The following is a 57,671-nucleotide window of genomic DNA, read 5'->3' as shown; positions in this document are numbered from 1 at the left end:
TGCGCGAGGAATCGACGCGGCTCATCTGGCCGGCGCCGATGCCAACCGTGGCGCCGTCCTTGGCGTAAACGATGGCGTTCGACTTGACGTGCTTGGCGATGCGGGAAGCGAATTTGAGGTCGGCCATCTCGGCCGCCGTCGGCGCGCGCCTGGTCACCACCTTGAGCTCGAGATCGTCGACCACCGCGTTGTCGCGGCCCTGGACGAGCATGCCGCCAGCGACGGATTTCACAGTGATGCCGCCGGCGTGCGGATCGGGCAGACCGCCGGTGACCAGCAGTCGCAAATTCTTTTTGGCGGCGATGATGCGGACAGCGTCCTCCGACGCGTCCGGCGCAATGATCACCTCGGTGAAGGTTTTTACGATCTCCTGAGCCGCTTCGGTATCGAGGATGCGGTTCATGGCAACGATACCGCCAAAGGCCGAAACCGGGTCGCAGGCCAGCGCTCTCGCATAGGCAGCAGCCAGCGAAGCGTCCTCGGCGACGCCGCACGGGTTGGCGTGCTTGATGATGGCAACGGCGGCGCAGCGGTTGGGATCGAACTCGCCGACCAGCTCGAAGGCGGCATCGGTGTCGTTGATGTTGTTGTAGGACAGCTGCTTGCCCTGCAACTGGCGAGCCGTGGCGACCCCGGGCCGCTTGTCGCCATTGACGTAGAAGCCGGCGCTCTGATGCGGGTTCTCGCCATAGCGCATGACGCTTTCCAGCCTGCCGCCGAAGGCGCGCCAGGTCGGGTGCTCGATCTCAAGCGTTTCGGCGAACCAGCCGGAGATCGCCGCATCGTAGCTGGCGGTGCGGGCAAAGGCCTTGGCCGCCAGCTTCTGGCGGAAATCCAGCGACAGCGAGCCGATGTTCATCTCCAGCGCGTTCAGCACCGAGGCGTAGTCGCCGGGATCGGTGACGATGGCGACATAGGCGTGATTCTTGGCCGAAGCGCGGATCATCGCCGGGCCGCCAATGTCGATGTTCTCGACAACAGCGGCATAGTCGGCGCCGGAACGGCGGACCTCCTCGAACGGGTAGAGATTGCAGACGAGCAGATCGATCGGCTCGATGCGGTGATCGTGCATCGCCTTGGCGTGTTCGGGATCGTCGCGCACGCCGAGCAGTGCGCCATGCACCGACGGGTGCAGCGTCTTGACGCGGCCGTCCATGATCTCGGGAAAGCCTGTCAGTTCCGAGACGTCACGCACCGCCAGCCCCGCCTCGGCGATCGCCTTTGCCGTACCTCCGGTCGAGACCAGCTCGACGCCGGCCGCGACCAGCCCTTTGGCGAAGTCGGTCAGGCCGGTCTTGTCGAAGACGGAAAGCAGGGCGCGGCGGACCGGAACGAGGTCGGGTGCCGGAATGTTCTTGGCGGCGACGGCCATGGGCTGGCGGCCTTTCAGGGCTGATTGGAGAGCGTTGCCGGGCCGTAGCACATGAGGTCAGGAAATCAAGCCGGAAGCTCGATCAAGCCGGCGCCGGCAACGACGCTCAGCTGTTCTCGGGATAGCCGGCGATGCCGGTGCGCGTGAGCTGCCAATGCACCTCGGCGATCTCCGAGGCCTTGAAGGCGAGCACGATCTGGCGGCTGCGGCGCGGGCCGCCAAGGCCGGCGAAATAGATCGATTCCTCGACCTCCGGCACCACTTCGGTGCAGGTGAACACCCAGGTGTCGGCCTGGTCGGCGGTCAGCACCAGGCGGTCATGCTCGTCCTGCAAAAGGTTGATATCAGGGTGGATGTGGAAGCGCACCACGACGAAGTCGCGGCCATTGTTGCGGATCGCCGCACCGCCCGGGCGGAGGAAGCGATCCCTGCCGGCGAGCACATTGCCCTCGCTCGACAATTTCAGCTCGCGCTCATGCAGGAAGCCAAAGCGCTGCATATAGCCGTCATGGCGGGCGATGAAGCCTTGCGTGCCCTTCTGGTCGATGCGCTTGCAAGGCACATGCTGCGGGCCGCCGAGCAAGGGTGAGCCGAGCAGGTCGTTGACGCGCAGCGAATGGGAAAACCGCGCCGACGAGGTGTCGTTGATGGTGGCGGTCGAATGCGCCGCAGTGGCACGGGCCAGCGGCCGGAACTCGGCAGCGCCATAGGTGTCGATGCCGGCATTGACGATATAATGCTGGCGACCGGACGAGAGTTCGAAGGCCAGGCACCCGGCATGCGCGGCGTTGGACACATCGACGGCCGGCGACGGGCCGGTATCGGCAATCACCGTAACGCCGCCCATACACAGCCGCTCATAGCCGGAATGCGGCGCGTGCAGCAGCGGCGCGCCGGCGGTGTCGTCGTGGCGCAAGATGGTGGCAATGCGGTCGTGGATGGTCGCGCCCATGCCGTTGAAGCGGGCCAGGCTGCCATCCTGATGGCGGAAGAAACGGAGCGCCGGCAGCATGCGGTCGATGGCGCCCATCAGGGCTGCCGGTGGCGTTTCGGCCTGATTGGCATAGGTCTGACGCAGCGGCAGGAGATCGGCGAGCAGTTCGAGAACCGCCATCGGGTTGCGCGAAATATGGCCGCCGTCGGGAAGGATCTGGCGGTCGAGTTCTTCCGCCAGGTTGCGGGTGGCGCCGCGCAGTGCCGAGGCCGGCGCCGGCAGCGACAGCGCGGCGAAGGCAAGCGCGATGCGAGCGCGCAGCCTGTCCTTGCCGTCCGGCATTTCGCGCGCCATCGAGCGGAGATAGCGGATCTGCACGGCGAGCGATTTCAGGAAGGCGCGATAGAACGGAAATTCGGCCCCTTGTAGGACAACCGAGGAGTGTTGCAACCAGGCAATGACTCGCTTGGCGGTGGTGCCGGGCTCCCAAGCTATGCCGGAAATCTGGTTGCCATGCATGGCGATCCAGTCGGAGACAAGCGCGCGTGCATTGGCGGCGGCCAGCTCGGTGCCGGCGGCGCGCATATGGCGCAGCCAACGAAAGCCGTGCAGCGTCTTCACCCAGCCGCGATTGGCGACATCGATCTGGAATGGCGATTTGCCGCCGGTCTCGACGAGGTGTCCCGACAGCGGATAGCGGCCATAGTAGATCTCGAGCGCGATCTGCGGATCGGCGAGCCTGAGGTCGGGCGGTGCAATCAGGACGCGTTCGGGCGTGCGCCCGGAATAGCGCCAGCGATAAACTGGCCCCGCGCGAAGGCGCCGGCGCGTCTTGCGCCAAAACTCCTTAGCGACAAGCGTCCACAGACGTGTCGTGCTGCCGGCAGCCAGTGCCAAAACCCCTCCTCGTCGCCTGGAGATAGAGCATGCTGTCGCCCGAAAACCGCGTCACACTTTTCGGCATCATGTTCCGGTACCCCAGCACAAGCTTATATGATTCAAGAACTTATGCGAAGTCGAATTCCGCCGACGTGAAGCGCCTCACGCTGCCGGCCACCGACCCACCCCGAAAAAAGTCAAGCGCTTCGCGGGTTTAAGCCCGGCAATCCTGCACTCACTTGCGGTTGTGGCGAGACCGAAATTCGCTGGGCGAACAGTTTTCGCGGTCGCGAAACAGACGGGAGAAATAGAAGGCGTCGTGGATGCCGACGGCGGCCGCAATGGACTCGATGGGCGAATCGGAGGCGGCCAGCATCTGTTTGGCGCGGTCGAGCCTCGTGCGCAGTTGGAAGGCCTTGGGCGACATGCCGGCTGCCCGCGCAAATCTGCGCCGCAAGGTTGCCGGCGACATCGAGAATTTCGCGGCGAAGGCATCGAGATCGACCGGGTCGCACGCGCAGCGGCGCAATTCGTCGACGATGGGCTGCATGTCGGCGGCATCCTGGAGGCTGGGGTTTCGTTGACGGTTGTTCCAATCCATTGCCTGGCGGGCGGCACGCACGACGATGCGATGCATCGTGGCGGCGGCTTCTGCCTGGCTCAGCATCGTATCGAGCGACAGCTCACCATGCAGCCTGTCGAACAGCCGCTGCATTTTGCCGAGGTCGCGCAAGGGGACGACAGGGGCGTCCTCGGCAATCAGCCGCAGCCGGGTGAAATCGCGTATCAAGGCGCCGTCGAAGAGCGCCCAGCGTTCGAGCCAGCCCGATGCGTCCGGCCCGTAGGAATGCATCCTCCCGGGAAGCAGCCAGAACAGGGCCGGCGCTTGGATCGTCTGCATGCCGGCAGTCCTGGTTTCAAGCCAGCCTTGACCGTTCTCAATCAGCACCACGGCGAATTCCGGCAATTTGCGCGCTTGGATCGCCTGCGTGACGCGATGCCGACCAATCCCTGTAACCGACAGGCCGCCGGCCGCGGCCGGTGCGGATCTGTAGAGTGCGTAAGAGAGATCGTTCATGAGCGAAAAGTCCATGGCTTCGTTACGTCCATGGGCGAGTGTGCAAACAGTATGGCATTTCCAGCTAAGGATGGAAAATCGCAGGTGGCTGAAATGTCAAGCTCAACAGGTGGCATGCAACGACGGAGTCCTGTTGCGTCAATCGATCTGAACGCCAACGGCAAGACATTATCGATGGCGCCGAACCGGTTGGGTCATCTCGTGCCAACCGACGCCGGGATCGGCATCGATGCCATTCGAGGCCTCCTTGCCGAGCAAGGCTATGTCTGGCTGAAAGGTATCCTGCCGCGCCGCGACGTCATAGATTTTCGCGGCTGGGCGTTTTCGTATCTGGCCGACACCGGCTTGCTGCAGCCCGGGTCCGATCCCGCGCTTGGCCTGGCGGCCGGCACGTTCGACCGTCAGCTCGCCGATCGCCGGTTGATGGCGCTGGTTCGCTCCACCGCCTATGAAGGGTTCTGCGCACAGCCCCGGATGGCCCGGCTGATGGATGCGTTCGTCGGCGGGCTGTCCTATTTGCACAAGCGCAAGATCATGCGCTTCACCCAACCGGGCACCACCGTGGCGACGCCGGCGCATTACGATCTCGTCTATCTTCGCGGCGGCACCAGCCGCATCGTCACGGCCTGGATCCCGATCGGCGACGTTCCCGTCGACATGGGCGGCCTGGTTTATCTCGAGGGATCGCACGCCATCGGCCTCGACATGGAGGCCCGGTTCGCCAGGGACAATGCCGGGCTGAGCCCGCAGGAGCGCATCAGCGCCTACAACAGGAACATGAGCGAGGGCGGCTGGGTGTCGAAGGACCTGCCCGACATGGCGGAGCGGTTCGATACACGCTGGCTGATCGCGGACTTCGAGGCCGGCGATGTCGTCCTCCACTCGCCCTACATGATCCACGCCTCGACGACCAACCAGAGTGCGGAGGGGCGTATCCGGCTCTCCACCGATATCCGCTACCAGAATGTCGATGATGAGATCGATGCAAGGTGGGGGAAGCACTGGTCCCTGGACGACATGCTTTAGGGGGCGCAGCCGTTCGGGATTAGTCGAGGCATTCGCACTTCGTCATCCCAGGGCGAAGCAGGAGCGAAGCTCCGTCGCGGAGGCCCTGGGATCCATTCCGTGACCTTGGCCGTGGGTTGCAGCGGAGCAGAATTCTGCGTCGTAGCGGCGCTCATGTGTCGCGGCATGGCATCCTCGGGTCTGCGCTGCGTCGCTACGCTCCTTGCTCCGCCCGTGGATGACGAAGTCACGAAGGGCTGCGGCTCTGCCGACAAAATCCTAGGCGACACGTCGCATGCGGGCGGCGAAGAAGCCGTCCAGGCCGGAAACCCCTGGCGAACCAAGGTCAAGATCGGCGGGTGTGGTGCGCAGCGTGCCTTGCGGGGTCAGGAAGGCGTCGATGCCAGCGATTTCGCCGGGCTGCAGCGGATCGTCGGCGACGGTCTTGTTGCCGGCCAGAAAGGCGCGATACAGATCCTCGCCTTCGATCGGGTCCAGCGAACAGTTGGAAAAAACAATCCGGCCGCCCGGTTTGACCAAAGTGACGGCGCGGGCGAGCAGCTTTGCTTGCAGATCGGCTAGCTTTTCGACGTCGGCTACCGTCTTGGTCCATGGCACGTCCGGGTGGCGCCGAACCGTGCCTGTGGAAGAGCAGGGCGCGTCGAGCAGGACGGCGTCGAAAAGCTCCGCCGGCTGGTATTTCAGCAGATCGGCCTGCACGATCTCGGCGGACAGCCCAAGCCGTTCGAGGTTCTGCGTCAGCCGCGCCAGCCGGTTCTTCGAGGTGTCCAAGGCGGTGACTTTGGCGCCGGCAAGGATAAGCTGAGCGGTCTTGCCGCCGGGGGCGGCGCAGAGGTCGGCGACGCGTAATCCTTTGACATCGCCGAACAGCCGCGCCGGAAAACTGGCGGCGGCGTCCTGGACCCACCATGCGCCTTCGCTGAAGCCCGGCAGTTCGGTGACGGAGGCGCTGAGCTTTTCCACTCGCACCGTGCCGGTCGGCAGCACGATGCCGCCGAGCTTTTCGGCCCACAATTCGGGATCGGCCTTGACCGTGAAATCCACCGGCGCCTCAACGCGATGCGCCGCCAGGATCTGTCTGGTCATCTCGGCGCCATAGGCAGCCTTCAGCCGGTCGGAGAACCATTTTGGCGCCTCATCGGTGGCGGCAAGAGCGGCAGGCAGTTCGGTCTCCTTGGCGCGCGCCAAAGTGCGCAGCACGCCGTTGACGAGGCCGGAAAAGCGCTGCGTGCGTGGGTCCGACTTGGCGTGGGTCACAGCCAAATCGACGGCGGCGCTGTCGGGGATGTCGAGGAACAGGATCTGCGCCGCCGCAACATGCAGGATGTGCAACAAAGCTGTGGCGTTGGGCGGCAGCGGCTTTTCAAGGCGGCGGGCGAGGAGCCCGGCAATGGTCATGCGGTAGCGCAGCGCGGTCACCAGTATGGCGCGCACCAGGCCGCGGTCGCGCAGGTCGAGCACTTTGTATTGCGGATGGCCGTTCTCGTGGTCGGTCAGCCCGTCGAGCGGCGTCTTGGCGTCGATCACGGCGGCCAGCAGCCGCGCCGCGGCCTTGCGCGCGGCGAAGCCGGCGACGAATTCGTCCGAGCTGTTTTCGCGATCGCCTGAATGTGCGGGCCGGGATCTGGCGCCGCTCACGACCACGGACCTTTGGGTCCGGTCGGATTGCGGCCCCACGGATTGGCTTTCGGCTTGGCCGGTTTGGTCGGCTGCGTGGGGCGTGCTGCCTTACCCCACGGACCTTGCTCGGCATCGGCCGGGAATTCTTCTGTTTGCTCTGGCGTCGGCGCCTGGCGCGGCGCCGGCTGGAGGCCTGCCATGTCGCGCGCCATCGCCTGCAGCGCGGCGATGCGGTTGTCGGTGTTCGGGTGGGTCGAAAACAGGCTGTCCATGCGCTCGCCGTGAAGAGGATTGATGATGAAGAGATGCGCGGTCGCGGGATTGCGTTCGGCATCCGGGTTGCGGATGCGTTCGGCGCCGCGGGCGATCTTGTCAAGCGCCGATGCCAGCCAAAGCGGATTTCCAACGATTTCGGCGCCGCGCCGGTCGGCCTCGTATTCGCGGGTGCGGCTGACCGCCATCTGCACGATCATGGCGGCGAAGGGCGCGACAAGCATCGCCACCAGCACGCCGACAAAGCCGAACGGGTTGTTGTTGTCGCGGCTGCCGCCGAAGAAGAAGGCGAAATTGCCGAGCATCGAGATGGCGCCGGCGAGTGTCGCGACAATGGTCATGGTCAGCGTGTCGCGATGCTGGATGTGGGCCAGCTCATGCGCCATGACTGCCGCCACCTCCTCATGCGAAAGGCGCTCCAGCAGCCCGGTCGAGGCCGCGACTGCGGCGTTCTCTGGATTGCGGCCGGTGGCGAAGGCGTTCGGCTGCGGATTGTCGATCAGATAGGTCTTGGGCATCGGCAGGCCGGCCTGCTTGGCCAGCGCCCCGACGATGGCGTGGAATTCGGGTGCGTTCCTGGCATCGACCTCGACGGCGCGGTTCATCGACAGCACCATCTTGTCGGCATTCCAGTAGCTGAACAGATTGGTGCCCGCGGCGACCAGGAAGGCGATCATCATGCCGCCGGTGCCGCCGATCAGAAAACCGACGCCCATGAACAGCGCCGTCATCGCGGCCAGGAGCATGGTGGTGCGTAGCGTGCTCATCATCTGCTCCCTGTGCGGCCGTGGCGAAAAAAGGTCGATCGGGGTGAACTCATGGCTATATGATGGGAAACGCCGCCCTTCGTTTCAATCCGCCCGGACTATCGCATGACCGACCAACCCAGCAAAGCTGATGCCGACCGGGAGAAGGACCTGACGCCGGCGGCCAGCCGGGCGCTGGCTGAAGCCGAGGCGCGCCGTGAAGCGTATCGCCAGAAGGAAGCTGCGTTGCCGAAGGAAATCGGCGGCCGCGGCGGCAAGGAACCCGGCCGCTACGGCGACTGGGAAGTGAAGGGACTGGCTAGCGATTTCTAGGGGTTCAGGAACGGAAGAACTGGGGAACTGGTGAACTGAAGAGTTGAAGAAAAAGGCGCATAGCAGTCCTCCAGTCCTCCAGTCCTCCAGTCCTCCAGTCCTCCAGTTCCTCAGGCCGCGCTGCGCTGTGCCCCCAGCGTCATCCAGCCGCTGTCATCGATGGCGATGGAGACGGTTTCGTAGCCGCCAATCGAGTTGTGCTGAGTCGTCATTGGATGCTGGTGAGTGGCGCTGATCACCATCACCGACGCGCCCGCTGCTTCCGCCGCCGCGATACCGGCCGGTGCGTCCTCGAAGACCAGACAGTCGCCGATATCGACGCCGAGCCGTTTTGCCGCCAGCAGGAAACAGTCGGGCGCCGGCTTGCCGTGCGACACATCCTCGGCCGCGACCACCAAGGCGGGAACCGGGATGCCGGCGGCCCGCATGCGCAGCAGCGCCAACGGGCGCGGCGCCGAGGTGACGATCGCCCAGCGCTCTGGCGGCAAAGCGTTGAGGAACGGCACGGCGCCGGCGATCGGCAGCACGCCTTCGACATCGTCCGACTCGGCCTGCAACAGCACAAACGCCTCATGAACAGGGTCGAGGCCGGGAAGCGCCAGCCTGGTGATGGTCTCGACCGCCCGCACGCCATGGATCGTCGGCAGGAAGGCTTCGACGTCGAGACCGTGCTTAAGCGCCCACGCCGCCCAGACGCGCTCGGCCGAGGCGATCGAATTGAGCACCGTGCCATCCATATCGAACAGGAACGCGGCGAATTTTCTGCCTGCAAACATCAGATTTTCCACGGGGTTAGGGATCGTTTCGGGAGGGTCGAAACATGTCGTGCGACCGTAACGTCGCCACGCCTGCCTGGGAAGCCGCGGGAGAGCCTTTTCGATAGTTCCAGGGAACCATGGTCCCGCCTCTGGCGTTTTGAGCATACTGTTTTCCACGGGATCGAAGGGGCAATCATTGTGCTGATCCGGCTCGGCTACGAAATCGCCATTGAATGCGTCGGCGCCACGCCGGTCATCTCGCTGCTTGATATCCACAGGGATCGTCAGGCCGACATCAAACGGCAGACGCGCGTGCTGACGTCGCCTTCAGTGCCGAGCAAGGTCTATCACGATCTGTTCGGCAATACCTGCCGCCGCTTCACCGCACCCGCCGGCAGTTTCCGCATTCTCTATGACGCAGCCGTCGAGGACAGCGGGGAGCCTGACGCGGTCAACACGCTGGCCAGGGAAGTGCCGGTGGCGGAACTGCCGGACGATGTGCTCGGCTACCTCCTCGGCAGCCGCTATTGCGAGACCGATCATCTGAGCAGTCTGGCCTGGCAGCTTTTCGGCCATGTTCCCTCCGGCTGGGCGCGGGTGCAGGCGATCGTCGACTATGTCCACAACCGGCTGTCCTTCGGCTATGGCTATGCGCGGTCGACGCGCACCGCAGCCCAAGCGCATGAGGAGCAGGTTGGCGTATGCCGCGACTTCGCCCATCTGGCGATCACGCTCTGCCGCTGCATGAACATCCCGGCCCGCTATGTGAACGGTTATCTCGGCGACATCGGCGTACCGGCCGACCCGGCGCCGATGGATTTTTCGGCCTGGATGGAAGTGTTCCTCGACGGCAAATGGTACACGTTCGACCCGCGTCATAATCGTCCGAGGATAGGCCGCGTCGTCATCGCGCGCGGTCGTGATGCCACGGATGTCCCGCTGCTGCACAGCTTCGGCCCGCACCAACTTTCGCTGTTCAAGGTCTGGACCTACGAGCAGGAAGGCAATCTGTTCAACCCGCCCTATCACGGCGTCGACAAGACGGTGAGCGCGCGGATGCTGGCGTGACCGGATTCTGATCCGCTTCGACACACAATCCGGAAATGGAAAAGGCCGCCGCTCCTTGACGAAGCCGGCGGCCTTCCGTGTTTCCGTCCGTGGCGCGGCCAATGGCGGCGACCGAGGTCACCCGCCGCGCTTATCGCGCCTTAACGGGAAGACTGCTTCCCGAAAGTGCAATCCGCTGAGGCCACGTTCTGGAAAACGAAATCACTCGACATCGGATCACCTCCTTTCGATTTGTTGAACACGTACAGATGATGGGGTGCGTTGCAGCAAAAAACAAGATGCCGATTTGAAATAGCTGGCGAGCCGCCTTTTGCGCCGGGTTGCGAAGAGCCGCGAGGGCGGGCAAAATCCATGCAAGGTGGATTGTCAGGACTCGGGAGGATGGCCATGGAGGCAGCCGAGAAGGCCGCGCGCATCGTGCGAACGGTGATCGAAACGCTGAAGCCGGGTTTTGCGGTCAAGCTGTGGACCGGCGAGCGGATCGGTCCCGCCACCGGGCCCGTGCTCACCATCAACGACCAGGACATCGTCTGGCAGGTGGTGAAGCGGCCATCGTTGTCGACGCTGATCGAGATGTGGATTTCCAAGACGATAGACATCGAAGACGGGACGATTTTCGATTTCTACGCACTGCCGTCGCAAGGCAAGCTCAGGACCAAGCTCAAGTCACTGCCGAAGCTGGCGATCCTGCGCGACCTGCCGGCGGTGCTCCTGTCACGCAAGCAGATGAGTGCACGCACCGATCTGTCGGGTCGCAACCCCTATGTCAGCGGGTCGAGCCAGGAGGCGATCCAGCATCACTACGACATTTCGAATGCCTTTTACCGGCTCTTCCTCGACGAGCGCATGGTCTACAGCTGCGGCTACTTTACGGATTTCGCCAATGGCATCGACCAGGCGCAGGCCGACAAGCTCGACCATATCTGCCGCAAGCTCAGGCTGAAATCGGGCGAAAAGCTGCTCGACATCGGCTGCGGCTGGGGCGCCATGCTGATCCATGCGGCCAAAAATTACGGCGTCGTCGGCCATGGCGTGTCGCTGTCGCAGGCGCAGACCGATCTCGCCCGCGAGCGCATCCGCGCCGAAGGGCTGCAGGACCGCATCACCATCGAGATCAAATCCTATGCGGAACTCAAAGGCTCCTTCGACAAGATATCGTCGATCGGCATGTTCGAGCATCTCGGCCTCGCCAACCACGCCAGCTATTTCAAGACCATCCATCGCTTGCTGAAGCCCGGCGGCATCTATCTGCACCACGCCATCACCAGGCGCAGCAAGGGCGACTTGAAGAAAACCTTGCGCAAGGGGCCGGAGTTCAAGGCGCTGCTCAAATACATTTTCCCAGGCGGCGAACTCGACACGATCGGCATGACGCTGGGCAATCTGGAGGCGCATGGCTTCCTGGTCTACGACGTCGAGAATCTGCGCGAGCACTATGCGCGCACCTGCCGGCTGTGGGCCGAGCGGCTGCAGGCTCGCTTCGACGAGGCGGTCGCCGAAGTCGGCGATGCCAAGGCACGGCTGTGGCTGCTTTATCTCACCGGCTGCTCGATCACCTTCGAGCGCGCCTCGGCGCAGATTTTTCAGACCGTCGTCACCAAACGCGCACGCGGCCCGAGCGGGCTGCCGCCGACACGGGCGGATCTGTATCGGTAGAGATAGGATTCGGGGCCGAACCCCACGCTTTCCAAGGTCTGCGATTCGCTGCCTCGCGGTAGAGGCCTACACGAACCGCATCGGCGCGCCGATCTCGACGCGGGCAGGCCTGTCCACAGTGCAATAGACGCCGAGATTATGGGCGTTGTGGCGGACCAGATTGCGCAGGATGCCGGGATCGTGGTCGAAGCCGTCCTGGCTGATGATGGTGAAGCCGCAGCGGCGGCACGGCTCCGAGACGGTCACCAGCAGGTCGCCGATGGCAAGCTTGCGGCCAATCCATTCGGTCTCGGGAAACGAGCTTTCGACCGCCGCCATGTCGATAACGATGTTGGGGCGGAAGCGGCGCGGATCGGGAATGCCTTCGGGGTGCAGCGCCTTGAGCCGCGCCAGCGATGCGGTGGTCAAGAGATGGATCGGCGCTTTGCGGTAGCGCGCCGCGGTGAGCGGGCCGGTGTAGCCGGGGGCGTTGTCCTGGCTGAACGGCCGGATCGAGGCGGCGAAGCCGAGATAGGTCGAGACGGCGCTGTCGCATTCAGCGCCCGGCGCTACCAGCCAGTCGCCGTCGGGAACGGCGATCTCCAGCTTGCGGTCCTTGCTCAGCCGGGTGCGGATGCGCGGCACCTTGTGCCACTTGGCGTCGCGGTCGGGCCGCGCGATCTCATTGTCCGAGACATCGACAAGGCCGAACAGCCGGTCGCCGTCGATGGTTTCAAGGCCGACCGAAATGGCGTCCTGGCGTTCGCCGGCAAGCGAACTTGCAGGGTAACGCCAGAGCTCCGTGACTGCGCCCAGTGCAGCCATCAAATCCCCTCAGCCCTTCTTGTTCTGGCGGTTGGCGATCAGATCATCGACCACGGCCGGATCGGCCAGTGTCGAGGTATCGCCGAGTGCGGAAAAATCGTCCTCGGCGATCTTGCGCAGGATACGGCGCATGATCTTGCCGGAGCGGGTTTTCGGCAGTCCGGGCGCGAACTGCAGCTTGTCGGGCGAGGCGATGGCGCCGATCTCCTTGCGGACATGGGCCACGAGCTCCTTGCGCAGTTCCTCGCTCGGCTCCACGCCTTTCATCAAGGTAACGTAGCTGTAGATGCCCTGGCCCTTGATGTCGTGGGCATAGCCGACGACAGCTGCTTCCGACACCTTCTCATGGCTGACGAGCGCCGATTCGACCTCGGCCGTTCCCATGCGGTGGCCGGAAACGTTGATGACGTCGTCGACGCGGCCAGTGATCCAGTAATAGCCATCGGCGTCCCGGCGACAGCCGTCTCCGGTGAAGTATTTGCCCTTGTAGGTGGAGAAATAGGTCTGCACGAAGCGGTCGTGATCGCCATAGACCGTGCGCATCTGGCCGGGCCAGGAATCGGCGATGCAGAGATTGCCGTCGGCCGCCCCTTCCAGCACCTTGCCTTCGCCGTCGACCAGCTGCGGCTCGATGCCGAAGAAGGGCCGCGTCGCCGAACCCGCCTTGAGGTCGGTGGCGCCGGGCAGCGGCGTGATCAGGATGCCGCCGGTCTCGGTCTGCCACCATGTGTCGACGATCGGCACCTTGCCGTTGCCGACGATGTTGAAATACCACTCCCAAGCTTCCGGATTGATCGGTTCGCCGACCGAGCCCAGCACGCGCAGCGACTTGCGCGAGGTCTTCTTCACCGGTTCGTCGCCGGCGCCCATCAGCGCGCGCAGTGCCGTCGGCGCGGTGTAGAAGATGTTGACCTTGTGCTTGTCGATGACTTCCCAGAAGCGCGACTGCGAGGGGTAGTTCGGCACGCCCTCGAACATCAGCGTGGTGGCGCCGTTGGCGAGCGGGCCATAGACGATATAGCTGTGGCCGGTGACCCAACCGACATCGGCGGTGCACCAGTAGATATCGCCATCATGGTAGTCGAAGACATATTGGTGGGTCATCGAGACATAGACGAGATAGCCGGCGGTGGTGTGCAGCACGCCCTTCGGCTTGCCGGTCGAGCCTGAGGTATAGAGGATGAACAGCGGATCCTCGGCCTTCATCTTCTCCGGCTTGCAGTCGCCTTTCACCGTGGCGATCTCGTCATGGTACCAGATGTCGCGTCCCTGGACCCAGCCGGTCTTGCCGCCGGTGCGGCGAACGACGACCACTTTTTCGACCTTGGTGCCGGCCTTGGCGGCGATTTCGATCGCTCTGTCGGTGTTTTCCTTCAGCGGGATCGGCTTGCCGCCGCGCAGGCCCTCATCGGCGGTGATGACGAAGGTCGACTTGCAGTCATCGATGCGGCCGGCCAGCGCGTCCGGTGAAAAGCCGCCAAAGACGATCGAGTGGATGGCGCCGATGCGGGTGCAAGCCAGCATCGCGTATGCGGCTTCCGGGATCATCGGCATGTAGATGGTGACGCGGTCGCCCTTCCTGACGCCGTGCTTCTTCATCACATTGGCGAGCCGGCAGACATGCTCGTAAAGTTCGTTGTAGGTGACCTTCTTGTCGTCGTAGGGATTGTCGCCTTCCCAGATGATGGCGGTCTGGTTGCCGCGCTTCTTCAAATGGCGGTCGATGCAGTTGTAGGAGACGTTAGTTTCGCCGTCCTCGAACCATTTGATCGAGACCTTGCCCTCGAAGGAGGTGTTCTTGACCTTGCTGAACGGCTTGAACCAGTCGATGCGCTTGCCGTGCTTGCCCCAGAACTTGTCCGGATTCTTCACGCTGTCGTTATACCATTTGAGGTAGGTGTCGTTGTCGATCAGCGCGTTCTTCTTCCACGCCGGCTGGACGCGGTGGATCTTAACCTCGGACATGTCTTCACTTTCCTCCCAAACCACCCCGCCGGCTTGACCACAGCCAGGATCACGGCGACGCAGCCGCGAATTCGGCGGCATTATTAACAGTTCCGCGCTGACGGCAACATTAGACGTTGGATTCGCGTGGCGGGATGCCGCAGCTCCCGTTTCGGTTGTATCAGCACTCGGCAGCGGTCGCTGCTAACTGCATGTTTTCGTGCATAAAACCCGACTGGGATCAGGAAAATCATAGACAGTTAAGGAACGGCGCGCACAATTCAGTGTTGGGAGGAATGGAGAATCAACTAGGCCAAGGGGCTGTCATGCGCGATCATTCCGAAATGGACCTGATGCTCAAGGGGTACGGCCTGACCACGGCCAAGATTCTGTACCATTTTCCCGACCACCCGCATCTGCTGCAGAGCTTCATCTGGCAGGATTACGATCTGGCGCCGAAGTTTCCGGTGCTGATCAAGTTCATCGAGTTCTGGAAGGCCAGGCTCGACGGGCCGCTGCATTCGATCAGCTACACGCACCAGAAGCTGATCGCGCCGAACGAATGGCGGAAGGTGGATGGGGAGTTCGTGCTGCACTGAGCGGCAGTATAGCTGATCTCCCCCGCGAGGGGGGAGATTGGCAGCTTCAACGTCGGCGATCACACCGCAGGCGGGTTCAGCCGGGCGAAACCTTCCTGGCGGTGATAGGGGAAGTACGGGTAGGGCGCGGTCACTTCGCTTGCCTTGTCGAGCTTTTTGACCTGCTCCGGCGTCAACGCCCAGCTGACGGCGCCGAGGTTCTGGCGCAGCTGTTCCTCGTTGCGGGCGCCGATGATGACCGAGGACACGGTCGGGCGCTGCAAGAGCCAGTTGATGGCGATCTGCGGCACGGTCTTGCCGGTCTCTTCAGCCATCGCATCAAGCGCGTCCATGACCCGGTAGAGATGTTCGTCCGCGACCGGCGGGCCGAAATCGGCGGTGTCGTGCAGCCGGCTCTTTTCCGGCAGGGGCTGGCCGCGGCGGATCTTGCCGGTCAGGCGGCCCCAGCCGAGCGGGCTCCACACCAGCGCGCCGATGCCCTGGTCGATACCGAGCGGCATCAGCTCCCATTCATAGTCGCGACCGACCAGCGAGTAGTAGACCTGATGCGCGGCGTAGCGCGGATAAGCATGCTTGTCAGCTTCCGCCAGCGATTTCATCACCTGCCAGCCGGAGAAGTTGGAGACGCCGACATAGCGCAGCTTGCCGGCGCGCACGAGGTCGTCCATCGTCGACAACACCTCCTCGATCGGCGTGCCGGCATCGAAGGCGTGCAGCTGCAACAGGTCGATGTAATCGGTGCCCATGCGCTTCAGGGCGGCGTCGACGGCTTTGATCAGCCGCGAGCGCGACGAGCCGTAGTCGGCCGGTCTGTCGCCCATCGGCAGCGAAGTCTTGGTCGAGATCAGCACCGCGTCGCGGCGGCCTTTGATGGCTTCGCCAAGCACTTCCTCAGAGGCGCCGTTCGAATAGACATCGGCGGTGTCGAACAGATTGACGCCGGCCTCGAGGCAGATGTCGATCAGCCGCCGCGCTTCCTTGGCGTCGCTGTTGCCCCAGGCCCCGAACAGCGGCCCGGAGCCGCCGAAAGTGCCGGCGCCGAAAGAGAGTGCGGGCACTTTCAGGCCCGATGCGCCGAGACGTCGATAATCCATTTTATGCTCCTTGATGATGTCGAAGAAGGATTGCGCGTGATGCTCATGACTGGGCGCAGACCGGCGCCCCGATTGTGGGGGCGCGATCGAGGCGCAGCGCCAGGGCAGCGACGCCAAGAGCCGCGACCGGCAGCAAAGCGGCGATCCAGGTTAGTGAGCCGAGGCCGAGGCCATGGGCAATCACCGCGCCGCCAAGCCAAGCGCCGGCGGCATTGCCGAGGTTGAAGGCGGCGATGTTGAAGGACGAGGCGAGGCTCTGGCCCGCGCCTTGCGCCTTTTCCAGCACCCACATCTGCAGCGGCGCCACGGTGGCGAAGGCGGCGGCACCAAGCAGGCCGACATAGATGACGGCCAGGATTTGGCTGTGGACGGCGAAGGTCATTGTGGCCAGCACCAACGCCAGCACCACGAGGCTGCCGAGCACCGCCGGCACCAACCAGCGGTCGGCGACCTTGCCGCCAAGCAGATTGCCGGCGAGGAGGCCACCGCCGAAGACGAGNCTCGGTGAGCAGCGGGGCGATGTAGGTGAAGACGGCGAAGACGCCGGCATAGCCGAGCACGGTGGTGGCGAGGCCGAGCAGCACCGGCGTGCGGCGCAGCACGGCGAGGTCGGCGCGCAGATTGGTCTTCTCGGGCGCTTCCTTGCTGCGCGGCACCAGAAGCAGGATGACGGCAAAGGCTGCCAAGCCGACCAGGGTTACCGCCCAGAAGGTGGCGCGCCAGCCGAAGGTCTGGCCGAGCCAGGTGCCGAAGGGCACGCCGAGGATGTTGGCGATAGTCAGGCCGGTGAACATCAGCGCGATCGCCGAGGCTTTCTTGTTGGGCGCGACCAGGCCGGTGGCGACCACCGAGCCGACGCCAAAGAAAGTGCCATGGGCAAAGGCGGTGATGATGCGGGCGCCCATCAGCGTCCAGTAGCCGGGGGCGATCGCACAGGCGAGGTTGCCGAGCGTGAAGATCGCCATAAGGGCCAGAAGGACGGTCTTGCGGGGCCAGTTGCCGGTGGCGATGGTCAAAAGCGGCGCGCCGATGACGACGCCCAACGCGTAGCCCGAAATCAACTGGCCGGCGGCCGAGATCGAGACTCCGAGATCTTTGCTGACATCGATCAGCAGCCCCATGATGACGAATTCGGTGACACCGATGCCGAAGGCTCCGGCAGCGAGGGCGTAGAGAGCAAGAGGCATGGCGGTTTCCAGTTCGAACTCGATGAGCGCGCTGTCCAGACCCGCGCCCCGACCGCAGAGATCGTGTTGGCATGCCTTGTGAACCAGACTTGCCTTGGGCATATCTCCTGTGAAATAGATTCACAAATGGCCAGACCCGATATCAACCGTTCCGGCGAGATCGAAGTGTTCGTCCGCGTCGTCGAGGCGAGCAGCTTCTCGGCTGCGGCTCGTTCGCTGCGTATGACACCGTCGGCGGTGAGCAAGCTGATCGCGCGACTGGAGGCAAGGCTCGGCGCGCGGCTGGTCACCCGCTCGACGCGCAAGCTGCAGCTGACGCCGGAAGGGACGGCGTTCTATGATAGCGGGGTGCGCATCCTGGCCGATATGGCGGCGGCCGAGCGCGAGGCGGCCGTGGGTGCCGCGCCGCGCGGACGGCTGCGCGTCAACTCCTATGTGCCCTTCGGGGTGCATCGGCTGATCCCGTTGCTGCCTGATTTCCTCGAACGCTACCCCGGGATTTCGGTCGATCTGGTGCTTACCGACAGCGTCATCGATCTGATGGCTGAACGTGCCGACGTCGCCATCCGCGCCGGGCCGCTCGGCGAGTCGCGGCTGGTGGCGCGCAAGCTCGGGCAAAGCCGGATGACAGTCGTTGCCGCACCGTCCTATCTCAAGACGCATGGCACGCCGCTGGTTCCAGCAGATCTCGACCGGCACAATCGCATGGCTTTCGGCTTTGTCCGGCATGTCGATGGCTGGCAGTTTGTCGACGCAGCTGACAATGCCATCACGGTTCCCATCGTGGGAAACACGCTGGTCGGCGATGGCGAGTCGATGCGGTTGATGGCGGTCGGCGGCGCCGGCATCGCCCGGCTGGCACACTGGCATGTGGCCGATGACATCGCGGCGGGGCGGCTGACGGCGCTGCTGGAGGATTTCAATCCGGGCGACGAGGAGCCTACCCACGCCGTCTATGTCGGCCAGGGCCGGCATTTGCCCGCACGGGTGCGGGCGTTTCTCGACTTTCTGGTCGAGAGCGTGCGGATGAGCTGAAAAGACGTTGGGGAGCCAGATGACCCCCCAAGCATCAGGCGACAGCGATGACTATTTCTTCGGGGTGAACGGCGCCGGGCGGCGACCGGCGCCCTGACGCTCCAGCATCCAGCCGGGATATTCGGCCGGCAGCGCACTGACCTCATCCAGTCTGGCGAGATCATCGGCGTCGAGCTTCACCTCGGCCGCGGCAAGGTTCTGCTCGAGCTGCTCCATGCGGCTGGCGCCGATGATGACGCTCATGACGAAAGGTTTGGCCAGGACATAGCCGAGCGCCACCGTGGCGACGCTGACGCCGTGCTTCTGGGCGATCTCGCGCATCGCGGCGACAGCCGCCCAGGCGCGGTCCTCATCGACCGGCGGGAAGTTGAAGGCGGCGCGGCGGCCTTCGCCATTGCCGGGCGCGCCGGGGCCGTATTTGCCCGACAGCAGGCCGCCGGCCATTGGCGACCAGACCATCAGGCCGAGCTTTTCCTCGTTGATGAGCGGCACGATCTCGCGCTCGAGGTCGCGGCCGGCGATCGAGTAATAGGACTGGATGGTCTCGAAGCGGGAAAATCCCTTGCGCTCGGCAACGCCCAGCGCCTTGGCGATGCGCCAGGCCGCCCAGTTGGAGACGCCGACATAGCGGACCTTACCGCTGGCAACGAGATCGTCGAGCGCCCGCAGCGTCTCGTCGACTGGCGTCACGGTGTCGGTGCCGTGCAGCTGGTAGAGATCGATATGGTCTAGCTGCAGCCGCTCCAGGCTGCCCTCGACCGAATCCATGATGTGGCCGCGCGAAGAGCCGCGCTCGTTCGGGCCCTGGCCCATGGCGCCATGCACCTTGGTGGCAATGACGACGTCCGAGCGTTTGACGCCAAGATCCTTGAGCGACTGGCCAAGCAGGCGTTCGGACTGGCCGAATGAATAGACGTCGGCCGTGTCGAAGAAATTGACGCCGGCGGCGATGGAACGGGCAACGATGTCGTTGACGCCCTTCTGGTCGAGGCTGGCGATCAGGCCCCATTGGGCATTCTCGCCGGCGGCGCCGAAGGTCATGGTGCCGAGGCACAGTTCGGAGACGAACATCCCCGTATTTCCGAGTTGATTGTAGCGCATGGTGGCGGCTCCAGCAGATTGGTGATGACGCCAAGCAAATAGGAACGGTGCGTTTCGTTTCCAGTGGTGGTACAATGATGGGCCGGCTCTGGCTCAACCTGCAGCCGACCCAACACGGGATCAACACAGGCGGGTCAGGCTTCCCAAGGGTTGAACATTGTGACGGCAGTATCGTCGAAATCGGCGACGTTGCGTGTGACCAGTATGAGATCGTGGAAGAGCGCCGTCGCGGCTATAAGCCCATCTGCGTCGCCGCGCGTGCGGATCGCGGAGATGCGACCCCATTGGGCAGCGATGTTCTCGTCTATGCCGAGAATTCGGTTTTCGTAGCTGTGGCGCAGACCGTGGAACCACGCTGCTAAATGGTTTGCAGTGTCGGGGTCGTTTCGCCGCTTCATTTCGATTCCGCGTGCGATTTCACCGAGCGTGATGACGCTTAGGAACAGAGACTGGCGCTCTTGCTTGATTATCCAATCCGCCACTGGCCCCCCTCGCTTTCGCGCATCCGACACGACGTTCGTGTCCAGAAGAAACATCAGAGGTCCACGTCTCGGCCGGGCCCCTTGGAGCGGCGATTGACCTCTTCGACGAAGTCGTCGTCCCATTCGGGACCGGAAAGAAGGTATTCCGCAAGTGAGGGCTTAGAGCCGACGAGCCTTTCGTATTCTTCAGCGGCCAACACGACAGCAGCGGGCTTTCCACGCAAGGTGATGGTCTGCGGGCCCTTTTCACGAGCCTGCTGAACCAGCTTCGAGAGATTGTTTTTTGCGTCCTGCAGATGCCAGTTCATGGAAGGTACCTAGCTAGCTTGGCTAGATATAGCATCGCTGCAGCGATGCAGCAACAATGCTACTGTTAGGGCGGCGAGATCACCGAGGTTTATCGGCCGCCGAAAATCGCCGAGCCGACGCGGACGCTGGTGGCGCCGAAGGCTATGGCGGTCTCGAAGTCGCCGGACATGCCCATCGACAGTTTTGCGACCCCGGCCTCTTTGCCGAGCTTTTCCAGCAAGGCGAAATGCGGGCCGGGGTTTTCGTCGGCCGGCGGGATGCACATCAGGCCTTCGATGGCGAGGCCATGGACATCGCGGCAGCGGGCGACGAAGGCGACGGCGTCGCGCGGCTCGATGCCGGCCTTTTGCGGCTCCGAGCCGGTATTGACCTGGACGTAGAGTTTCGGCGTGCGGCCCTGGCGCACGATTTCCTTGGCGAGTTCGGCGGCGAGCTTTTCGCGGTCGACGGTCTCGATGACGTCGGCGAGAGCGACGGCTTCCCTCGCCTTGTTCGACTGCAGCGGGCCGATCAGATGCAGTTCGATGTTAGGGAATTCCGCTTTCAAGGCCGGCCATTTGCCTTGCGCTTCCTGCACGCGGTTTTCGCCGAAGACGCGCTGGCCAGCCTCGATGACCGGGCGGATGACGTCGGTCTCAAAAGTCTTCGACACCGCAACCAGCGTCACCGAACCGGCGTCACGGCCGGCCTCGCGCTCGGCGGCAGCGATCCTCGTCTTGACGGCGAAAAACTGTTCGACGGCGCTGGCCATGCCCATATCCTGCCTGTCTTTAATCGTCTTGGCCGGCTCGCCGCAGTTGACGGGTCCGGCAATCCATGGTGAACACCGCGACGACATTTACCTCGGCCACCGGGCCTTGTCCGGCGGTCTGCGCCTGCTTTTAAGTGAAAATCATCCGATGGCAACCGAACGATACAATCCGCGCGCGTCAGAGCCCAAATGGCAGAAGGCCTGGGCCGAAAAGAAGCTGTTCGAAGCGCATAACGACGATCCGAAGCCGAAATACTACGTGCTGGAGATGTTCCCCTATCCCTCGGGGAAGATCCATATCGGCCACACCCGCAACTACACGATGGGCGACGTGGTGGCGCGCTACAAGCGGGCCAAGGGTTTCAACGTGCTGCACCCGATGGGCTGGGACGCTTTCGGCATGCCGGCCGAAAACGCGGCGATGCAGAACAAGGTCCATCCCAAGGAATGGACCTACGCCAACATCGCCGCCATGCGCGAGCAGCTCAAGATGATGGGCCTGTCGCTGGACTGGGCGCGCGAGTTCGCCACCTGCGACGTCGACTATTACCACCGCCAGCAGATGCTGTTCCTCGACTTCGTCGAAAAGGGGCTGGTGACGCGCAAATCCTCCAAGGTCAACTGGGACCCGGAGGATATGACGGTGCTCGCCAACGAGCAGGTCATCGACGGGCGCGGCTGGCGCTCGGGCGCGCTGGTCGAACAGCGTGAGTTGACGCAGTGGTTCTTCAAGATCACCGATTACGCGCAGGACTTGCTGGATTCGCTGAACGGTCTCGGCGAGTGGCCGGAAAAGGTCAAGCTGATGCAGCAGAACTGGATCGGCCGCTCGGAAGGGCTGCTGATCCGCTGGCCGCTGGCAGAGCCAAGTTCTAGCAAGATTGGTGGCGACACGAGCGAGCTGGAAGTCTACACGACCAGGCCCGACACCATTTTCGGCGCCTCCTTCATGGCGGTCGCCGCCGATCATCCGCTGGCCAGGAAGGCCGCCGAGAGCAATGTCGAACTGGCCAAGTTCATCGAAGAAATCAGACATATGGGCACGTCGGTGGCCGCACTGGAGACGGCCGAGAAGAAAGGTTTCGACACCGGCATCCGCGTCGTGCATCCGTTCGACGACTCGTGGACCCTGCCGGTCTACGTCGCGAATTTCGTTTTGATGGAATACGGCACCGGCGCCATATTCGGCTGCCCGTCGGGCGACCAGCGCGACCTCGATTTCGCCAACAGATACGGCCTGCCGGTGATCCCGGTGGTGATGCCGGAAGATGCCGACGCCAAAACCTTCCAGGTCACGGAAGACGCCTATGTCGATGACGGCGTGATGATCAATTCGCGTTTCCTCGACGGCATGAGGCCGGAGCAGGCGTTCGACGAGGTGGCAAAGCTCCTGGAGCAGAAAACCATAGGCGGGCGGCCAATGGCGGAGCGCAAGGTGAACTTCCGCTTGCGCGACTGGGGCATTTCGCGCCAGCGCTACTGGGGCTGTCCGATCCCCATGATCCATTGCGAGGATTGCGGCGTGGTTCCGGTGCCGAAAGCCGACCTGCCGGTCAAGCTGCCCGACGACATCGAGTTCGACCGTCCCGGCAATCCGCTCGACCGCCACCCGACCTGGCGGCATGTGAAGTGTCCGCAATGCGGCAAGGATGCGCGCCGCGAGACCGACACGATGGACACGTTCGTCGATTCGTCCTGGTATTTCGCGCGCTTTACAGCGCCCTGGGCCAATGAGCCGACGGAGCCGAAGGCTGCCGATGACTGGCTGGCCGTCGACCAGTATATTGGCGGCATCGAGCACGCGATCCTCCATCTGCTCTATTCGCGCTTCTTCACCCGCGCCATGCGCGCGACCGGGCATCTCGACCTGGCCGAGCCGTTCAAGGGCCTGTTCACGCAAGGCATGGTGGTGCATGAGACCTACCGCGTCGGCGGTGCGTCGAACAATGGCCGCTGGCTGTCGCCGGCTGAGGTCAGGATCGAGGATGTCGGCGGCAAGCGCCGCGCCATCGAGATCGCCACCGGCGAAGAGGCGGCGATCGGCTCACTCGAAAAGATGTCGAAGTCGAAGAAGAATACGGTAAGCCCGGAAGACATCACCGACGGCTACGGCGCCGACACCGCACGCTGGTTCATGCTGTCGGATTCGCCGCCCGAGCGCGACGTCGAATGGACGGACGATGGCGCCGCCGGCGCACATCGCTTCATCCAGCGCGTCTGGCGCCTGGTGTCGATCGCCGCCGAGACGCTTGACGGTGTCAAGCCGCACGCGGCGCTGGAGGGCGAGGCCGGCGCCGTTTCCAAGGCCGCGCACAAGATCCTGAAGGCCATCGGCGAGGATATCGAGAAGCTCGGCTTCAACCGCGCCATCGCCCGCATCTACGAACTGGCCAATGCGTTGACAACGCCGCTCAACGACGTCGCCGAGGGCAAGACCGACGCGGCGCTGAAAGGCGCCTGCCGCGAGGCGGTGGAGATCCTTGTGCATGTGGTCGCGCCGGTCATGCCGCATCTTGCCGAAGAGTGCTGGCACACGCTCGGCGGCACCGATCTGGTCGCCGAACGGCCTTGGCCTGTCTACGATCCGGCACTGGTGGTCGACAACGAGATCGTGCTCCCAGTTCAGGTCAACGGCAAGAAGCGCGGCGATTTGACAATTGCCCGCGACGCGGACCAAGGTGCGGTCGAAAAAGCGGTTCTGGCTCTCGACTTCGTGCACAAAGCGCTGGAAGGTAAGGCACCCCGCAAGGTGATCATCGTGCCGCAGAGGATCGTCAATGTCGTTGCTTGACTTCAGAAGGATGGGGCCTGATCTGGAAAAGACGACGCTATTGCTGCGCTGCGCAGCGCTGTACGGCATGGTCGCCTCGGTGGCGCTGGTTTCGGCCTGCACGGTGAGGCCGCTCTATTCCAGCGCGCCGCTGAGCGCCGGTTCCACGGTCAGCGCTTCGGCGGAACTGGCGTCGATCGCGGTCAAGCCGGTCAAGACACGCTACGCCCAGCAGGTCCGCAACAATCTGATCTTTGCCTTTGGCCAAGGCGCCGGCGAGCCGCCGGCGCCGCTCTACATGCTCGATCTCGGCGTCACCGAACTGGTCGAATCGGCCGCGGTGGTGCAGATCCAGACCGACGAAGACGAGCCGACGGCAGGCACGGTGACGCTGACCGCAAACTATGTGCTGACCGATGCCAGGACCGGCGTGGTGATCGCAACCGGCAAACGGTCGATCCCATCATCCTTCGACAAGCCGACGCAGGAGTTCGCCTCCTACCGGGCGCAGCTCGACGCCGAGAACCGCGCCGCGCGTGAACTGGCTGAAATGGTGAGCCTGTCGGTCGCCCAGGACTTGGTCAGGCACGGCAAGAAGGCCTGAGCATTCCCTGGCGCTGCCAACTAGACTTTTAGCAGTCCGCAACAAAAAGGCCGGTTTCCCGGCCTTTTTTCGTTTGTATCGAACCGATCTCAGCCGATCTTCTGGCCGGTCTTGGCCCAGTCGGCAGCGAACTGATCCAGGCCCTTGTCGGTCAACGGGTGCTTGACCAGCGCCTTCAGCGTCGCGGCCGGCGCGGTAACGACATCGGCGCCGATCAGGGCTGCCTGCTTGACGTGGTTCACGGTGCGAACCGAAGCGACGAGGATCTCGGTGTCGAAATCGTAATTGTCGTAGATCTGCCGGATCTCCTGGATCAGTTCCATGCCGTCCGCGCCGGTATCGTCGACGCGGCCGACGAAGGGCGAGATGAACGAGGCGCCGGCCTTGGCCGCCAGCAGCGCCTGGTTGGCCGAGAAGCACAGCGTTACATTGACCATGCGGTTCATCTCGGTGCGGATCGTCTTGCAGGCGCGCAGGCCGTCGAGCGTCAGCGGCACCTTGATGCAGACATTGTCGGCGATCTTGGCCAGGATGTTGGCCTCGGCCATCATGTCCTTGTATTCGATCGCAACGACCTCGGCCGAAACCGGGCCCTTGACGATGTCGCAGATCTGCTTGGTGACCTCGGCGATCTTGCCGCCGGATTTCAGGATCAGCGAGGGATTGGTGGTCACGCCGTCGAGCAGCCCCAGGTCGTTCAGTTCCTTGATGTCCTTGATGTCAGCGGTGTCGACAAAAAATTTCATGGGGGTCTCCTGAAAGATTTCCATGTGCATGCCATGCACATTCCGGGTTGCCCTTTGATCTAGACCAAAGTCGGGGCAAGGTCACGCCCGATGATCGAAGATTCGCCCTTTGTCGCAGCCGCGCCGGTGCTGGTGCCGATGCCGGCCGAACGGCCCTACACCTACGCTGTGCCTGCCAGCGTGCGCGTGGTGCCGGGCTCGATCGTGCGCGTGCCGCTCGGTCCGCGCCAGGTTGCCGGCATCGTCTGGGATGGTGCGGTCGAGAATATCGACGCCAAAAAGCTGCGCCCGATCGAACAGGTCTTCGACTGCCCGCCGATCGACCGCGGCATGCGCCGCTTCGTCGACTGGGTGGCGCAGTACACGCTGTCGCCGCCCGGCATGGTGGCGCGCATGCTGTTGCGCGCGCCGGAGGCGTTCGATCCCGAACCATGGATCGAGGGCCTGCAGCGGACCCTCGTCATGCCCGACCGGATGACGGATGCCAGGACGCGCGTGCTGGAGACGGCGGAAGGGGGGCTTGCCTGGACGCGATCCGGCCTGGCGCACGCGGCGGGCGTGTCGTCGACGGTGGTCGAGGGACTCAAGGCGCAAGGCGTGTTCGAGACGGTGATGATCCCGCCTCGACCGGTGGTCGCCGCGCCCGATCCCTCCTACGCCATGCCGGAGCTGATGCCGGACCAGGCAGACGCGGCCGCCATGCTGCGCGCCAATGTCGCGGCCGCTGCTTTCAACGTCACGCTGCTCGACGGCGTCACCGGCTCGGGCAAGACGGAAGTTTATTTCGAGGCGGTGGCGGCAGCCCTCGACCAGGGCAGGCAGGTGTTGATCCTGCTGCCGGAGATCGCGCTGACGCATGCCTTCCTCGAACGCTTCCAGCAGCGTTTCGGCGCCAAGCCGGCGGAATGGCATTCCGACCTGCCGCCCCGAATGCGCGAAAAGGTCTGGCGACAGGTGGCGGAAGGCGGCGTGCGCGTCGTTGCCGGGGCGCGTTCGGCGCTGTTCCTGCCGTTCCGCGAGCTCGGGCTGATCGTCGTCGACGAGGAGCACGACCCCGCCTACAAGCAGGAGGATCGCGTCTTCTACAATGCGCGCGACATGGCGGTGGTGCGCGGCCATATCAGCGGCTTCCCGGTGGTGCTGGCGTCGGCGACGCCATCGGTCGAAAGCCGGGTCAATGCGCAGCAGGGCCGCTACAGCAGGGCGGTGCTGTCGGCGCGCTTTGCCGAAGCCGCGCTTCCCGATCTCAAGACGATCGACATGCGGCGCGCGCCGCCGGCCCGCGGCGGCTTTCTGTCGCCGCTGCTGATCGACCAGATGCAACGTACGCTGGAGAAGAAGGAGCAGTCGCTGCTGTTCCTCAACCGGCGCGGCTATGCGCCGCTGACGCTGTGCCGTGTCTGCGGCCACCGCTTCGGCTGCCCGGTTTGTTCGGCCTGGCTGGTCGAGCACCGCTTTCGCGGCCAACTCGTCTGCCATCATTGCGGGCACAATGAGAAGCGGCCGGAGGCTTGCCCGGAATGCGGCACGCTCGACCATCTGGTCGCCTGCGGGCCTGGCGTCGAGCGGATAGCTGAAGAAGTCGTGGCGCATTTCCCCGACGCGCGCACGATCGTCCTGTCATCCGATTTGATGGGTGGAGTGCGCCGGCTGCGGCTGGAGCTCGAGGCCATTGCCAATGGCGAGGCCGACATCGTCATCGGCACGCAGCTGGTCGCCAAGGGCCATAACTTTCCCAACATGACGCTGGTCGGTGTCGTCGATGCCGATCTCGGCCTCGCCAATGGCGATCCCCGCGCCGCTGAGCGCACCTTCCAGTTGCTCAGCCAGGTGACCGGCCGCGCCGGCCGCACCGGCAAGAAGAGCCTCGGCCTGCTGCAGACTTTCCAGCCGGACCATCCGGTGATGCGGGCGATCGTCTCGGGCGATGCCGAGGCCTTTTACGAACGCGAGATCACTGAGCGCGAACGGGCAGCCCTGCCGCCCTTCGGCAGGCTTGCCGGCGTCATCGTCAGTGCGGTGACGCGGGCCGAGGCCGAAGGCCACGCGCGCGGCCTGCGCCGTGCAGCACCCCAGGCCAGCGACCTGTTCGTGCTCGGTCCGGCCGAGGCGCCGCTGTCGCTGCTCGGTGGGCGCCATCGTTTCCGTTTGCTGATCCAGGGTGAAAAGCGCGCCGACATCCAAGGCTTCATCCGCACCATGCTGGCCGAAGGGCCGAAGCAGCGCGGCTCGGTCCGCGTGCAGGTCGACATCGATCCGCAGAGCTTCTTGTAAGCACAAAGGCTGACGCCGCCGCCGGCCGCCCGTAAGCCGTTTGTCAAGAAAACTCAGCATCTTAGTGCCGGCTAAAATGCGCGCTGTTCATGTACCCGGCTCTCATCCGTTCGCTGACTAATCCTGATTTGAAAAGCCACAAAATAAATGTTGACTCGTTTTATCATGAATTATAACTGGGCCTTTCCGCTCTGGCGCTGGGGACCAGGGCATGGATGGGGACAGCATGCGCAGATTTTTCAGTACGCTTCTTTGGTCATCGGCTTTGGGTTCGTCGATTATGGCAGGCGCGGCATTTGCCCAGGAAGCCGCTCCGACGGACCAGCAGGGAGCCACCGTGCTCGACCAGATCCTGGTCACCGGCCGCAATGAAAGGTCCATTTCCAGCGTTGCCCAGTCTGTCCAGGTCGTGGAACGGCAACAGGTCGAGGAAGCCGCGCAGGAAAATATCGACGCCGCGACCCTGATCAGCCGCATCGTCCCCGGCTACGCGCCACGCAACCAGACCGTTTCCGGCGCTTCGGAAACCTTCCGCGGGCGCAGCGTTCTCATCATGGTCGACGGTGTGCCGCGCAACACACCGCTGCGGGACGTCTCACGCATCCTGTCGATGATCGACCTGAATTCGGTCGAGCGCATCGAAGTCATCAATGGCGCGTCCAGCCTTTATGGCGCCGGCGCCACCGGCGGCACGATCAACTTCATCACCAAGCGCGGCGACAGCGACAAGCCGAAGGTGACGGTGCGCACCGGCGTCACCGCCTTCACCGAAAACCCCGGCAAGTCGGCCGGGCCAAGCACCAGTGTCTCGGTCGAGGGCAAGAAAGGCGATTTCGACTATTTCTTCTCGGCGTCCGGTGATCTGTCGCGCCGCACCTATGACGGCCACGGCAACGAGATGGCTTCCGACGCCATGCTTGGGCAAGGCGGCGGCGACCGCACCGGCACGGGCAATCTCTTCGGCGTGGCCGGCTACCAGTTCGATTCCAGGCGCTTCGAGGCCAGCGTCGACTGGACCTATGCCAACCAGAAGCCGGACTGGTTCACCGATTACACGACCAATCCCGTCTCCCCGGATTTCGGCGATCCCTATGAAGGCAAGCCGCTGAAGGAAGGTTCGAAATATCTGACCGCCAAATACACCGACAGCGACTTCGCGCTCGGAAACCTCGAGGTCAAGGCGTTCTACAACGACATCTTCAAGCAGTCGCCCTTTACCAAATTCTCGGCCGTCAACAGCCAGGTGTATTTACCGACGAACCCGACGCGGCCGGTGATCCTGCCGCCGGGCACGGACCCGACCGCCGACTTCAACCAGACGGCGCTGCAATCGCGGCGCAGCGGCGTCAACCTGACCGTCAACACGCCGATGGACTTTATCGCCCAGAGCAGCACGCTGACCTGGGGCGCCGACTATGTCTTCGACGCCACCGATCAGCAGTTGACCAATGGCCAGGACGCCATCTCGCCCACGACCCAGAACTCGGTCGCCTTGTTTGCGCAGGGCGAAATTCCGGTGACGGATCGCTTTCGCATCAGCGGCGGCGCGCGCTACGACCAGTTCTATCTCAACGTTGAGGACTTCACCCGGCCTGCCGCCGCGGTCCTGCTTGGCCGCAACATCATAGGCCTGCCGGCGATCCGGGTGACCGGCGGCTCGTTCGACTACGACGCCGTCACCTTCAACGCCGGCGCCGTCTATGACCTGACCGAAAGGATGCAGCTTTTCGGCAATTTCTCGCAAGGCTACAGCCTCACCGACATTGGCGGCTTCACCCGCCGCGCTGGGTTGAACTCCAACGCAGAGACCTGCGACGCTTACGGCACCGCCATCAGGCCGCTGCTGCCCTGCACCAACGCGCCGGACTATGCGATCAGCTATGCCGATATCGCGCCCGAGCCCCAGCTTGTGAACACATGGGAAGCCGGCCTGCGCGGCGACTGGGGCGACTATCGCGGCGGCGTCAGCACCTATCTGTCGACCTCGGACAACGGCGTCAGCTACGACATCGTCAACAACCGGGTATCGCAGCAGAAGGAACGCATCTGGGGCGTCGAAGCCAATCTGGAGGCAGACCTCAGCGGCATGTTCACGCTGGGCGGATCTGTCGGCTATGTCGAAGGCAAATACGATGCGGATCGCGACGGCCACATCGAAGCCAACGAATATCTGCCCAACAACCGCATTCCCTCGACCTACAAAGGCCTGGTCTATCTCACGACCCATTTCGAGAACGAGCTGACCCTGCGCAGCGAGCTGGAGCTGTTCTCCGGGCGCGACCGCATCGCCACCCAGGAACTGGACGGTGCGGCTCTGGTCAATCTCGCCGTCTCGAAGAAGTTCGCCAATGAAAGCGTGCTGAACCTTGCCGTGCGCAACGTGTTCGACACCTACTACATCAACCCTTCCGCATCGGCGACGCGTGGGGCGGACGTTCCGGGTCTGGGGCGTTCGGTCGCGCTGTCCTACCAGATCACCTTCTGAGGGCGGCGATGGCGGTGTCTCTCCAACGAAATGGTGCGCTGGTCTCGCTGCTGGCAGAAGCGCCCGCCGATCCGGCGGATGGCGAGCGCTATGTCGAGGCGCTCGGCCGCCTTTCGCAGGAACGGGAGCCGTTCGTGCTGCTGGTCGATATCGGCATCGAGATCGCGCTGAGCGACACCCAGCGCAAGGCGCAAAACCTCTGGTACAAGGCGGAGCGCGAGCGGCTCGAAAAAGCCTGCCGCGCCTGCGCGCTGGTGCGCTCCGCCGTTGACGAGAACATGCAGCGCGTCTGGCAAAGCCTGTTCGGCTTTCCAGTGCTCGTCACCCGCAGCCGGGCGCAGGCCGACGCCTTCCTGAACGGTTACGCACCGAAGGACTATGCCAAATGAGCGCCGACGCAGACCGGTCGGCGCCCGCCGGGCTCTCGCGCCTGCGGCTTTTCGTCGTTCTCGCCTGCCTTTATCTGGCGCAGGCGATCCCGAGCTATCTGTTTGCCGCGGCGATCCCGCCGATCCTGCGCGAACAGGGCGTGTCGCGCACCGCCATCGGCATGATGGCGCTGCTGATGCTGCCGCTGGTGCTGAAATTCCTGTGGGCGCCGCTGGTCGATCGCTTTCGGCCAGTGGCCCGCGCCCATCGCGCCGGCTGGGTCATCATCACCCAGATCGGCGTCATCGCCGGCATCGCCGCCATGCTTTGGATCGAGCCGACCGATGTCGCCGGTATCTTTGCCGTCGGCCTTGTCGTGAGCCTGTTGATGTCGACCCAGGACATCGCCACCGACGGCTACGCGGCCAAATATCTCGACCCGAAGGACAGGCCGATCGGCAATGCGATCCAGGGCGGCGCCGTCGCGCTCGGCGTCGTTCTCGGCGGCACGCTCGGCCTGTTGGCTTATCATCATGCCGGCTGGCAAACCATGGTGGCCATGGTGGCCGCGCTGTCCATCATCCCGCTGGTCGCCGCCTTCGCCATGCGCGAGACCGATCCCGTCGCCAGCGCGCCGCAGGCGTCCATGGACCGCCCCTCGATCCTGCGTTTCCTGCGCCGGCCGGAGGCGCGCCAGATCCTGTGGATCGCGCTCATCTACCGCGCCAGCGAGGGGCTGGTGAAGTCGATGGAAGGCTCCTATCTCGTCGATGCCGGCGTGCCGCTCGACATCATCGGTTATCTCTCGGGGGGTGCCGCGCTCACCGTCGGGCTCGGCGGCTCGGCGCTGGCGGCGTGGCTGCTGCACAAAAGGGGCGCCGCCTCGGTGCTCGGCCTGCTCGGCGCGCTGCGAACCATCTGCTTCCTGATCTTCGCGCTGCACGCTTTCGGCGCTATCGCCGGCTTCTGGCCGATCTTCGGCGCCTCGTTCCTGCAGACGCTGGTGCGCTACATGGAGATCGTGGCGCTCTACAGCCTGTTCATGTCCGTCACGTCGTCGGACCAACCCGGCACCGATTTCACCATCCTGTCCTGCGCCCAGCTTATCGTCTATCTCGTCGGCTCCATGCTGGCCGGCCGCCTCGCCGACATGCTCGGCTACTCCGCGCTGTTCACCCTGGCGACAGTGCTGTCGGGCGTCGCCGTGGTGGCGACCTATCGCATGCTGAATGCCCATTTCGCCGATGCCGCAAAAGCCCAGCCGGGTACTCCGATGCAGCCGCTGCCGGAGGTCGCCGAATGAGCGCGGTTTGGCTAGTGCTTGCGAACCATGGCAGCGAGACAGGCAGCGGCCAGCGCCAGCGCCGCGCAGTCGGCCAGCGGCGCAAAGGGCCAGAGCGTGAAGGCAAAGCCGCCGGCCAATGCGCCGATGCTCTGGCCGAGTACATGGGTGCTGGTGAGCCAGCCGGCCGCCGCGCCCTGCTCGCCGGGCTCCAGGCGCTTCATCAGCCAGGCGGTGTAGCCGGGTGTCGCCAGGGCAATGCCGGCCGCCGCCACCACCAGAGACGCTGCCGAGGCAACATGGCTGGCCGTGACGGCCAGCGCCGTCATGCCGACGCAAACCATGAGACAGCCGACGACGACGCTGTTGCGCTCCGCCAGCCGCAGGCGCGCCATGAGCAGTCCCTGGACCAAAACCATGACGATGGCGACCAGCATCAGGGCCAGGCCGGTCACCGTCGTGGCCTGCGTCGCACCAAGGCCAAAACGCTGCTGGGCCATCGGGCCGAGCATCATCTGCACCTGTCCGAAGCCGAGCGTCAGGCACAAGCCCATCGCCAGGCAAGGCAGAGCGCGGCGATCGAAGGGCGATATTCCACGGCCGACGTCGGCTGCCTTGCCGTCGCTCCGTCCGCCGGCTTCCCCTTTGCCCGGCGCGAGCCACAGCAACAGCGGGCTGAACAGGAACAGGATGGGCGGCAGCAGCGGCGACAGGACGGCAGCCGTTGCCGCCAGCGCGCCGGCCAGCCGCCCCATGCTGACGCCGGCGCTAAGCAGTCCCAGCGCGGCCTGTCGCCTGTCATCGGCAACCGAGCGGCTGGCCCAGACCTGCGCCGTCGGCATGACGCCGGACGCGGCAAAACCGTACACGGTTCGCGAAAGCATCAGCAAAGCGATGCCCAGCGCGGCTCCCGTGCCGGCTATCAGCAGAATGGCGAACACCGCCTGGCCGGCCAGCATGGCGAGGCCGAGCAAGCGCAGCAGCCTGGCATGGCCAAGCCGCTCGCCCATGCGACCCCACAGCGGCGAGCCGACCAGAAAGGCCGCCGCGCCGACAGCAGTTGCCGCGCCGATGGCAAACGTGTCGAGCCTCAGCCGGTCCATCACCAGGGGAACGAGCGATACGAAGGCCGACTGGCCGAAGCCGATTGCCGAGACCGCGATCGCCAGGCGGCGCAGAAGCGAAGATCGATTTTTCATACCGGTCGTCATAAGACCAAGCTTATTTCTTGTTTATAATAGTTAATCAACATAAATGTTTAAAGACGACGACTTATAGATGTAATCTGCAGTATTATTAGGATTTATCGAGATGCACATGGAACAAGTAGGACCAGAATCTTCCTCTGCATTAAGCCCGTTACTCAACGCGTTGCTGCGGGAATGGAATGGCTGGGAATTCGTCGACGCCAGGCAAACCGCGCTGTTTCGGCCGCAGGCAGCCGTGCTGCGTCTGAATTTCCCTGCCTCGCGCGCGGCGGTGCTCGTCGAAGCGCGGCATCGCTCGAAGGTCGGTTACCACGATTTAGCGATGCCGCTCTGGCGCCTCGATATTAGTAACGAGGGGGCCGATGGCGAAGCGACCGAGATCGACCTTTTCAGCCTTTTGGCGCTGATCCTGGCGGATCCCGACATTGCCGGCCGGGCGACAGCGAAAAGCCGACTGACCTTCCTGCGCCGCAGCCTGGCCAGCATCGCCGCAATCGCTGACGCGACTGCGGCGCGTGGATCGTCGCGGCCCTTCTCCGAAGGCGATCCTGATTTCATCGATGCCGAAAGCGCCCTGCGCTTCGGCCATGCCGTGCATCCGGCGCCGATGAGTCGCGAAGAGTTCACGCACACGGATTCCGCGCGCTTCGGGCATGAATACTGCAATGCGTTCAAACTGCGCTGGTGGGCCGTCGACCCGACCATCCTCACTGGAGGCAGCGTCGAGCCGCTAGATGTCACCGAGATGGTCCGCGGGCTTGCCGCCAGCGATCCGCAGCTGCTTGCTCGGGCTGGCAAGCAACAGGGCAAGGTTCTCGTTCCGATGCATCCGTGGCAGGCCGTACGGCTCATGCTGGAAGACCGCGTCGAGCGCCTGTTTCGCGCCGGTCGTATCGTCGATGTTGGGCTCGGCGGACCAGCGTGGCGGGCCACGACCTCGCTGCGCACGGTTCATTCGTCTGAAGCCGAGTGGATGCTGAAATTCTCGCTCAGCCTGCGCCTGACCAATTCCAGGCGCATCGTCGAGGAGCATGAGTGCCGGCGCGGCCTTTCGGTGCACCGGCTGGTCAAGGGCAAGCTCGGCTATGCCTTGCAGCGGCGCTGCCCGACCATGACGGTGCTGGGTGAGCCCGCCTGGTTCGGCCTGCGTGACGAAGACGGCCGGCTGATGACGGATACCATCGTCTCGTTTCGCGAAAATCCGTTTCGCGGCACGGGCAATCCGCCGGCTGCCGTTCTCGGCGCGCTTTGCGAGCGCCATCCTGGCCGTACCGAAAGCCATCTGTCCGACCTGGTCCACCGTATCGCCCGCGACGAGAAGCGACCTGTCGAGGAAACGGCGCGTTTGTGGTTCGAGCGTTTCCTTCATGCCGCCATCGAGCCGTTTATCGTTGCCTTCTCGGAATTCGGCCTGCTGTTCGGCGCCCATCAGCAGAACCTCGTCGTCGGTCTTTCCGGAGGCTGGCCGAATGCGCTCTATTTTCGCGACTGCCAGGGCACCGGTTATGTCGAGGAATTCCTGCCCAGGCTGCGCGAATTCGTGCCCGAGGCCGGTCAGGCGGGCGATCATGTCTTCCCAGCGGAAGCGGCCGCGAAGCTGTTCGGCTACTATCTGGTCGTCAATGGCGCTTTCGCCGCCGTCGCAGCCCTTGCCGCCGCTGGCCTCACCAACGAAGACGATCTGCTGGCGATATTCCGCCGCTCGCTCGAGCGGCTGGCCGCCACGCCGATGGCTGACCGGTCCTGCGTCGACTATTTGCTCAACGCGCCGACGCTCGCCGCCAAGGGCAATTTCCTGATCGCGCTGCGCGACATCAATGAGAACACCGAAGTGCCCGACCCGCTGGCCGGTTACGTCGAGCTTCCGAACCCCCTGCATGTGAGAGAATACGCATGAACATCGAGGCTGCGAAAAACCGGTCACCCGCCACCGTCGCCGGCAACGAAGGATGGCAGCATCTGGCCTCGGCCGCGGAGCCGCTCGCCATTTGTGCCGGCGATGGCCATGTCAGCCTGGTCAACGCTGAGGGAACAGCGGTGGGACAGGCCCGCATCTCCGACGCGGATGGCCGCCTGCTCATCGACGATGTCGCGTTTATTGGCGGCCGCCTCGACCAACCGCAAATCCTGGCAGGTCTCGTCGACGCCGCGCTGCGCCTGCATCCTTCCTTCGACTGCGCCTTCCTGCCGGCGGCCAAGACGCTGTGGCCAGTTTCGGCGCTGGCCACCGAGACGGTTCCGGGTGGACCGGAACGCGCCGTCATCCATCGCTCGGTCCTGCGCCAGCTGCCGCTGCTGTGGCGCAGCCAGGCCTCGCATGTCACCTATCCGGCATTGATGACCGCTATCGGCCCGCAAGACCGGCTGCCGCCATTGCGCCAACCGCGCCCCAGCGGCCCGATGTACGAACGCTGGATTGCCGAGCTCGGTCTCACCGTGTCGTTGCGTCCGATCGATCGCCGGACCGATCTCGACCTCTTCCATCGCTGGATGAACGATGGCCGTGTCGCCTTCTTCTGGGAACTTGCCCAGAGCCATGAAGAGCTCGACAAATATCTCGCCGAGCAGGAGAGCGATCCGCATATTTTCGGCGTCATCGCCAGCTTCGACGGCGAGCCGACCGGCTATTTCGAGTTCTACTGGGCCAAGGAGGACCGGCTCGGGCCTTATTACGAGCCGCTCGACTGGGATCGCGGCTGGCATGGGCTGATCGGCAATACGCGCCATCTCGGCCGGCCGAAGACGCTGGCTCTGTTCCGTTCCGTCACCCACTATCTGTTCCTCGACGAGCCGCGCACGCAGCGCATCGTCGGCGAGCCACGCGCCGCGCACCAGAAGATGCTGAGCTATTGCGCCGACGCCGCCTACGACAAGGTCAAGGAGTTCGACTTCCCGCACAAGCGCGCGGCGCTGGTCTGCTGCGAACGCGAGCGCTTCTTCCGCGAGGTGCCGCTGTGACGGTGCAGCAACCGATTGCCAAAGCGGAGGAGGCGACACGCTGGGCTGCGATCAACCGCGACGCCGTCGCCAAGGCCATTTCCGAACTGACCTTCGAGGAGTGCCTGTCGCCGCGCGAGCTTTCGCCTGGCCGATGGGAGCTGACGCCCGGCCCCGGCGTGACCTATCGCTTTGCCGCGACGCGGCGCCTGTGGGGCCAGATCGCCGTCCGTCCGGAGGCGCTGACCCGCGACGCCGGCATCGAGCTGCCGGTCGACGATGCGGTCGCCTTCTTCGCCGACGCGCGCGAGACGCTCGGCATGTCGCCGGCAACATTCTGCACCTATGCGAAGGAGCTTTACAACACGCTGATGGCCGACATGCGGATCGCCAAGGCGCGCGGCAATCGACCGGCCGCCGATCTAGCCGCGCTGCCGGATACCGAGTTGCAGGCATTGCTCGACGGCCATCCGAAGGCCCCTGCCAACAAGGGACGGCTCGGCTGGGGACGGGACGACTTCGAGCGCTACGCGCCAGAATCGGCTGCCGCATTCCAGCTCTTCTGGCTTGCCGCCGCCAGCGATCGCTGCCTGCTGGCGCTTGACCGCGGGCTCGACGAAGAGGCGCTGCTGCAGGCCGCACTCGGCGACTACGAGCGCGCAAGGCTCGAAGCGGCTTTCAGCGCCGCCGGGATCTCGCGATCGACGCACAGGCTGCTGCCGGTCCACCCCTGGCAGTGGCAGGCGATGATCGCCTCGCAATATGGTGGCGAGATCGCTGCCGGCCGGCTGGTGCCGCTCGGTCCGTTCGGCGACGCGTTCCTGCCCCTGCAGTCGCTGCGCACTCTTGCCAATGTGGCACGGCCCGAGGCGCTGCACGTCAAGCTGCCGCTGACCGTCCTCAACACCTCAGCGTGGCGCGGCGTGCCGGGCAAATACATGGCGATCGGCGCCGATCTGTCGCGCTGGCTGGCCACGGTGGCGGCCGCGGACCCGGTGCTCAAGGACGTCAAGGTCTTGCAGGAAGTCGCCGGCGCCTTCTATCCGCATCCGCACTACGCCGGCGTTGAAGGCGCGCCCTATCAATTTTGCGAGATGCTGGGCGCCATATGGCGCGAAAGCCCCGAAAAGGATCTGACAGCGGGCCAGCGGCCGATGATGATGGGCGCCCTGCCGCAGCGCGACGCGCATGGCAGGCCGATCGCCAGCGCCCTGATGGAGCAATCCGGCCTTGGTCCGGAGGCATGGCTCGATCGCCTGTTCTCCACGGCCTTCGTGCCGCTCTACCACTTCATGTGCCGTTACGGCGTCGGCTTCATCGCCCATGGCCAGAACGTCACCATCATCCTCGACGGAGCGACGCCTCTCGGCGTGGCGGTCAAGGATTTTCAGGGCGACCTCGACCTCGTCGACCAGCCGTTTCCCGAACTGGCCGGCCTCGACCCCAAAATCCTGTCGACGCTGAAGCGCCGGCCGCCGGCACATCTTCTCCAGCATTTGCAGACGGGACACATCGTCAGCGTTCTGCGCTTCCTTTCCGAGGCGCTGGCCGCCTATGACCGCTTCGACGAGAGGACTTTCTACGCCATCCTGGCCGCCGCCATCCGGCGCTACCAGGCGCAGAACCCGGAGCTGTCGGAACGGTTCGCGCTCTTCGATCTGTTTGCTCCGAAGATCCCACGCATCGCCATCAACAAGGTGCGCTTCGCCATCGGCTACGGCGACAGCGGCGAACGCCCTCTGCCCGACCTTGGCACACCGCTCGACAATCCGCTTAACCCCGAGTCAGCCCGGCGATCTCCGATCAGCCCAGCCAGCTCCATAAGGAGTTCGCCATGACCCATACGCTTGACCTCGCAGGCATCGGCATCGGGCCGTTCAATCTCAGCCTCGCCGCCCATCTCGATGCGGTGGACGGCGTCGAAGCGCGCTTCTTCGATCGGGCGACGCGGCTCGAATGGCACCCGGGTATGATGCTGCCGGGCGTCGAACTGCAGACATCCTTCCTCAAGGATCTCGTCACCGCGACGCATCCGACCAGCCCATGGTCGTTCATGTCCTATCTGGTCGCGCAGAAGCGGTTCTATGAATTCCTCAACGCGGATTTCTCAGCCATCCCGCGGCCGGAATTCGCCCGCTATCTCGGATGGGTCGGCGAGAACTTGTCTTCGCTGCGCTTCGCCAGCGCCGTCGACCGGATCGACTTCGACGGAACGAATTTCAGGCTGCGTATCGGCCGCGAGCAGGTGAACGCGCGCAATCTCGCCATTGCCGTCGGGCTGGTGCCCAACATCCCCGCCTGGGCGCGGGGGGCGGCCTCCGATCAATGCTTCCACAACGCCCAGGCCGCCAACCGCCTCGATCGCCTGAGCGGACAGCGTGTCGCCGTGATCGGCGGTGGCCAGAGCGGCGCCGAAGTGCTTCTGCATCTGATCTCCTCCGACCGCTTCGCCGGCCGCGAAATCGAGTGGATCTCGATGCGGCCGAATTTCCTGCCACTGGACGACTCGCCTTTCACCGACGAACTCTTCACGCCGGGCTATGTCGAAAGCTTCCATCGGCTGCCGCAAGGGCGGCGTGAGACGATCCTGGAACAGCAACTGCTTGCCGGTGACGGCGCATCGACGAGCACACTGAAGGCGATCTATCGCCAGCTTTACACGCTGCGGCACCTCTCGGAGGAAACGACGGCGGTCAACATGACGCCGCACCGCGAAGTGCTGAACGTGACGCGGGAAGGCAGCGAATACCGGCTGATCATGCGCAACGGCTTCGACGGCGCCATCGAGACGCGCACCGTCGATGCGGTGGTTCTGGCCACCGGCTATGCCTTTGCCATTCCTGATTGCATGGCGCCGCTCATGAACAGGATCGCGCCGGACGAGCGCGGTCATTACAGGCTCAACGCCAGCTTCGAGGTCGAATGGGACGGGCCCGACGACCGCCGGATCTACGCGCTCAATGCCGGCCGGCTCAGCCATGGCATAGCCGAGCCGCAGCTCAGCCTGATGGCTTGGCGCAGCGCCAAGATCGTCAATTCGATGCTCGGGCGGGCACAGTTCGATCTCGATCTGCCCGGTCCGCCGGTTGCCTGGAGTTCAAGGCACACGACACAAAGCCTGCATCATCTCGGCGCCAATGCGAGGATGACCGAATCGGGCGCGCGGTGATGTTTGTGGAGGCGGGCCGAAGAGCGTGGTACGGCGCGCGTTAAGATTGACATCGACCCGTAAAGCTTTTCTGTGAGAGAGATCGTTCGGTCCTGCTGGAGGCTCAGCGCATGAAAACCCTTGGCCTCATCGGCGGCATGAGCTGGGAATCGACGGCGATCTATTATCGCCTGCTCAACGAGATCGTGCGCGAGCGGCTGAGCGGGCTGCATTCGGCAAAGCTGTTGCTCTATTCCTTCGACTTCGCCGAAATCGCCGACCGGCAGCATCATGGCGACTGGGACAGTGCGGGCGTGCTGCTGTCGGATGCGGCGCGCAAGCTGGAGGCGGGCGGCGCAGAGGGGCTTTTGATCTGCACCAACACCATGCACAAGCTCGCCGACCGGGTGCAGGCGGCGGTGTCGATCCCGCTTATCCACATTGCCGACGCCACGGCCGTCGCGGTCAAGGGCGCCGGCGTCAAGCGGCCGGCGCTGCTGGCGACCCGCTTCACCATGGAGCAGGATTTCTACAAGGGCCGGCTGACGGAGAAATACGGGCTGCAGCCCGTGGTGCCGAACCAGGCCGGGCGCGACATGGTGCACCAGGTAATCTACGACGAGCTCTGCCGGGGCATCGTCAGCGCGGCATCGAAGGCGGCCTATATCGACGAGGTCGCCCGTCTGCGGCGCGATGAGAAGATCGATGGCGTCATCATGGGCTGCACCGAGATCACCATGTTGATTGGCGAGCGCGATTTCGACATTCCGGTGTTCGACACCACGCGCATCCATGCCGAGGCGGCGGTCGCATTCATGCTGCCCTGAAGGGCCAAAACAGGGATCAGGGCTGGGCGGCCACGGCGACATTGCCGCTGCCGACAACTTTCAGCTTCCATCGATCTGCTTCCGTGCCGGCCAGATTGAGGTGCCTGGTCAGGAAATAAGGGCGATCGGTGTTGGGGCCTTTGGCTGGGCAAAACCGGTCCTGCAGATAGGAGGGAGGCGTCGCCTGACAATACAGGTTGGCCACGATGCTGGCCGGACGCGCGCGCGGGCTAAACAGCCTTCCGCTCCTTCACGAATTGCGTGCCAAAACTGCCGCGCGCTTGACTTCTTTTTGCAGCGACATTCAATACATCCGGCATTGCTGTGAGGGGATGAAAGCAAGATGGAATTTGCGTTTCCGTGGCCGACCAGCCAGGGCGAATGGCTGGCTTGGTCCAGCGCCGTCGTCACCTTGGCGCTCGGTCTGCTGTTTTTCCTCGCGCCAGGGCTGGCATTTCGGATTCTGCGGCTGCAGGTCCGGCCCGAAAGGGGAGCGGCAATCGCGGAAGGGCGCGGCCGCATGTCGGGCTTCTATCTCGGCGTCAGCCTGTGCTGCATTCTGTTGGCGCAGCCGTGGCTCTATATGGCACTCGGCTTTTCCTGGCTGTTCACCGCTTTTGGCCGTTTGCTGTCGATGATGTCGGACGGCGCCAACACGCCTTTCAACTGGGCGTCGATCGTCGTCGAACTCGTCCTGGCCGCGTTGCCGCTTGCCTTCGTCTTCGGCTTTCTGCCCTGAATCGGCAGCCAATCCAAAGGCTTCAGTTGAACTCTGCGGCCGGATGCGACAATAGTGCCCGAAAAGCATGCGGGACGACGCATTGCGGTCTTAAAATGCCTGTGCTAGACGGCAATCGACTTTCGGCCGGGGATAGCGGAAGCCGCGCCTCCGTGCTTGGAAAAACTTAGTAAGGTCAAAGATTTAGCCAGAGTTTTTGCTCGCGCCAACAATCTGCGGCCCCTCAGACAAGAGAAAAGACGGTCCGTGGCTCAATCGTCATCGCCAATCTCAGGTGTCGCAGAACGCTACGCGGGTTCGCTGTTCGAACTTGCGCGGCAGTCGAATTCGGTGGCCAAGGTCGAGGCCGACCTCAACAGTTTCGCCAAGATGCTGGATGACAGCGCCGACCTGACGCGCCTCATCAACAGCCCGGTGTTCTCCAGCGAGGACCAGGCCAAGGCAATCGCGTCGATCGCCGACAAAGCCGGCATCACCGGCCTGACCGGCAATTTTCTGCGCGTCGTCGCCCGCAACCGCCGGCTCTTCGCGGTGCCCGGCATGATCAAGGCTTTTCGCAAGATCGCCGCCGAACAGCGCGGTGAGACATCAGCCGAGGTCACTTCGGCGCATGAACTGACGGCTGCCCAGCAGACCGAACTCAAGGCCGCGCTGAAAGGCGTCGCCGGCAAGGACGTGGCCATCACTGTTACCGTCGATCCGTCGCTGCTCGGCGGGCTGGTGGTCAAGATGGGCTCGCGCCAGATCGATACGTCGCTCAAAACCAAACTCAATTCGCTCAAGCTTGCACTGAAAGAGGTCGGCTGATGGACATCCGCGCCGCGGAAATTTCCGCAATTCTCAAAGACCAGATCAAGAATTTCGGCAAGGAGGCCGAGGTCTCCGAAGTCGGCCAGGTGCTGTCCGTCGGTGACGGTATCGCTCGCGTCTACGGCCTCGACAATGTCCAGGCCGGCGAAATGGTCGAATTCCCCGGCGGCATCCGCGGCATGGCGCTCAACCTCGAAGCCGACAATGTCGGCGTCGTCATCTTCGGCGCCGACCGCGACATCAAGGAAGGCGACATCGTCAAACGCACCGGCGCCATCGTCGATACGCCTGTCGGCATGGGCCTGCTCGGCCGCGTCGTCGACGCGCTCGGGAATCCGATCGACGGCAAGGGCCCGATCAAGGCGACCGAACGCAAACGCGTCGACGTCAAGGCGCCAGGCATCATCCCGCGCAAGTCGGTCAACGAGCCGATGTCGACCGGCCTCAAGGCCATCGATGCGCTGATCCCGGTTGGCCGCGGCCAGCGCGAGCTGGTCATCGGCGATCGCCAGACCGGCAAGACCGCGATCATCCTCGACACGATGCTCAACCAGAAGGCCGTGCACGACAACGGGCCAGAAAAGGAAAAGCTCTACTGCGTCTACGTCGCCATCGGGCAGAAGCGCTCGACGGTCGCGCAGTTCGTGAAGGTTCTCGAAGAGCGCGGCGCGCTTGAATATTCGATCATCGTCGCCGCCACCGCTTCCGATCCGGCGCCGATGCAGTTCCTGGCGCCGTTCACCGGCGCCACCATGGGCGAATATTTCCGCGACAACGGCATGCATGCGCTGATCAGCTATGACGATCTGTCGAAGCAGGCCGTCGCCTATCGCCAGATGTCGCTCTTGCTGCGCCGCCCGCCGGGTCGCGAAGCCTATCCGGGCGACGTGTTCTACCTGCATTCGCGCCTGCTCGAGCGCGCCGCCAAGCTCAACGACGATCTGGGTGGCGGTTCGCTGACCGCGCTGCCGATCATCGAGACGCAGGCCAACGACGTGTCGGCCTACATCCCGACCAACGTGATCTCGATCACCGACGGCCAGATCTTCCTCGAAACCAACCTGTTCTTCCAGGGCATCCGTCCGGCGGTCAACGTCGGCCTGTCGGTGTCGCGCGTCGGTTCGTCGGCGCAAATCAAGGCGATGAAGCAGGTCGCCGGCTCGATCAAGGGCGAGCTCGCGCAGTACCGCGAAATGGCTGCGTTCGCGCAGTTCGGCTCCGATCTCGACGCCGCCACGCAGCGCCTGCTCAACCGCGGCTCGCGCCTGACCGAACTGTTGAAGCAGCCGCAGTTCTCGCCCCTCAAGGTCGAGGAGCAGGTCACGGTGATCTTCGCCGGCGTCAACGGCTATCTCGACAAGCTGGCGCTGAACCAGGTCGGCAAGTTCGAGCACGGCCTGCTCAGCCATATGCGCTCGGCCGGCAAGGACGTGCTGGACGGCATCCGCAAGGAAAAGGCGCTGTCGGACGATCTGCGCGCCAAGCTGAAGGCCGAGATCGACGCCTTCGCCAAGACCTTCGCTTGAGAAGAAGCCGGACGCTCGGGATCAGGTTTGAAGCATGCCTTCATTAAAAGACCTTCGTAACCGTATCGCCTCGGTCAAGGCGACGCAGAAGATCACCAAGGCGATGCAGATGGTCGCCGCGGCGAAGCTGCGCCGCGCGCAGGAAGCAGCGGAGGCGGCGCGTCCCTATTCCGAGCGGATGGGTGCGGTGCTGGCCAATATCACGCAGGCGATCGGCGGCGGCGGCGATGCCCCGGCGCTGATGACCGGCACCGGCAAGGACGATGTGCATCTGCTCGTCGTCTGCACCGCCGAGCGCGGCCTGTGCGGCGGCTTCAACTCGCAGATCGCACGTCTGGCCCGCGACCATATCCGCCGGCTTCTGGCCGACGGCAAGCAGGTCAAGATCATCTGCGTCGGCAAGAAGGGTTTCGACATTCTGCGCCGAGACTATGCCTCGCTGATTATCGACCGCGTCGACCTGCGCGATGTCAAGAAGCTCGGCTTCGTCAATGCCGATGCGATCGCCCGTAAGATCATCCATCTGTTCGGCGAAGGCGGCTTCGATATCTGCACGCTGTTTTATTCGCAGTTCAAGTCGGTGATCAGCCAGATTCCGACCGCGCAGCAGATCATTCCTGCCGGCGTGGCTTCCGCTCCCGCCGAAGCGACCGCCGGTGGCAATGCCGTCTACGAATACGAGCCGGAGCCGGGCGAGATCCTCACCGACCTCATTCCGCGCAACATCTCGGTCCAGGTCTTCCGCGCGCTGCTCGAAAACGCAGCCGGCGAGATGGGCGCCAAAATGAGCGCCATGGACAATGCAACGCGCAATGCCGGCGACATGATCAACAAACTGTCGATCACCTATAACCGCCAGCGGCAGGCGCAGATCACCAAGGAACTGATCGAAATCATTTCGGGCGCCGAAGCGCTCTAGGCGCGACCGCCAGGAGGTCATCGACCTTCTGATGGAGCGTGAGAAACAAAGGACGAGAAGGGTAAAGACGATGGCGAAAGCAGCGACCCCCGCGAAGACGGCCCCCAAGGCGGCCGCAAAGGCTCCGGCAGCAGCGGCGAAGGCCGCTCCGGCCAAGAAGGCGGCCGCGCCCGCCAAGGCCGCGGCCCCGGCAGTGAAGACGACGAGCGTTGCCGTCAAGAAGACCGGCGCCATCGGCAAGGTTCGCCAGGTCATCGGCGCCGTCGTCGACGTGCAGTTCGGCGATCATCTGCCGGCCATTTTGAACGCCATCGAAACCTCCAATGTCGGCAACCGCCTGGTGCTCGAAGTTGCCCAGCATCTGGGCGAAAACACCGTGCGCTGTATCGCCATGGATTCCACCGAAGGCCTGGTTCGCGGCCAGGACGTCTATGACACCGGCGCGCCGATCACCGTTCCGGTCGGCCCGGGCATGCTCGGCCGCATCATCAACGTCATCGGCGAGCCGGTCGACGAAGAAGGCCCGGTCGACGGCATCGAGATGCGCGCCATCCACCAGCCGGCGCCTACCTATGTCGAACAGTCGACGGAAGCGCAGATCCTGATCACCGGCATCAAGGTGCTCGACCTTCTGGCGCCCTACGCCCGCGGAGGCAAGATCGGCCTGTTCGGCGGCGCCGGCGTCGGCAAGACGGTTCTGATCCAGGAGCTGATCAACAACGTCGCCAAGGCGCATGGCGGCTTCTCGGTCTTCGCCGGCGTCGGCGAGCGCACCCGCGAGGGCAACGATCTTTATCACGAGTTCATCGAGTCCGGCGTCAACAAGAAGGGCGGCGGCGAAGGCTCCAAGGCGGCACTGGTCTATGGCCAGATGAACGAGCCGCCGGGCGCGCGTGCCCGCGTCGGCCTGACCGGCCTGACGGTCGCCGAATATTTCCGCGACCAGGGCCAGGACGTACTGTTCTTCGTCGACAACATCTTCCGCTTCACGCAGGCCGGTTCTGAAGTGTCGGCGCTGCTCGGCCGTATTCCTTCGGCCGTGGGTTACCAGCCAACGCTGGCCACCGACATGGGTGCGCTGCAGGAACGCATCACCACAACGACCAAGGGTTCGATCACTTCGGTGCAGGCGATCTACGTGCCGGCCGACGATTTGACCGACCCGGCGCCTGCGACCTCGTTCGCCCACCTGGACGCGACGACCGTGCTCAACCGCGCGATCTCGGAAAAGGGCATCTACCCCGCCGTCGATCCGCTCGACTCGACCTCGCGCATGCTCGATCCGCTGGTCGTCGGCGAGGAGCACTATGCCGTCGCCCGCCAGGTGCAGTCGATCCTCCAGCGCTATAAGTCGCTGCAGGACATTATCGCCATCCTTGGCATGGATGAGCTGTCGGAAGAGGACAAGCAGACGGTGGCCCGCGCCCGCAAGATCGAGCGCTTCCTGTCGCAGCCGTTCTTCGTCGCCGAAGTGTTTACGGGTGCGCCGGGCAAGCTGGTCGACCTCGCCGACACAATCAAGGGCTTCAAGGGCCTCTGTAACGGCGACTACGATCACCTGCCGGAAGCCGCCTTCTACATGGTCGGCGGCATCGACGAAGCGGTCGAGAAGGCTCAGCGCCTGGCGGCTGAAGCAGCGTAATCAAGGCAATAGGGAGTAGTCAGTAGTCAGTAGTGAATAGCGGCCGGGTGATCAGGACAGCTGTCCTCTCCCTACTCCCTACTCACTATTCCCTACTCACTAAATTGACATGGCTGAAGCTTTCAAGTTCGAACTGGTCTCGCCGGAGCGCCTCCTGGTTTCCGAGCAGGTCGAGTCCGTCGTCATTCCAGGCGCCGAAGGTGAAATGACAGTCATGGCGCACCATGCGCCGGTCATGACCACGATCAAGCCGGGCGTCGTCACGCTGAAGACCGCCGGCGGCAAGGAAGAGCGCTATGTGGTGTTCGGCGGCTTTGCCGACATCGTTCCGGCCGGTTGCACGCTGCTGGCCGAATCGGCGGTTGCTGTCGGCGATATCGACCGCGCCGATCTCGCCCGCCGCATCCAGGAAGCCAAGGAAGACGCCGCCGACGCCAAGGACGATCAGTCCCGCAGCAAGGCGGAGCAGTTCCTTAGCCAGCTTACCACGCTCGAAGGCGCGCTGCTGCCGGCGTAAGCCGCAGAATGACTTGAAGAAAAGGCCGGGCTCAGCCCGGCTTTTTTGTTGCGGCCGCCATCCTGGATCGTCTCGCATAGGCGCAGGGCCTTGGCGGGATTTCAGGGCGGGCAGCCAGCATGATCAGATCGGGTGGCGGCATGCCGGCTGCCAGTCAGGGCGAGATGAGCTTGTATTAGGCGATGGCGCCGGCGGAACCGCGATTTGGCTGCGGCGGTACAGTCGGATCGGGGCTTGCCCCTGCTTTCTGGTTGTTCGACAGTCCGGCTGTCTATCGATTTGGGGTGGCCGATGACGGAACAGACAACGCAACCGGAAGCGGCCTCGCGATCCCGGTGGACGACGGCGCTGATCGCGGCCTTTGGCGGTCCGTTCGGCGGGTTCCTTTGGATCGGCGCCGGCCGGCCGGCGGTTGCCAGCCTGGTGGTGATCAGCGCCATAAGCATTGCGCTGACATATGAGGGATTCCCGGTTCTGCCGGGGGTCGATCTCGCCTGGCTGGTGGATCTCTCCAGTTTAGGTCTCATGGTCCTGTGGGTAGCGCTCGTCGTGCCTTTCGCGTCACGATACAGACCGAACCGGTGGTATTCACACGGCCTTTCGGTGCTGCTGTTGGCCGTGCTGACCTCCTACGGAGCCGCGTTAGCGATCCGCACATTCCTCTTCCAGCCGTTTTCGACCCCGGCAGGCAGCATGACACCAACGCTGGAACTCGGCGACTATTTCTTCGTCTCGAAGTTTGCCTATGGTTACAGCCGCTACAGTGTTCCTCTTGGGCTGCTGCCCTTCGAAGGCCGGATCTTTGCCGCCGAGCCGAAGCGCGGAGATATTGTGGTGTTCAAATTTCCAGCGGATCCGAGCATCGACTACGTCAAGCGGGTCGTTGGACTGCCGGGCGACAAAATCCAGATGGTCGACGGAATCCTTCGCATCAATGGTGTGGCGGTCAAACTCGAGGATGTTGGTCCGTACAGCTCCGAGGACTCTCCCCAAAGCGCCAGACTGCAACGTGAAACCCTCCCCAACGGCGTTTCCTATTCCGTCATCAGTCTTACGGACAATTCAACAACCGACAACACACGGGTGTTCGACGTGCCCGAAGGCCACTATTTCGCGCTTGGCGACAACAGGGATAATTCCTCCGATAGCCGGCTCAGTGTCGGCTTCGTTCCTGCCGAAAACCTGGTCGGCAAGGCAGTGCGACTGTTCTGGAATTCGCAAGGCACGGAGTATTCGTCGCGGCAGAGGCTGGACGCTCCGGCGGGACAATAGGCTTGAAATGGGCGGTTCCGGACCAGCTTCAGCCTACGTTTGTCGGCTCCGGTATGCCGAGCGCTGAGAGCGCAAGCACGATCCCGCCTTGCAGGATATGCTCGCGATGAGCGGCGACCAGTTCGATCAGCGTCTGCCGCTCGGGCTTGCCACTGGCGAAGCCGGCCCAGTCGAACACCGCCGCTACTCGTTCCAGCATCCGTCGTTCGTCGAGCGCCGCCAGCGCCGCGTCGAGCGGATCGGTAAAGTGGGCTTCCGGCAGGTCCTTGCCGCGCGCCTCGCAGGCGGCGATCCAGGCGGCGATCACCAGCGTCAGATGCTCCGGGACCAGGCCGGCCTGGATGCACTCGATGGCGGTAGCGACAATGCGCTGCGGCAATTTCTGGCTGCCGTCATTGGCGATCTGCGCGGTGCGGTGGGCCAGCGCGGTGTTGGAGAAACGTTCGGCAAGTTCGGCCGTATAGGCTGACGTGTCGAGCCCGGCATCCCCAGGCAATGTCGGGATGGCCTCGGCCCAGAGCCGGTCGACGAACGCGCGGATCGCGGGATCCGCGAAGGCGCGGTCGACGGTGACGTGGCCGCTGAGCAGGCCGATATAGGCGATGCCCGAATGGGCGCCGTTGAGCAGCCGAAGCTTCATGTCCTCGAACGGCCGGACATCCTCGACCATGGTGACGCCGAATTTCTCCCAGGCCGGGCGGCCGGCTGGAAACCTGTTTTCGATCACCCATTGCCGGAACGGTTCGGTCATCACCGGCCAGGCGTCCTCGAGGCCGAGTTCGACCGCGATGCGCGCCCGGTCGGCATCGGTGGTTGCCGGCACGATGCGGTCGACCATGCTCGATGGGAATGCAACGTCATCGGCTATATGACCGGCGAGGGCAGCGTCGCCTGAAGCAGCAGCGCCGGCATCGCGCAGTTTTGCAAACCCGACCAGCAGCCGGTGCAGCGTGGCGCCATTGGCCGGAAGGTTGTCGCAGCACAGCACGGTGAAGGGCGGCGTGCCGGCGGCCCGGCGTCGCACCAGCGCTTCCGCCAGGAATCCATGCGCTGTCCTGGGAGATCCGGGATTGCCCAGATCGTGGACGATATCGGGATGGTTTTCGTCGAGGCTGCCGTCGGCGGCCCTGAGATAGGCCTTTTCGGTGATGGTCAGGGTGACGATGCGGGTGCGCGGGTCGGTCAGCGCGGCCAGCACCGCGCCGGGGTCTTCCGGCGCGACCAGCATCGACTGGATCGAGCCGATAATGTGCAGCGCTTCGCCATCGCTGCCGCGCACCGCCAGCGTGTAGAGCCCGTCCTGTGGCGTCAGCGCATGGCGCGTGTCGGGGCTGCGCAGCGAGACGCCGACAATGCCCCAGCCGGTCTCGCCGGCCGCTAGGCAGTCATCGACATAGGCGGCCTGATGGGCACGGTGGAAGGCTCCAACGCCGAGATGGACGATGCCTGGGGCGACACTGGCGCGATCATAGGGGGGGACCGCGACCGAGGCCGGCAAGGATTGCACTGTTGCGTTGGAAAGGCGTCTGCTGGTCATGGCGCGGCTTGTCGCTGGATGGTGAGCGGGGCGGGATCTGCTAGCGGCCTAACATCCGCTCTTCCGCCGCACAATGACCTGACGCCGGTTAAAAGTCATCATACAACAATCCAGTTTTTGTATGTTGACATTATTTCTTTCCAATCCTACCGATATCGCCCCTGGGAGGAACGACGTGGCGGGACTGACCGATCCGGATCTGCTTTTTGCCGCCGAAGGGCGCGCGCTGTCGATCGCGCGCGATCTCCATGCCGGCATCAAGGACCTGCCGATCATCAGCCCGCACGGCCACACCGATCCGCGTTGGTATGCGCTCAACGAGCCATTCCCCGATCCCGCGCAATTGCTGGTGGTGCCCGACCACTACATTTTCCGTATGCTGTTCAGCCAGGGCGTGCGGCTGGAAGATCTCGGCGTCCCGACCCTCGACGGCTCGCCGGTCGAGACCGATCCCAGGGCGATCTGGCGGCGCTTCGCCGAGCACTATTACCTCTTCCGCGGCACGCCGACGCGGTTGTGGCTCGACCATGTGCTCGAGCATCTGTTCGGCATCGAAGAGCCGCTCAACGCCAGCACCGCTAGCCGCCATTACGACACCATCGCGGCGCTTTTGCAGCGCGACGATTATCGCCCACGCGCGCTGTTCGAGCGCTTCAACATCGAGGTCATCGCGACGACCGAGGGCGCACTCGACGATCTCCAATGGCACAAGACGATCCGCGACAGCGGCTGGCAGGGCCGCGTCATCACTGCCTACAGGCCGGATGCCGTCGTCGATCCCGACTTCGAAGGATTTTCGGCCAATCTCGATCGTCTGGGCGAGATCACCGGCTGCGACACCGGCACATGGGCCGGCTATCTCGACGCGCATCGCAATCGCCGCGCTTTCTTCAAAAGCTTCGGCGCAACCTCATCGGACCACGGCCATCCGACGGCCGAGACCGCCAATCTTTCCGATGCGGCGGCGGAAGAGCTGTTCAACCCCATCCGCCGCGGCTCGGACGACGAGCGCGAGCGCAAGCTGTTTCGCGCCCAGATGCTGACCGAGATGGCCAAGATGAGCCGCGACGACGGGCTGGTCATGCAGATCCATCCCGGCTCATGGCGCAACCATTCGCCCGGAATTCTTCAGAGATTCGGCCGCGACAAAGGCTTCGATATTCCGACCCGCACCGACTATGCCGCGGCGCTCAAACCCTTGCTCGACTGCGTCGGGCTGGAGCGCGACCTCTCCATCATTCTGTTCACGCTCGACGAGACCAGCTACGCGCGCGAACTGGCGCCGCTGGCCGGCGTCTATCCGGCGTTGAAGCTCGGGCCGGCCTGGTGGTTCCACGACAGTCCGGAAGGCATGCGCCGGTTCCGCGAGATGACCACCGAGACCGCCGGCTTCTACAACACCGTCGGCTTCAACGATGACACCCGTGCCTTTCCGTCGATTCCCGCCCGTCACGATGTGGCGCGCCGGGTTGACTGCGCCTTTCTCGCCCGTCTCGTCGCCGAGCACCGGCTGCGTGAGGACGAGGCGCATGAGCTGGCGCGGGAGCTTGCCTACACGCTTGCCAAGAAGGCGTACCGGCTGTGAGCCGGGCGCGTGGAATTTTAAAAGGGAGGAAGACAGTCATGTTGCATTTTTCAAAACTGATGGCAGCCACATTCGCCTTCGGCTCGCTGATGATCGGCGTTGCCGGCGCCCAGACCGTACTGCGCTCGGCCGACACCCATCCGGACGGGTATCCGACCGTCGAGGCGGTCAAATATCTCGGCGAGCTCATCAAGGAGCGCACCGCCGGCCGCTATTCGGTCGAGGTCTATCATTCGGCGCAGCTCGGCGAGGAAAAAGACACGATCGAGCAGACGCAGACCGGTGTCATCGATCTGAACCGCGTCTCGATGGGTCCGTTCAACGGCATCGTGCCGGAAACCGCGGTGCCGTCGCTGCCCTACATGTTCCGTTCGGTCGAGCACATGCGCCATGTCATGGACGGGCCGATCGGCGACGAGATCCTCAAGGCCTTCGAGACGCATGATCTGGTCGGCCTTGCCTTCTACGATTCCGGCGCCCGTTCCTTCTACAACACCAAGAAGGACATCACCTCGATCGCCGATCTGAAAGGCATGAAGTTCCGCGTCATCCAGTCCGACGTGTTCGTCGACATGGTCAACGCGCTTGGCGCAAACGCCACGCCGATGGCCTATGGCGAGGTCTATTCGGCGCTCGAAACCGGCGTCATCGACGGCGCCGAGAACAACTGGCCCAGCTTCGAATCCGCCAAGCACTACGAAGTCGCCAAGCACTATACCGTCGACCAGCACCAGATCGTGCCGGAAGTGCTGGTGATGTCGAAATCGAGCTGGGACAGACTGACGCCGGAAGACCAGGCGATCGTCAAGCAGGCGGCCAAGGATAGCGTCGTCAAGATGCGCGAATTGTGGGACGCGCAGGAGAAGAAGTCGCGAGAGATCGTCGAGAAGGCCGGCGTCAAGGTCAGCGAGATCGACAAGCAGCCGCTGATCGATGCGATGAAGCCGGTCTACGACAAGTATCTGAAGACGCCGGAGCTCAAGGACCTCGCGACGCGCATCCAGGCGACCAAGTGATTTTCTGGCGGGGCGGCATGGCGCCGCCCCGCCAATCGCTTTTAGGGGACGGAAAGACCGGGAGGATCGGATGACTGCGGGAACGGCCAGGAGCGGAGCGCCACCGCGCTTCAGCGCGGTGCTTTCGAAGATTTGCGACGGTGCGCTCTATCTCGCGGGCATCGGGATGGTCGCCATGACCGCGCTTGTTGCCTACCAGGTGTTTTCCCGCTTCGTGCTCAACGCGTCACCGAGCTGGACCGAAGTCACCGCCATCATGCTGATGAACTGGTTCATCTTCCTGGGCGCTGCCGTCGGCGTGCGCGAGAATTACCATATGGGCTTCGACGTGCTGCTCTATATCCTGCCCAAGGGCAGCAAATGGGCGCTGCGCACCCTGTCCGACCTGATCGCGTTCGGCTTCGGCTTCGGCATGGTCTGGTACGGCTGCAAGCTGGTCGGGCTGACCTGGCACACTGTCATCCCGGCGCTCGAACTTCCCGGCGGTTTCGACTATCTGCCGCTGGTTGCCGGCGGCTTTCTGATCTGCCTGTTCTCGGCCGAACGCATCGCGCTGCGCTGGTCCGGCGCCGACATCGACAAGGATATCAATCTCGAAGAAGTGCCGGAAATGCCGGCCGTGCAGGAGGCCTAGATGGAACTCTGGATCCTGTTTGGCGTCTTCACGCTTTTGATGTTTGCCGGCACGCCGATCGCCTTTTGCCTGGGTGCGGCGTCCTTCGCCACCGTGCTTTATCTCGGCCTGCCGCCCCTGGTGGTGTTCCAGCAATTGAAGTCGGGCATGTCGGCGTTCTCGCTGATGGCGATCCCGTTCTTCATCTTTGCCGGCGACCTGATGGTGCGCGGCGGCATCGCGCAGCGCATCGTTTCCTTTGCCGGCTCGCTGGTCGGTCATGTCCGCGGTGGGCTCGGTCAGGTCAACATCATCGCCGCGACGTTGTTCGGCGGCATTTCCGGCTCGGCTGTGGCGGAAGCCGCTGCCGTCGGCGGGCTGATGATCCCGCAGATGAAAGCGCGCGGCTACGGAGCCGACTATGCCGTCAACGTCACCTCGATGGCGGCGCTGATCGCGCTGCTTCTGCCGCCGTCGCAGAACATGATCATCTATTCGATCGCCGGCGGCGGCAAGATTTCGATCGCCGACCTGTTCACCGCCGGTATCCTGCCTGGTCTGCTGTTCGCCGCTTCGCTGATGGTCACCGCCTATTTCGTCGCCCGCAGCCGCGGCTACCCGGTCGAGGCTTTTCCCGGCTTCTCGCGTGTCGGCCAGCTGGCGGTCATCGCCATCCCCGGACTTCTGCTCATCGGGATCATCTTCGGCGGCGTTCGCTCGGGCATTTTCACGGCGACGGAAAGCTCCTGCATCGCCATCATCTACGCTTTGCTGGTCACCGTCTTCGTCTACCGGTCGATGGCCTGGGGCGATTTCGTCCATGCCACAAAGGGCGCGGTGCGCACGACCTCAATGGTGCTGCTGATCATCGGCACGGCGGCCTCGTTCAGCTGGCTGATGGCCTATCTCAAAGTGCCGGTGTTGCTGATCGCAGGCATGAACGCCATCTCCACCGATCCGCTGGTGGTGCTGCTTCTGCTCAACGTCTTGATGCTGCTGCTCGGCACCTTCATGGACATGGGGCCGATGATCATCATCTGCACGCCGATCTTCCTGCCGCTGGTCACCCATTACGGCGTCGACCCCGTGCATTTCGGCGTCATCACCATCCTCAATCTCGGCATTGGCCTCAACACGCCACCGGTCGGCACGGTGCAGTTCGTCGCCTGTGCCGTCGGCAAGATTACGGTCTGGGAAGCGATGCGCTCGATCTGGCCGTTCTATGGCGCGGGCATCCTGGTTCTGGGGCTGGTGACCTATATTCCGGCGATTTCGCTCTGGTTGCCGAGCGTGTTCAAATAGGCGTCTTCAAACAGGGGTGCGATATGGCATCGGATAGCGCTGTTGATCTCAGGGTCGAGAGAAAACCCAAACTGTCGGAGACCGTCGTTGCGGCGATCCGCAAGCAGTTGCAGGCGGGCGAGATCCTGCCCGGCCACAAATTGCCGACCGAGGGCCAGCTGACCGAGACCTTCGGCGTCAGCCGCACCGTCATCCGCGAAGCGCTGGCCAAGCTCGCCGCCGACGGGCTGGTCGAGGCGCGCCAGGGCGCAGGCGTGTTCGTCACCGAGCACATCTCAACGATGTTCGGCGCGCTCGCCGCCGACATGGGCAGCAAGGATTCCATCGCGCTCAATGTGCTCGAAGTGCGCCTGGCCGTCGAAATCGAATCGGCCGGGCTCGCCGCCATTCGCCGCAACGCCGCGCAGGAAGCAGCGATCCAGGAAGCGTTCTTCGAATTCGAACGGCTGCTTCTCAACAGCGAGCCGACCGGTCCGGCCGATCTCGCCTTCCACCGGGCAATCGCCAGCGCCACCAACAACCCGTTCTATGTCGAGATGCTCGATGTGCTCGGACGCCGCGCCATTCCCTGCGACGTGACCTCGCCCTGGTCGACGGAACTTGTGCAATCCGACAGCTATCAGCGCGGGCTGCAGCGCGAGCATCTGGTGATCCTGAATGCGATCACGTCAGGCGACGCCGAAGCCGCGCGCGAGGCGATGCGCACCCATCTCACCGCCAGCCAGCAGCGCTACCGCGAGCGCCTGCACGCCCGCCAGGTCTTTTATGCCGACTCGGTCAGGGCGACGGCATCCGAATAACCATTTCAGCCGGAGCAGTAATGTCTCAAAGTCACCCGCATACCGATTTCACCTCGCGTTTCGCCATCGACCCGGTTGCCGCGGCTTCTATGGGCACCGACGAACTGCGGCACAACTTCCATATTGACGACCTGTTCCAGCCGGGACGCGTCAGCCTGACCTATGCCCATTATGACCGCATGATCGTCGGCGGCGCCGTGCCGGAAGGGACAGCGCTGCCGCTGGAAGCGATCAAGCCAACGGGGACCAGGAATTTTCTCGACCGCCGCGAGCTGATCATCGTCAACATCGGCGGCGCCGGCTCGGTGACGGCAGATGGCGACACCCACCAGTTGCAGGCGCGCGACATGCTCTATCTAGGCATGGGCAGCACCGACGTGGCGTTCGCGTCGGCCGACAAGGCAGCGCCGGCCAAATTCTATCTGCTCAGCGCCCCGGCGCATCACGCCTATCCGAACCGGCTGATCCGCATCGGCGACGCCAAGCGGCTCGACCTCGGCAGCAAGGAAACCTGCAATGAGCGCTCGATCTTCCAGTTCATCCATGCCGATGGCGTCAAGACCTGCCAACTGGTCGTCGGCATGACGCAGCTGGCGCCGGGCTCGGTGTGGAACACCATGCCTTGCCATGTGCATGACCGGCGCATGGAGGCCTATCTCTATTTCGACCTGCCGGAGACGGCGCGCGTCTTCCATTTCATGGGCGAGCCGGACGAAACCCGCCACATCGTCATGGCCAATGAGGAGGCAGTGCTGTCGCCCGGCTGGTCGATCCATTCAGGGGCAGGCACCTCGAATTATTCCTTCATCTGGGCGATGGCCGGCGACAATGTCGACTACACCGATGTCGACCCGGTGCCGCTGGGCGAACTGCGTTGAGCGGCCCTTCCTCCTTCAGCCTGGCCGGCAAGCGCGTCCTGGTCACCGGCGCAAACACCGGCATCGGCCAGGGCATCGCGGTCTCGATCGCGCGCGCCGGCGGCACCGTCATCGGTGTCGGCCGCTCGGCGATGGACGACACGGAAAGACAAGTCGCGGAAGCCGGCGGCCAGTTCGAGACTGTGCGGTGCGATCTCGCCGATCATGTTGCCGCCAAGGCCATGCTCGACCAGGTGTGGGAGAAGACCGGCCCGATCGACGGGCTGGTCAACAATGCCGGCATCATCCGCCGCGCCGATGCGGTCGATTTCTCGGAAACCGACTGGGACGACGTCGTCGACGTCAATCTGAAGACGCTGTTCTTTCTCAGCCAGGGTTTTGCCAGGCGCGTGCTGACCGACCCGAGGCGGCGCGGCAAGATCGTCAACATAGCCTCGGTGCTGAGTTTCCAGGGCGGCATCCGCGTCGCGTCCTATACCGCGTCGAAACATGGCGCGCTCGGCATAACCCGGCTGCTGGCCTGCGAATGGGCGGCAAAAGGCATCAACGTCAACGCCATTGCGCCCGGCTATATCGAAACCAACAACACCGAGGCGTTGCGCGCCGATCCCGACCGCAGTGCTGCCATCCTGGCGCGCATTCCGGCGGGACGTTGGGGCGGGCCGGAAGACATAGGCGATGCCGCCGTGTTCCTGCTGGCGCCAGCGTCCGACTATATGCATGGCGCGGTGGTTCCCGTGGACGGCGGCTGGCTGGCGCGATGAGGAGATGGTCATGATTGAAGCCAAGATTTTCGCACAGCCCGGCGAGAGCGCGTGGACGCCGACGCCGGACGGCAACAGGCGGCGCGTTCTCGTCTCCACCGATGAGCTGATGATGGTCGAGTTCGGCTTCGACAAGGGCGGCGTCGGCGCGCTGCATTCGCACCCGCATGTCCAGGCCAGCTATGTCGCCGAAGGCCGCTTCGAGGTGACCATCGACGGCCGCACCGCGACCATCGAGACCGGCGGCAGCTTCATCGTGCCGTCCAATCTGGTGCACGGCGTCAAGGCGCTGGAGGCCGGGCGCCTGGTCGACAGCTTTACCCCGCACCGCGCCGATTTCCTGGCCTGACCTTTTTCGGCAATTCCAGAAACAGGAAACCCGCGCCTCCTGGGGAGGCGCGGNACCGCGCCGATTTCCTGGCCTGACGTTTTTCGGCAATTCCAGAAACAGGAAACCCGCGCCTCCTGGGGAGGCGCGGGCTGTTGCCTGTGCGCTCGTGGCGCAGCGGTACTCGAAACATCGCCGCAGGGTTGGACGGTGCCGCAACATGGTGAAGATAGGTTTAACGATGCCAATCAGGTCGATCGCCGGTGGGGTGTTGCTGCTGCTTGTTGTGGTCACGCAGGGGCTGCGCTAATCGTTCTGTCCACGCCGCTGCTTCGGGCGGCCGATCGAAACATCAGTGATGCAGATATTGACGACAAGCGTGCCGACGCACGATCCCAAACGGCGCGTCCTCAAGGACGTGTTCGGCTTCGACGATTTCCGTCCCGGACAGGCCGCGGTGATGGAGGCGCTGCTTGGCGGCCGCCATGTGCTGGCCGTCATGCCGACGGGTGCCGGCAAATCGCTGTGCTACCAGGTTCCGGCGCTGGTCAAGGGTGGGCTGACCATTGTCGTTTCGCCGCTAGTGGCGCTGATGCAGGATCAGGTCGCGGCACTGCGCCTCGCCGGCGTCGCCGCCGATACGATCAATTCCTCGATCGACCGTGATGCCAATGTCGCGGCATGGCGCCGCGTCGCGTCGGGCCAGACGCGGCTGCTCTACCTCGCGCCGGAACGGCTGATGACCGAGCGGATGCTGGATGCGCTTGCCAGGCTCGATGTCAGCCTGATCGCCATCGACGAGGCGCATTGCATTTCGCAGTGGGGGCCGGCGTTCCGGCGCGAATATGAAGACCTGTCGCAGCTGCGTGGCATCTTTCCCGACGTACCGATCATTGCGGTGACGGCGACGGCGGACGAGACGACGCGGGCAGACATCGAGAGACGGCTGTTTGGCGGGCGTGTCGAAACGCAGGTGCTTGGCTTCGACCGGCCCAACATCAAGCTTGCCATCGAGCCCAAGCAGGACAGCAAGCGGCAGTTGCTCAACTTCATCGAGCGCCATCAGGGGCGCAGCGGCATCGTCTACTGCCTGTCGCGCAAGAAGACCGAAGAGATGGCGGCATTCCTCGAAAAGAACGGCGTCCCCGCGCTCGCCTATCACGCCGGCATGAGCAAGGAGGCGCGTGATGCCAACCAGAACGCCTTCATGACGCTGTCGGGCGTCGTCATGGTGGCGACCATCGCCTTCGGCATGGGGATCGACAAGCCTGATGTCGCGTATGTCTTCCACACCGACCTGCCGGGCAGCCTCGAGGCCTATTACCAGGAAATCGGCCGCGCCGGTCGCGACGGCCGGGCGGCGGAGGCGCATATGCTTTACGGCCTTGGCGACATCCGCATGCGCCGCATGTTCATCGACGACGAGGACGCCGCTGTCGAACACAAGCGCCGCTCGCATGGCCGGCTCGATACGCTGATCGGCTATTGCGAGACGGCCGAGTGCCGCCGCCAGGTGCTGCTCGGTTATTTCGGTGAAGAGGCGGTCCCTTGCGGCAATTGCGACAATTGCCTGGAACAGGCGCCGCGCGCCGACGGCACCTCCGAGGCGCGCCTCATCCTGGCGGCGGTGGCGCAGAGCGGCGAGCGCTTCGGCGCCGGCCATGTCATCGACATCCTGATCGGCCACGAGACTGAAAAGATCGCGGCAAGGGGGCATCACAGGC

General features: G+C 64.0%; 50 protein-coding genes and 1 pseudogene (2 of these 51 only partly in view). 33 read left to right on the top strand and 18 right to left on the bottom strand.

The annotated features are described in order from the left end of the window. From purH to X750_RS153000, 3 genes are all read right to left on the bottom strand, one after another. Positions 1-1,372, bottom strand: the 5' portion of a protein-coding gene (gene purH / locus X750_RS152990) for a bifunctional phosphoribosylaminoimidazolecarboxamide formyltransferase/IMP cyclohydrolase (RefSeq protein ID WP_023747333.1). The gene continues 245 nt to the left of window position 1, outside the view; 1,372 of the gene's 1,617 nt are visible here — the first part of the coding sequence; its start codon is at positions 1,370-1,372; its stop codon lies off the left edge, out of view. 106 nt (positions 1,373-1,478) lie between these two features. Then, positions 1,479-3,203: a heparinase II/III family protein gene (locus X750_RS152995; protein WP_023732954.1), complete on the bottom strand. Its 1,725-nt coding sequence runs from the start codon at positions 3,201-3,203 to the stop codon at positions 1,479-1,481. 217 nt (positions 3,204-3,420) lie between these two features. Then, a complete protein-coding gene (locus tag X750_RS153000; protein WP_023698251.1) occupies positions 3,421-4,263 on the bottom strand; it encodes an AraC family transcriptional regulator in 843 nt (280 codons plus the stop codon). A gap of 93 nt (positions 4,264-4,356) precedes the next feature. Here X750_RS153000 and X750_RS153005 point away from each other — a divergent pair, with 93 nt between their 5' ends. Next, the gene (locus X750_RS153005; RefSeq protein WP_023747332.1) at positions 4,357-5,289 is read left to right on the top strand and encodes a phytanoyl-CoA dioxygenase family protein; all 933 of its coding nucleotides are present in this window, start codon (positions 4,357-4,359) and stop codon (positions 5,287-5,289) included. Between the two features lie 258 nt (positions 5,290-5,547). On the opposite strand, the gene X750_RS153010 is transcribed toward X750_RS153005, so the two are convergent. Beyond that, complete coding sequence (locus tag X750_RS153010) at positions 5,548-6,933, bottom strand: RsmB/NOP family class I SAM-dependent RNA methyltransferase (RefSeq protein WP_023747331.1); 1,386 nt, start codon at positions 6,931-6,933, stop codon at positions 5,548-5,550. Then, positions 6,924-7,949 carry a zinc metalloprotease HtpX gene (gene htpX, locus X750_RS153015; protein WP_023747330.1) on the bottom strand — a complete coding sequence of 342 codons (1,026 nt, stop codon included), beginning with the start codon at positions 7,947-7,949 and terminating at the stop codon, positions 6,924-6,926. The genes X750_RS153010 and htpX overlap by 10 nt, the downstream gene beginning before the upstream one ends. A 105-nt stretch (positions 7,950-8,054) precedes the next feature. Between htpX and X750_RS153020 the strand changes: the two genes are divergently transcribed. Beyond that, positions 8,055-8,261: a DUF1674 domain-containing protein gene (locus tag X750_RS153020; RefSeq protein WP_023688862.1), complete on the top strand. Its 207-nt coding sequence runs from the start codon at positions 8,055-8,057 to the stop codon at positions 8,259-8,261. A 110-nt stretch (positions 8,262-8,371) separates the two neighbouring features. Here X750_RS153020 and X750_RS153025 read toward each other — a convergent pair whose 3' ends face one another. Beyond that, positions 8,372-9,037 carry an HAD-IA family hydrolase gene (locus X750_RS153025; RefSeq protein ID WP_023704958.1) on the bottom strand — a complete coding sequence of 222 codons (666 nt, stop codon included), beginning with the start codon at positions 9,035-9,037 and terminating at the stop codon, positions 8,372-8,374. A gap of 180 nt (positions 9,038-9,217) precedes the next feature. On the opposite strand from X750_RS153025, the gene X750_RS153030 reads away from it, so the two are divergent. Both X750_RS153030 and X750_RS153035 read left to right on the top strand, forming a co-directional pair. Then, a complete protein-coding gene (locus tag X750_RS153030; RefSeq protein ID WP_023693194.1) occupies positions 9,218-10,087 on the top strand; it encodes a transglutaminase family protein in 870 nt (289 codons plus the stop codon). Positions 10,088-10,474: 387 nt separating this feature from the next. Continuing rightward, positions 10,475-11,743, top strand: coding sequence for a cyclopropane-fatty-acyl-phospholipid synthase family protein (locus X750_RS153035; RefSeq protein ID WP_023747329.1), 1,269 nt, complete (start codon positions 10,475-10,477; stop codon positions 11,741-11,743). 66 nt (positions 11,744-11,809) lie between these two features. Here X750_RS153035 and X750_RS153040 read toward each other — a convergent pair whose 3' ends face one another. Together X750_RS153040 and acs are read right to left on the bottom strand one after the other, a co-directional pair. Next, a complete protein-coding gene (locus tag X750_RS153040; protein ID WP_023698245.1) occupies positions 11,810-12,547 on the bottom strand; it encodes an MOSC domain-containing protein in 738 nt (245 codons plus the stop codon). Positions 12,548-12,556: 9 nt separating this feature from the next. Next, positions 12,557-14,512, bottom strand: coding sequence for an acetate--CoA ligase (acs, locus tag X750_RS153045; protein WP_023747328.1), 1,956 nt, complete (start codon positions 14,510-14,512; stop codon positions 12,557-12,559). Between the two features lie 305 nt (positions 14,513-14,817). Between acs and X750_RS153050 the strand changes: the two genes are divergently transcribed. Continuing rightward, a complete protein-coding gene (locus tag X750_RS153050) occupies positions 14,818-15,090 on the top strand; it encodes an usg protein (protein WP_023668649.1) in 273 nt (90 codons plus the stop codon). A 59-nt stretch (positions 15,091-15,149) separates the two neighbouring features. Here X750_RS153050 and X750_RS153055 read toward each other — a convergent pair whose 3' ends face one another. Further along, entirely contained in the window at positions 15,150-16,184 is a 1,035-nt protein-coding gene (locus tag X750_RS153055) for an aldo/keto reductase (protein ID WP_023747327.1), read from the bottom strand. A gap of 43 nt (positions 16,185-16,227) precedes the next feature. Further along, positions 16,228-17,371, bottom strand: a pseudogene (locus X750_RS01000000162845) (MFS transporter). A 126-nt stretch (positions 17,372-17,497) separates the two neighbouring features. On the opposite strand from X750_RS01000000162845, the gene X750_RS153060 reads away from it, so the two are divergent. Next, a complete protein-coding gene (locus X750_RS153060) occupies positions 17,498-18,406 on the top strand; it encodes a LysR family transcriptional regulator (protein ID WP_023747326.1) in 909 nt (302 codons plus the stop codon). A 51-nt stretch (positions 18,407-18,457) separates the two neighbouring features. Here X750_RS153060 and X750_RS153065 read toward each other — a convergent pair whose 3' ends face one another. The 4 genes from X750_RS153065 to X750_RS153080 all read right to left on the bottom strand — a co-directional run bounded on the left by X750_RS153065 (position 18,458) and on the right by X750_RS153080 (position 21,049). Continuing rightward, positions 18,458-19,507, bottom strand: coding sequence for an aldo/keto reductase (locus X750_RS153065; RefSeq protein WP_023747325.1), 1,050 nt, complete (start codon positions 19,505-19,507; stop codon positions 18,458-18,460). A 134-nt stretch (positions 19,508-19,641) separates the two neighbouring features. Further along, positions 19,642-20,043 (bottom strand): type II toxin-antitoxin system VapC family toxin, encoded by a 402-nt coding sequence (locus tag X750_RS153070; RefSeq protein WP_023747324.1) that lies wholly within the window; start codon positions 20,041-20,043, stop codon positions 19,642-19,644. Continuing rightward, positions 20,043-20,297 carry a type II toxin-antitoxin system Phd/YefM family antitoxin gene (locus tag X750_RS153075; protein ID WP_023684084.1) on the bottom strand — a complete coding sequence of 85 codons (255 nt, stop codon included), beginning with the start codon at positions 20,295-20,297 and terminating at the stop codon, positions 20,043-20,045. Before X750_RS153075 ends, X750_RS153070 begins: the two co-directional genes overlap by 1 nt. Before the next feature lie 89 nt (positions 20,298-20,386). After that, positions 20,387-21,049, bottom strand: a complete 663-nt coding sequence (locus X750_RS153080; RefSeq protein WP_023745345.1) for a YggS family pyridoxal phosphate-dependent enzyme — start codon at positions 21,047-21,049, stop codon at positions 20,387-20,389. 148 nt (positions 21,050-21,197) lie between these two features. On the opposite strand from X750_RS153080, the gene leuS reads away from it, so the two are divergent. Both leuS and lptE read left to right on the top strand, forming a co-directional pair. After that, positions 21,198-23,840 carry a leucine--tRNA ligase gene (gene leuS, locus X750_RS153085; RefSeq protein WP_023747323.1) on the top strand — a complete coding sequence of 881 codons (2,643 nt, stop codon included), beginning with the start codon at positions 21,198-21,200 and terminating at the stop codon, positions 23,838-23,840. Further along, positions 23,827-24,423, top strand: a complete 597-nt coding sequence (lptE, locus tag X750_RS153090) for an LPS assembly lipoprotein LptE (protein WP_023747322.1) — start codon at positions 23,827-23,829, stop codon at positions 24,421-24,423. The genes leuS and lptE overlap by 14 nt, the downstream gene beginning before the upstream one ends. Positions 24,424-24,512: 89 nt before the next feature. Here the strand turns inward: lptE and fsa are convergent, their stop codons facing one another. Then, a complete protein-coding gene (gene fsa, locus X750_RS153095) occupies positions 24,513-25,169 on the bottom strand; it encodes a fructose-6-phosphate aldolase (protein ID WP_023684088.1) in 657 nt (218 codons plus the stop codon). 90 nt (positions 25,170-25,259) lie between these two features. Between fsa and X750_RS153100 the strand changes: the two genes are divergently transcribed. From X750_RS153100 to X750_RS153115, 4 genes are all read left to right on the top strand, one after another. Further along, complete coding sequence (locus tag X750_RS153100; RefSeq protein WP_023747321.1) at positions 25,260-27,443, top strand: primosomal protein N'; 2,184 nt, start codon at positions 25,260-25,262, stop codon at positions 27,441-27,443. A 280-nt stretch (positions 27,444-27,723) separates the two neighbouring features. Beyond that, complete coding sequence (locus X750_RS153105; RefSeq protein WP_023747320.1) at positions 27,724-29,928, top strand: TonB-dependent receptor; 2,205 nt, start codon at positions 27,724-27,726, stop codon at positions 29,926-29,928. Positions 29,929-29,942: 14 nt separating this feature from the next. Next, positions 29,943-30,317, top strand: coding sequence for a hypothetical protein (locus tag X750_RS153110; protein WP_156932387.1), 375 nt, complete (start codon positions 29,943-29,945; stop codon positions 30,315-30,317). Beyond that, positions 30,314-31,600, top strand: a complete 1,287-nt coding sequence (locus X750_RS153115; protein ID WP_023747318.1) for a RhtX/FptX family siderophore transporter — start codon at positions 30,314-30,316, stop codon at positions 31,598-31,600. The genes X750_RS153110 and X750_RS153115 overlap by 4 nt, the downstream gene beginning before the upstream one ends. A gap of 11 nt (positions 31,601-31,611) precedes the next feature. On the opposite strand, the gene X750_RS153120 is transcribed toward X750_RS153115, so the two are convergent. Continuing rightward, positions 31,612-32,778 (bottom strand): MFS transporter, encoded by a 1,167-nt coding sequence (locus X750_RS153120; RefSeq protein WP_031242783.1) that lies wholly within the window; start codon positions 32,776-32,778, stop codon positions 31,612-31,614. A gap of 244 nt (positions 32,779-33,022) precedes the next feature. On the opposite strand from X750_RS153120, the gene X750_RS153125 reads away from it, so the two are divergent. The 5 genes from X750_RS153125 (at position 33,023) to X750_RS153140 (ending at position 39,699) form a co-directional block, all read left to right on the top strand. Further along, positions 33,023-34,684: an IucA/IucC family protein gene (locus X750_RS153125; protein WP_245271832.1), complete on the top strand. Its 1,662-nt coding sequence runs from the start codon at positions 33,023-33,025 to the stop codon at positions 34,682-34,684. Beyond that, positions 34,681-35,745 carry a GNAT family N-acetyltransferase gene (locus X750_RS0132590; protein ID WP_031242780.1) on the top strand — a complete coding sequence of 355 codons (1,065 nt, stop codon included), beginning with the start codon at positions 34,681-34,683 and terminating at the stop codon, positions 35,743-35,745. The genes X750_RS153125 and X750_RS0132590 overlap by 4 nt, the downstream gene beginning before the upstream one ends. Beyond that, complete coding sequence (locus X750_RS153130; RefSeq protein WP_050588761.1) at positions 35,742-37,562, top strand: IucA/IucC family siderophore biosynthesis protein; 1,821 nt, start codon at positions 35,742-35,744, stop codon at positions 37,560-37,562. Before X750_RS0132590 ends, X750_RS153130 begins: the two co-directional genes overlap by 4 nt. Continuing rightward, the gene (locus X750_RS153135; RefSeq protein ID WP_023747313.1) at positions 37,559-38,893 is read left to right on the top strand and encodes a SidA/IucD/PvdA family monooxygenase; all 1,335 of its coding nucleotides are present in this window, start codon (positions 37,559-37,561) and stop codon (positions 38,891-38,893) included. Before X750_RS153130 ends, X750_RS153135 begins: the two co-directional genes overlap by 4 nt. A 110-nt stretch (positions 38,894-39,003) precedes the next feature. Beyond that, positions 39,004-39,699: an aspartate/glutamate racemase family protein gene (locus X750_RS153140; protein WP_023747312.1), complete on the top strand. Its 696-nt coding sequence runs from the start codon at positions 39,004-39,006 to the stop codon at positions 39,697-39,699. 16 nt (positions 39,700-39,715) lie between these two features. On the opposite strand, the gene X750_RS153145 is transcribed toward X750_RS153140, so the two are convergent. Further along, a complete protein-coding gene (locus tag X750_RS153145; RefSeq protein ID WP_023747311.1) occupies positions 39,716-39,904 on the bottom strand; it encodes a hypothetical protein in 189 nt (62 codons plus the stop codon). A 138-nt stretch (positions 39,905-40,042) separates the two neighbouring features. Here X750_RS153145 and X750_RS153150 point away from each other — a divergent pair, with 138 nt between their 5' ends. The 7 genes from X750_RS153150 to lepB all read left to right on the top strand — a co-directional run bounded on the left by X750_RS153150 (position 40,043) and on the right by lepB (position 47,124). Beyond that, positions 40,043-40,438: a DUF4345 family protein gene (locus X750_RS153150; RefSeq protein ID WP_023736848.1), complete on the top strand. Its 396-nt coding sequence runs from the start codon at positions 40,043-40,045 to the stop codon at positions 40,436-40,438. Positions 40,439-40,684: 246 nt separating this feature from the next. Continuing rightward, positions 40,685-41,245, top strand: coding sequence for a F0F1 ATP synthase subunit delta (locus X750_RS153155; RefSeq protein WP_023684100.1), 561 nt, complete (start codon positions 40,685-40,687; stop codon positions 41,243-41,245). Continuing rightward, complete coding sequence (gene atpA, locus X750_RS153160) at positions 41,245-42,774, top strand: F0F1 ATP synthase subunit alpha (protein ID WP_023684101.1); 1,530 nt, start codon at positions 41,245-41,247, stop codon at positions 42,772-42,774. The genes X750_RS153155 and atpA overlap by 1 nt, the downstream gene beginning before the upstream one ends. 34 nt (positions 42,775-42,808) lie before the next feature. After that, complete coding sequence (locus X750_RS153165; RefSeq protein WP_023668672.1) at positions 42,809-43,693, top strand: F0F1 ATP synthase subunit gamma; 885 nt, start codon at positions 42,809-42,811, stop codon at positions 43,691-43,693. A 70-nt stretch (positions 43,694-43,763) separates the two neighbouring features. Continuing rightward, complete coding sequence (atpD, locus tag X750_RS153170) at positions 43,764-45,335, top strand: F0F1 ATP synthase subunit beta (protein WP_023698224.1); 1,572 nt, start codon at positions 43,764-43,766, stop codon at positions 45,333-45,335. Between the two features lie 109 nt (positions 45,336-45,444). After that, positions 45,445-45,852 (top strand): F0F1 ATP synthase subunit epsilon, encoded by a 408-nt coding sequence (locus tag X750_RS153175; RefSeq protein WP_023668674.1) that lies wholly within the window; start codon positions 45,445-45,447, stop codon positions 45,850-45,852. Between the two features lie 525 nt (positions 45,853-46,377). Further along, positions 46,378-47,124, top strand: coding sequence for a signal peptidase I (gene lepB / locus X750_RS19035; RefSeq protein ID WP_032886549.1), 747 nt, complete (start codon positions 46,378-46,380; stop codon positions 47,122-47,124). A 28-nt stretch (positions 47,125-47,152) separates the two neighbouring features. Here lepB and X750_RS153180 read toward each other — a convergent pair whose 3' ends face one another. Beyond that, a complete protein-coding gene (locus X750_RS153180; protein ID WP_023715908.1) occupies positions 47,153-48,661 on the bottom strand; it encodes a mannitol dehydrogenase family protein in 1,509 nt (502 codons plus the stop codon). A 175-nt stretch (positions 48,662-48,836) separates the two neighbouring features. Between X750_RS153180 and uxaC the strand changes: the two genes are divergently transcribed. From uxaC to recQ, 9 genes are all read left to right on the top strand, one after another. Beyond that, complete coding sequence (gene uxaC, locus X750_RS153185) at positions 48,837-50,246, top strand: glucuronate isomerase (protein ID WP_023747310.1); 1,410 nt, start codon at positions 48,837-48,839, stop codon at positions 50,244-50,246. 38 nt (positions 50,247-50,284) lie between these two features. After that, positions 50,285-51,262 (top strand): TRAP transporter substrate-binding protein, encoded by a 978-nt coding sequence (locus tag X750_RS153190; RefSeq protein WP_023684104.1) that lies wholly within the window; start codon positions 50,285-50,287, stop codon positions 51,260-51,262. Positions 51,263-51,428: 166 nt separating this feature from the next. After that, entirely contained in the window at positions 51,429-51,896 is a 468-nt protein-coding gene (locus tag X750_RS153195; RefSeq protein WP_245260093.1) for a TRAP transporter small permease, read from the top strand. Beyond that, positions 51,897-53,177, top strand: a complete 1,281-nt coding sequence (locus X750_RS153200) for a TRAP transporter large permease (RefSeq protein WP_023704938.1) — start codon at positions 51,897-51,899, stop codon at positions 53,175-53,177. It begins immediately after the preceding gene. A 23-nt stretch (positions 53,178-53,200) separates the two neighbouring features. Beyond that, a complete protein-coding gene (locus X750_RS153205) occupies positions 53,201-53,977 on the top strand; it encodes a FadR/GntR family transcriptional regulator (protein ID WP_023684107.1) in 777 nt (258 codons plus the stop codon). A 20-nt stretch (positions 53,978-53,997) separates the two neighbouring features. Next, a complete protein-coding gene (gene kduI / locus X750_RS153210; protein WP_023704937.1) occupies positions 53,998-54,855 on the top strand; it encodes a 5-dehydro-4-deoxy-D-glucuronate isomerase in 858 nt (285 codons plus the stop codon). After that, positions 54,852-55,619: a 2-dehydro-3-deoxy-D-gluconate 5-dehydrogenase KduD gene (kduD, locus tag X750_RS153215; RefSeq protein ID WP_023704936.1), complete on the top strand. Its 768-nt coding sequence runs from the start codon at positions 54,852-54,854 to the stop codon at positions 55,617-55,619. The genes kduI and kduD overlap by 4 nt, the downstream gene beginning before the upstream one ends. A 10-nt stretch (positions 55,620-55,629) precedes the next feature. Next, the gene (locus X750_RS153220) at positions 55,630-55,968 is read left to right on the top strand and encodes a cupin domain-containing protein (protein ID WP_023684110.1); all 339 of its coding nucleotides are present in this window, start codon (positions 55,630-55,632) and stop codon (positions 55,966-55,968) included. Positions 55,969-56,305: 337 nt separating this feature from the next. Continuing rightward, positions 56,306-57,671: the 5' portion of a DNA helicase RecQ gene (gene recQ, locus X750_RS153225; protein ID WP_023747309.1), read on the top strand. It continues 473 nt past the right edge of the window; 1,366 of the gene's 1,839 nt are visible here — the first part of the coding sequence; it begins with the start codon at positions 56,306-56,308; its stop codon lies off the right edge, out of view.

The sequence above is a fragment of the Mesorhizobium sp. LNJC391B00 genome (genome assembly GCF_000502535.1).
Classification (GTDB): domain Bacteria; phylum Pseudomonadota; class Alphaproteobacteria; order Rhizobiales; family Rhizobiaceae; genus Mesorhizobium.
This window is presented reverse-complemented; position numbering and strand designations above follow the sequence as displayed.

What these genes read in the sequence shown, in the direction of transcription:
- X750_RS0132590 (WP_031242780.1), top strand. Translation starts at nt 34,681, where the DNA reads ATGAACATCGAGGCTGCGAAAAACCGGTCACCCGCCACCGTCGCCGGC.
- X750_RS153040 (WP_023698245.1), bottom strand. Translation starts at nt 12,547, where the DNA reads ATGGCTGCACTGGGCGCAGTCACGGAGCTCTGGCGTTACCCTGCAAGT.
- lptE (WP_023747322.1), top strand. Translation starts at nt 23,827, where the DNA reads ATGTCGTTGCTTGACTTCAGAAGGATGGGGCCTGATCTGGAAAAGACG.
- X750_RS153115 (WP_023747318.1), top strand. Translation starts at nt 30,314, where the DNA reads ATGAGCGCCGACGCAGACCGGTCGGCGCCCGCCGGGCTCTCGCGCCTG.
- X750_RS153005 (WP_023747332.1), top strand. Translation starts at nt 4,357, where the DNA reads ATGTCAAGCTCAACAGGTGGCATGCAACGACGGAGTCCTGTTGCGTCA.
- X750_RS153060 (WP_023747326.1), top strand. Translation starts at nt 17,498, where the DNA reads ATGGCCAGACCCGATATCAACCGTTCCGGCGAGATCGAAGTGTTCGTC.
- X750_RS153140 (WP_023747312.1), top strand. Translation starts at nt 39,004, where the DNA reads ATGAAAACCCTTGGCCTCATCGGCGGCATGAGCTGGGAATCGACGGCG.
- X750_RS153180 (WP_023715908.1), bottom strand. Translation starts at nt 48,661, where the DNA reads ATGACCAGCAGACGCCTTTCCAACGCAACAGTGCAATCCTTGCCGGCC.
- X750_RS153105 (WP_023747320.1), top strand. Translation starts at nt 27,724, where the DNA reads ATGGCAGGCGCGGCATTTGCCCAGGAAGCCGCTCCGACGGACCAGCAG.
- leuS (WP_023747323.1), top strand. Translation starts at nt 21,198, where the DNA reads ATGGCAACCGAACGATACAATCCGCGCGCGTCAGAGCCCAAATGGCAG.
- X750_RS153165 (WP_023668672.1), top strand. Translation starts at nt 42,809, where the DNA reads ATGCCTTCATTAAAAGACCTTCGTAACCGTATCGCCTCGGTCAAGGCG.
- X750_RS153025 (WP_023704958.1), bottom strand. Translation starts at nt 9,037, where the DNA reads ATGTTTGCAGGCAGAAAATTCGCCGCGTTCCTGTTCGATATGGATGGC.
- X750_RS153150 (WP_023736848.1), top strand. Translation starts at nt 40,043, where the DNA reads ATGGAATTTGCGTTTCCGTGGCCGACCAGCCAGGGCGAATGGCTGGCT.
- X750_RS153100 (WP_023747321.1), top strand. Translation starts at nt 25,260, where the DNA reads ATGATCGAAGATTCGCCCTTTGTCGCAGCCGCGCCGGTGCTGGTGCCG.
- X750_RS153175 (WP_023668674.1), top strand. Translation starts at nt 45,445, where the DNA reads ATGGCTGAAGCTTTCAAGTTCGAACTGGTCTCGCCGGAGCGCCTCCTG.
- X750_RS153205 (WP_023684107.1), top strand. Translation starts at nt 53,201, where the DNA reads ATGGCATCGGATAGCGCTGTTGATCTCAGGGTCGAGAGAAAACCCAAA.
- atpD (WP_023698224.1), top strand. Translation starts at nt 43,764, where the DNA reads ATGGCGAAAGCAGCGACCCCCGCGAAGACGGCCCCCAAGGCGGCCGCA.
- X750_RS153065 (WP_023747325.1), bottom strand. Translation starts at nt 19,507, where the DNA reads ATGCGCTACAATCAACTCGGAAATACGGGGATGTTCGTCTCCGAACTG.
- acs (WP_023747328.1), bottom strand. Translation starts at nt 14,512, where the DNA reads ATGTCCGAGGTTAAGATCCACCGCGTCCAGCCGGCGTGGAAGAAGAAC.
- X750_RS153195 (WP_245260093.1), top strand. Translation starts at nt 51,429, where the DNA reads ATGGTCGCCATGACCGCGCTTGTTGCCTACCAGGTGTTTTCCCGCTTC.
- X750_RS153075 (WP_023684084.1), bottom strand. Translation starts at nt 20,297, where the DNA reads ATGAACTGGCATCTGCAGGACGCAAAAAACAATCTCTCGAAGCTGGTT.
- X750_RS153020 (WP_023688862.1), top strand. Translation starts at nt 8,055, where the DNA reads ATGACCGACCAACCCAGCAAAGCTGATGCCGACCGGGAGAAGGACCTG.
- X750_RS153055 (WP_023747327.1), bottom strand. Translation starts at nt 16,184, where the DNA reads ATGGATTATCGACGTCTCGGCGCATCGGGCCTGAAAGTGCCCGCACTC.
- kduI (WP_023704937.1), top strand. Translation starts at nt 53,998, where the DNA reads ATGTCTCAAAGTCACCCGCATACCGATTTCACCTCGCGTTTCGCCATC.
- lepB (WP_032886549.1), top strand. Translation starts at nt 46,378, where the DNA reads ATGGTCCTGTGGGTAGCGCTCGTCGTGCCTTTCGCGTCACGATACAGA.
- X750_RS153035 (WP_023747329.1), top strand. Translation starts at nt 10,475, where the DNA reads ATGGAGGCAGCCGAGAAGGCCGCGCGCATCGTGCGAACGGTGATCGAA.
- atpA (WP_023684101.1), top strand. Translation starts at nt 41,245, where the DNA reads ATGGACATCCGCGCCGCGGAAATTTCCGCAATTCTCAAAGACCAGATC.
- X750_RS153190 (WP_023684104.1), top strand. Translation starts at nt 50,285, where the DNA reads ATGTTGCATTTTTCAAAACTGATGGCAGCCACATTCGCCTTCGGCTCG.
- X750_RS153070 (WP_023747324.1), bottom strand. Translation starts at nt 20,043, where the DNA reads ATGTTTCTTCTGGACACGAACGTCGTGTCGGATGCGCGAAAGCGAGGG.
- X750_RS153200 (WP_023704938.1), top strand. Translation starts at nt 51,897, where the DNA reads ATGGAACTCTGGATCCTGTTTGGCGTCTTCACGCTTTTGATGTTTGCC.
- X750_RS153220 (WP_023684110.1), top strand. Translation starts at nt 55,630, where the DNA reads ATGATTGAAGCCAAGATTTTCGCACAGCCCGGCGAGAGCGCGTGGACG.
- fsa (WP_023684088.1), bottom strand. Translation starts at nt 25,169, where the DNA reads ATGAAATTTTTTGTCGACACCGCTGACATCAAGGACATCAAGGAACTG.
- X750_RS153000 (WP_023698251.1), bottom strand. Translation starts at nt 4,263, where the DNA reads ATGAACGATCTCTCTTACGCACTCTACAGATCCGCACCGGCCGCGGCC.
- X750_RS153135 (WP_023747313.1), top strand. Translation starts at nt 37,559, where the DNA reads ATGACCCATACGCTTGACCTCGCAGGCATCGGCATCGGGCCGTTCAAT.
- htpX (WP_023747330.1), bottom strand. Translation starts at nt 7,949, where the DNA reads ATGAGCACGCTACGCACCACCATGCTCCTGGCCGCGATGACGGCGCTG.
- X750_RS153050 (WP_023668649.1), top strand. Translation starts at nt 14,818, where the DNA reads ATGCGCGATCATTCCGAAATGGACCTGATGCTCAAGGGGTACGGCCTG.
- X750_RS153120 (WP_031242783.1), bottom strand. Translation starts at nt 32,778, where the DNA reads ATGAAAAATCGATCTTCGCTTCTGCGCCGCCTGGCGATCGCGGTCTCG.
- X750_RS153080 (WP_023745345.1), bottom strand. Translation starts at nt 21,049, where the DNA reads ATGGCCAGCGCCGTCGAACAGTTTTTCGCCGTCAAGACGAGGATCGCT.